Source organism: Rhodococcus sp. BUPNP1 (assembly GCF_002215235.1).
In the GTDB taxonomy this organism is placed as follows: Bacteria; Actinomycetota; Actinomycetes; order Mycobacteriales; family Mycobacteriaceae; genus Rhodococcus.
Window position 1 is genome coordinate 169,248 of the sequence record NZ_NERM01000008.1, and the last position, 56,276, is coordinate 225,523.

Here is a 56,276-nt window from a genome sequence, read left to right on the forward strand (position 1 = left end):
CGCGTGGGAGAGGCACTCGATGTAGTACTGCTCGAGAATCATGGATTCCTCCGTTGCTGGATCCGGGTGATGTTCCGGCGATGTAGACATCGTGGCATATACCCCCTAGGGTATGTCAAGTACCCCCTGGGGTATCCGGGTTCGATTTCCCGGCAGCGCAGGATCGAGCAGGGAGTTACCGATGGAGAATCCGGAAGCCGATACCGCCGCCCTGCGACGCCTGCGCCGAGCACAAGGCCAGCTCACCGCGGTTATCACGATGCTCGAAACCGACCGCGATCTGCGCGAGGTGGTCATCCAGCTCGCAGCGACATCCCACGCGCTGCATCGCGCCGGATTCAAGATCATCTCGGACCGGCTCCGCCGATGCATCCTCGACGAACAGGACGCCGCCTGCGACGACCGCATCACCGAGAAGGAACTCGAGGAGTTGTTCCTCGGCCTCACCTGAGTTCACACGACAACACTCCTTGTGTATACCCCTGGGGGTATGTGTACGATAGTCGAAGAATACCCCCTGGGGCACTTCTATCAGCCCCATCCGATTCCCCGATCGAAAGGCCATTCATGATCGAGTCTGCTGTCACCGTCGACCCGAACTCCTTGCACGCGTCGATCGACTCCGGCAAGAACGTACGGATCATCGACGTCCGCACTCCGGGCGAGTTCGAGTCCGTGCACATTCCCGGCGCCTACAACGTCCCCCTGGACCTGCTGCGCGAGCACCGCGACGAGTTCTGTGCCCATTTCGACGAGAACGTCGTGCTGGTATGCAGATCCGGACAGCGTGCCGGTCAAGCCGAAGAGACCCTGCGCGGGGCAGGATTGTTCAACCTCCACATCCTCGCCGGCGGCATGCTCGGCTGGGAATCGGCCGGCCTGCCCGTCAACCGCGGCGCCGAACGCTGGGATCTCGAACGCCAGGTCCGGCTCGTCGCCGGTTCGCTCGTGCTGAGCTCGGTTCTCGGCAGCATCGCCGTGCCGAAGCTCAAGTGGCTCGCCGCCGGAATCGGCGGTGGGTTGACCTTCGCCGCACTGTCGAACACCTGCGCGATGGGCATGCTGCTGTCCAAGCTGCCCTACAACCGCGGCGCCTCGTGTGATGCCCAGAGCATCGTCGCGCAGCTGGTCCGGTCGAATACAGAACGCGCCGAGAGGAACTGATCATGATCGCGTTGACCGTAGCTCTGGCAGTCCTCGTCGGCGTCACCCTCGGACTGCTCGGTGGCGGAGGCTCGATTCTCACCGTCCCGCTACTCGCTTACGTCGCAGGCATGGACGCCAAGGAAGCGATTGCCACTTCGCTGCTGGTCGTGGGTGTCACGAGCGCGGTCGGCGCGATCTCCCACGCACGCGCCGGCCGCGTGCAGTGGCGCACCGGAATCCTGTTCGGCCTGGCCGGCATGGTCGGCGCCTACGGCGGTGGTCTGCTCTCACGCTTCATCCCCGGCACCGTCCTGTTGCTCGGCTTCGCCGTGATGATGATCGCCACGGCGATCGCCATGCTCCGTGGCCGTAAGAACAAAGCCGCGGCCGACGAGGGCGAGCGCGCGATGCCCGTGGGCAAGATCCTGCTCGACGGTGTGGTCGTCGGTCTGGTCACCGGCCTCGTCGGCGCCGGCGGCGGCTTCCTCGTCGTCCCGGCTCTGGCGCTGTTCGGTGGTCTGCCGATGCCGGTCGCGGTCGGTACCTCGCTGATCGTGATCGCCATGAAGTCCTTCGCCGGACTCGGCGGTTACCTGTCCACAGTGCAGATCGACTGGCGTCTGGCGGCGATGGTCACCGGTGCCGCCGTCGTGGGCAGCCTCATCGGCGGCCGCCTGACCTCACTGGTCGATCCGGACACCCTGCGCAAGAGCTTCGGCTGGTTCGTCCTGATCATGTCCTCCGTCATCCTCGCGCAGGAGATCCATCCCGGCGTCGGCATCGCCGCGGCGGCACTCACCGTCGTTGCCGCCGGCGCTACCTATGCCTGCAACCGCAGGGAGCACTGCCCGCTGCAACGACTCGGAGGACGCCCTCGCGCCGCCGTGGCGGCGGGCTGAGCGGAAGACTCGGAAGTGCTCACCCATTCTCGACGGACCCGATCCGAGGAGTTCACCATGCACGAAGTCGACACTGCCGCTCTGATCCAGGCGTGGGAGTCCGGAGCTCCGGTGCTCGATGTCCGCGAGGACTACGAGTACATCCAGGGCCACGTTCCCGGCGCCCAGTTGATCCCCCTCCCCGAACTGTCCGCCCGTGTGAGCGAGGTATCTCCGGGAGAGACCGTCTACGTCATCTGCGCATCGGGAAACCGGAGCAAGCGCGGAGCCGAGATCCTCGAATCGGCCGGACGGCCCGCGGTGTCCGTTGCCGGCGGGACGAGAGCGTGGGTGACTGCGGGCCGAGAGGTCCGGCGCGGCCCCACCGCCTGAGCATCGGTCGCACAACTCACACTCCGACCAGATACCCCCGGGGGTACACTGGTCTACAGAACTAGGAAAGGACGCCTCCATGGTCGGCGACGAAGACAGCATCGCACTGGTACTCAACCGGCTGCGCCGCGCACAGGGTCAGCTCGGCGGAGTGATCGCGATGATCGAACAGGGTCGTGACTGCAAGGATGTCGTAACCCAGCTCGCCGCGGTCTCCCGCGCTCTGGACCGCGCCGGATTCAAGATTGTGGCGAGCGGTTTGCGGGAATGTCTCACCGAGACGGCCCAGGACGGCAAGGAGCCGATGACCGAGGCCGAACTCGAGAAGCTCTTCCTCGCCCTGGCTTGACACCTCCCCATCCGAGAGAAAGCAGGACACCCATGACACTCGCACTCTCGACCACCCTGCATACCTCGTTCGACGATGCGGTCGAACGCACCCGCAAGGCACTGGCCGGGCAGGGATTCGGCATTCTCACCGAGATCGACATGAAGGCCACCCTGAAGGCCAAGCTCGGTGAGGAGCTGGAGGATTACATGATCCTCGGTGCATGCAATCCGCCGCTCGCCCACCGGGCGGTGACGGTCGATCGGCAGATCGGGCTCTTGCTCCCCTGCAACGTCGTGGTCCGCACCGACCCCGAGGATCCCGACACCGTGGTGGTCGACGCGATGAACCCACAGATGATGGTGCAGGTCGCCGATCAGCCGGGACTCGCGGAGGTCGCCGACGACGCCACCACCGCTTTGCAGGCCGCCATCGATTCCTTGAAGGCGGATACGGCACAGAACTGAAGCGACACCACGAGGGCCGGCACAGCGACTGTGCCGGCCCTCGCCCCGAACGGGTCAGGGATAGTTGGGATTGTTGTATTCGGGGATCTCGATGCTGATCGGGCGCAGTTCCCCCATGTACAGCAGGACGAACTGGCGCAGCAGTTCGTCGAAGGTCCAGTAGGCGTCCGGTGCCAACGGGAGCGGCAACAGCCCTTCGCGTACCGCGATGAAGGGGCCCCACGCGACGTCGAGCAGTGTGCCCCAGACGGGTTCGCGCGGAATGTGGAGCCAGTCGGCGACCTCGTCGCCGAGAGCGAACCGTGTCAGCGCACCGAGGATCGGGCGGGTCAACAGCGAGAAGTCCAGACCCTTACCGAGATCGAGCAGCATGTCGGCGAGTTTCACGCCCTCGGGTGTGGGCGCCAGGATCGGATCGAGCACCTCCTGCGCCTGGGATTCGGCGTCGTCCCAGGTCGCCGGGATGTACTGATCCTCGATGCCGAGCATGTGCGCGCTGACCTGCCACGAGTGCAGGAATCCCTCGGCCCCCGCAGCCGGGATGGGAACCTTCCACTCCCTGAGGGTGCGCATCACGCTGGTGGGCAGGCTGTGCCAGGTGACCATCATGTCGTGCTGGCTGATCGGCACGTCCTCAGGTGCCATATTGGCCCAGTGTGAGGACTGCGGAAGCAGATGCCGCACGCCGGCATGGACGAGTCTGGTCTTCACCGACGTGACGGTCATCTCGCCGTCGCCGAGATATGCATTGCGAGAACCGATGTCGTAACCCAGCTTCGCCGTCTTCGAGATACGGCCCTTCATGTTGGCGCCGCCCTTGGAGTAGTAGACGGCCAGCGCTTCCTTCGGGATGACCGTGCTCATCATCCCGCTCACGAATCCGTACAGGACACCGAGATACAGCCCGCGCTTCTCGTTGAAACGAACGGCCGTCTCGAGTTTCGCCGGATCGGCCCAGGACGGAAGCTGCCGGGCGTGTTCCATGAAATCGCGCAGGTCGTTCGGAAGCCCTTCGGGCAACGGCTGGGAGTTCTTCTTCCAGGTGCGCAGCAACTCGTTGACCCTCGGTACGTCGCCACGCTCGAGCAACGAGGCGACGAGCGGGTCGGCCTCGTTGTCCCACACCTGTCGTGGATCGGCACCGCTCCCCGTACCCCGTATCGATCCTGCCGGCGACCACCTCCAGGGCCGGGCCTGGGCCGGTGTCGCCACCGCGAACGCCCCCAATGCGCCCAGGAGGCCACCGGTTTTCAGAACGTCGCGCCTGCTCGGATTATCCATACTGTCGCTCCCCTACGACTCGTGGATGTAGCAATGAAACATTCGGAGTTTCTCTGTAACATCGAACCACACTGTGGCTCGGGTCACAATGGATCGTGAAATGTCACTGCTCGGGATGGTCGGCGACAGGACCGGGACGGTAAACTCTGGACTTCGAGGAGGACATGTGGATTCTGCGTCGCCGATTTCCCGAGCGGTCTCACCCGCCTCCCCACCGCCCCCTGCCGAATCGACATCGTTGCTGGAACGTGCTTTTCAGGACGCACTTCTCCTTCCGGACGAATCCGTCATGGGTATCGAGATCGACGAAACTCGTGTGCGTCTGCTCGATGCCGCCTACGACCAGTTCTGCCGGACCGGCATCCAACGCTCCTCGATGGAGGAGATCGCCCGCCGCGCGAAGCTGTCGCGAATCACCCTGTACCGCAAGTTCGAATCGAAGGATGCCCTCGTCGACGAGGTCATCATGCGCGAGTTCCGCCGCTACTTCCTGCGTTTCCTCGAGGACATCGCCCAGGCCGACACCGTGGCCGACCGCGTGGTCCTCGGATTCGTCAGCGCGCTGCGCGTCATCCGCACGAACAGACTGATCGGCAATCTGCTCGAGACCGAACCGGGGCTGTTCGCCGGCGCGATCGGTGGCGACGACGGAACGATGCTCGCCGCTGTCCGCCGTTTCGTCGCGGGGCAGTTGCAGCGCGAACAACGCGCCGGAACGGTCGCTGCCGACCTGAACACCGACCTGGTGGCAGAGATGCTCGTCCGTATGTCGGCGTCGTTCCTCACCACGCCGAGCCAGGTCGTCGACATCGACGACGACGAGGCCCTCGCGTCGATCGCCCGGCAGTTCCTCGTTCCGATGGTGCTGCCGGACTACGGCTCGACGCGGTAGTACCGGCCTTCGTCGTCCAATCGCGCACGCAGCGCTTCCAATACCTGCCGCTGCCCCTTGTGCAGCTTCGTCTCGGCGTCCGCGGCGACGACCCACCGGGCATCGTCGACCTCCGGGATCGTGATCCGCTTACCGGACTTCGGCGGCCATTCGACCTCGCACGTGTTGCTTTCGACGAACTGCAACTCGTCCGTCGTCTCTCCCGCGTAGATGCTGACGATCTTGCCGGACGACTGCCGGTAGCGACCGAGCAACGACAGCGGTACGTCCGGCGGTTCGATCCCGCATTCCTCGGTGAACTCGCGCAGGGCGACCTCCCGGGGATCCTCCTCCGGGTCGTACTCCCCCTTCGGCACCGACCAGGCCGCTTCGTCCTTCCCCTTCCAGAACGGACCACCGGGGTGGACGAGCCACACGCTGAGCAGACCGGTCTCGTCGATGCGGTAGAACAGCAGACCTGCACTGGTGGCGGCCATCATCGCTCCTGTATACCTGCGACAGGTTGACGCAGAATCGTTTTCAGTTTCTCGGGGGCCGTGCGGCGAGGGTCGGACAGGTAGATCTCGTGGTGGTCGCCGGCGAATGCCAACCCTCGTTCGGGCATCACCTGCGTGTGCAGGCGCTGCAGGACGGGGCCTTCGTCGTCGTACGGTCCGATGTGCAGGATCTGCAGCGCCCTGCCCTCCGTCAGCCGGAACGGCCGCACACGCGACAGGGACGGGAGCGGCTTCTTCTTCGCCCGGGCCTTGTCGCCCGCAGCCTCGATCGCGTCGTTCACCATGTCGTCGGTGATCCAGGGAGGCTGCGCGATGAGCATGCGCCACGACCAGGAGTCCTTGTCCCGCGTGAGGAAGGTGGTCATGTCCTCGCTCCACCACAGACCTTCGAGAGGTCCGACGACGAAATCCCGGCCGAGTTGCTTCTTGGAGGTGAACTTCAGGGTGTACGCCACCGCGTAGAGGGCCTCGACGGCATCGGCGTACTCCTCGGAACCGTTCGGATCACCCTTGCCGTCCACGGCGAGGTAACCGAACTCGGGAACATGCACCTCGACGAAATCCTCGGTCGAGCACGAGTACAGCTCGCGGTACTCACGCTTGATGTCGTATTTGTCCACGGCGGCCCTTCCGTTCGAGGACGAGAATAGGCGTCCGACGGCGTCCGTACGGGCGATCGACACCCCTTCGCCCCGGGGCCGATCGCGTCTAGCATCGTTCCCATGCTCGACGAGAGCACCCAGAAGACATTCGAGGAGAACCGCACCCACCTGCTGTCGGTGGCGTACCGCCTGACCGGCAGCATCGCCGACGCCGAGGACGCCGTGCAGGACGCATGGCTGCGACTCGCGGGCGCGGATGTCTCCGAGGTGCGCGACCTGCGTGCCTGGCTGACGACCGTCCTGGGACGGTTGTGCCTCGACAGACTGCGCTCGGCCGCGGTGCGCCGCGAGACCTACGTGGGCCAGTGGCTACCCGAACCCGTCGTGACGCCCCTCGGCTCCCCCGCTCCCCCGGACCCGCTCGACGAGATCGTGCGCCACGAGGACAACCGGCTGGCCGCGCTCGTCGTCCTCGACAACCTGACACCGGCACAGCGCGTCGCGTTCGTGCTCCACGACGCGTTCGACATCCCGTTCGACGACATCGCCCGCATCCTCGGCGTCGCCACCTCGACCGCCCGCCAGCTGGCCTCCCGCGCCCGCCGTACGGTCTCGGCCGTTCCACCGCCGAGTTCACCGGCCGAACACGAGGAAGCCGTCGGGCGGCTCGTCGCGGCCTTCGCGGGCGCCGACCTCGACGCCGTCGTCGCCGCGCTCCATCCCGACGCCCGCATGATCGGCGACGCCGGCGGCACGACGCGCACGGCGCTGAACGTCGTAATCGGGGCCGAGAAGGTCGCGCGGTTCATCCTCGGACTGCTGCGGCTCTACGGAGCCGAGGCGTTGACGGCCTTCGAACCGGTCCTCGTCAACGGCGAGCTGGGTCTGTTGAACCGCGGTCGTCCGGCCGAGAACGGTCGCCCGGGTTTCCCTCCGCGCGTGACGGCGTGGACCGTGCGGGACGGACGAATCTGGGCGGCTTACGACATCGCGAACCCCGAGAAGCTCGGACGCGGAGTGCTCCTGCCCGACAGCATCTTCGACTAGGTGTCATGCGTTCCCGACTTCGTCGGCCCACGGCACCCGGCAGGCGTCCGTGCTGAATCCCTGATCGTGGATGCCCAGCGCCGAGTTCATGCGCGCACGCATGTTCTCGAGCGCGATCTGGTAGGTGAGTTCGACGACGCCCGCCGGCCCGAAACGACGCTCGAGGTCGGCGACCTGTTCGTCGGTGACCTCCTTCGCCACGTCGCCGGTCATCGCATCGGCGTAGGCGATCGCCGCTTTCTCGTCGTCGCTGTAGAGATCGGAGGTCTCGTACTCGGCGATGTGGGCGAGTCGTTCGGTGTCGAGTCCGTCCAGTCGCTGCAGCATCGTCCCGAAGTCGATGCACCACGAGCATCCGACGGTCCACGCCACGCGGTAGACCGCGATCTCCCGGACCGCGGCGGGCAGGACGGTGGAGGCGCGTTGGGCGAGCATCTCGTGGACTCCGCTCGTACGCATCAACCGCGGATGGTGCGCGGCCACCGCGAAGGGTTCGGGGACCGAACCGAATCTGCGGCGGGCGAGCGCATACATCGCACGGGTCATCGGACCGGTGCGGTCGGGAGCGACGGCTTCGAGTCGTGCCATGACGGTGTCCTTCCGGTGCGACCGACGGATACTCCGCCGGTTCGAGGTGGCCTACATCATGGAGACGAGGCAGGCCGCACGGATGTGACACCGCGGGCGCTACGCTGCAGGAATGGCTGATTCGACGACTTCGGGACGAGTTCGTACGGTCTCCCGGTTACGACCGTTCGCCTCGACGATCTTCGCCGAGATGACCGAACTCGCCGTCCGGCACGGTGCGATCAACCTCGGGCAAGGCTTTCCCGACGTCGACGGTCCGCCCGCCATGCTCGAGATCGCCCGCCGCGCCATCGCCGAGGGGGTCAACCAGTACCCGCCCGGGTCCGGCATGCCGGTCCTGCGCGAGGCCGTCGCCGCCGACCGCGCCGCGCGGTACGGCCTGCACCACGACCCCGAGTCCGAGGTGCTCGTCACCGTCGGCGCCACCGAGGCGATCAGCGCCGCGATCCTCGGGCTCGTCGAACCCGGCGAGGAGGTGCTCCTCACGGAGCCGTACTACGACTCGTACGCGGCGTCGGTGGCGCTCGCCGGCGCGACGCGCCGGACCGTGCCGCTGACCCGTTCCGGGAACGGTTTCGTGCTCGACGTCGACGCCCTGCGCGCCGCCGTCACCGAGCGGACACGGATGCTGGTCGTCAACAGCCCGCACAATCCCACCGGCACCGTCTACGACCGCGAAGCGCTGACCGCCCTGGCCGAGCTCGCCTGCGAACGCGACCTGCTGGTGTTGTCCGACGAGGTGTACGAGCATCTGGTCTTCGACGGTCGCACGCACATCCCGCTCGCATCGTTGCCCGGCATGGCCGAACGGACGATCACGGTCTCGAGTGCCGCCAAGACCTTCAACGTCACCGGATGGAAGATCGGGTGGGCGATGGGTCCGCGCGAGCTGATCGACGGGGTGCGCGCCGCGAAACAGTTCATGACGTTCGTCGGTGGAGCGCCGTTCCAACCGGCGGTCGCACATGCGCTGACGCACGAACAGGACTGGATCGCGTCGATGCGTGCCGACCTCGAACGCAAGCGAACCTTCCTGTCCCACGCACTCTCCGAGGCCGGCCTGAAGGTGTTCGACTCCGCCGGAACGTATTTCGTGTGTGCCGATCTGACACCCCTCGGCCGGACCGACGCGGTGGCCTTCTGCCGGGAGCTTCCGGGCCGCATCGGGGTGGCCGCGGTACCGGTGAGCGTCTTCGTGGACGACACCGCGTCGTGGAACCATCTGGTGCGCTTCGCATTCTGCAAGCGGGACGAGGTGCTCACCGAAGCGGTGGCACGTCTGAACGGATTGCAGGAGGCGCGCTAGATGTTACGACCGACCATCCCGTCGGACTTCGTGTCCCGAGCGGTACGGGTGGGAGCCGAGGAGGGCATCGATCTGCAACCGGCCCTCGAGGCAGCGCGCATCAGCCGCGCGGTCCTCACCCATCCCCATGCGCGGCTCACGCCCGCCCAGGTCAGTCGCTTCACCCAGGTGGTCTGGCAGATCACCGACGACGAACTCTTCGGCATCGCAGAAGCTCCCGTGCCCCGCGGCACCTTCCGGGTGATGTGCCTGACCCTCATCCATCGGCCCGATCTCGATCACGCTCTGCAACGGATGATCGAGGTGAACCATGTCATCCGGTCACTGCCGCAACTGAGCCTGACCCCGGGTGCGTCCACCACCTTCCTGGAGGTGGAACTGCCGGAGGTCGTGGACGACAAGACCCGCGTGGTGGTGGATTTCCTTCTCATGCTGCTGCACCGCTTCGCCGCGTGGCTGGTGGGCGGGCGCGTCCCCCTCGAATCGGTCTTCCTGCCGTACACCGAACCCGATCCCGTCCTGGCCCGCAGTTACGACGCGATCTTCGGTGTGCCGGTGACCTTCGGCGCGGGACGGGCCGCACTCGAGATCGACAATGCCGCGCTGAAGTCGCCGCTCGTACAGACCGAGGAATCGCTCGAGGAGTACCTGCGAGATTCCCCGAATCTCATTCTCTCCGAACGTGAGTACGAGTCGACGGTGTCGTCCCAGGTGCGGCGGATCTTCGAGTCCGGCATCGAAGGCCGGACGGCGACCGCCGAGGACATCGCCGGCAGGCTCGCGGTGAGCCCTCCCCATCTGCGCCGGCTGCTCCGTCAGGAGGGGACGTCGCTGGGACAGTTGCGCGAGGAGGTCCTCCGCGACCTCGCGATCGCGGGGCTGAGACGTGGTGAGGCGGTCGACGATCTGTCGTCCCGGCTCGGCTTCTCCGAGCCGAGCGCCTTCCGCCGGGCGTTCAAGAGATGGACCGGAAACACCCCTCGCGCATACCGAGAACACCGCTGACGCTCACGACTGCCGACCGTCGCGACCCCGCCGGGTACCCGCCCGGTTCCGGAACAAAACTCGATTCGACCAGGAGTTTTGAGCGAGGACCCGGTCATGCGGACATGCCGGGGTCCGGCTTGCATTCCGGCATTTTCAATGGGAACGTCGGAAGCGAACCGTCATCGACTTTCGAGAGGGTGATCTACGAGCTATGCGCACGATCGTTCGCGACGACTATCCGACCCGCGGTCGCACCGCCTGCGAGTCCGTCGAGAGGAAGGATCCCGTCGTCTGGGGTTCGGCCGACGGCGGGCCGCTCGACGCCGAGGCCGTGTCCGGATACGACCGCCGCGGTTTCCACACCGCCGAAGGACTTCTCGCCGCACACGATGTGGGAAACCTTCTGGAGGAGACCGCACGACTCGGCCGGGAGCTCGGTGACGACGACCGTGTGGTCCGCGAACAGGGCAGCGGCGATGTCCGCTCGGTCTTCGATGTGCACCGGCTCAGCGATCTCGTGGACTCCATCATCCGCAGGCCCGAGATCGTCGGTATCGCACGGCAACTGCTGGGATCCGATGTGTACGTCCACCAGTCGCGGCTCAACGTCAAGCCCGGCTTCCGCGGTGGCCCGTTCTACTGGCATTCGGACTTCGAGACGTGGCACGCCGAGGACGGTATGCCCAAGCCGCGTGCACTGAGCATCTCGATCGCTCTGACCGAGAACTACGGCTACAACGGCGGTTTGATGATCATGCCGGGTTCGCACAGGACGTACGTCTCGTGCGCGGGTGAGACGCCGGAGGACTACTACCGCGAGTCGCTGGTCACCCATGTTCCGCCGACGGGTTCGCCCGACGAGGACACTCTCACCCGGCTGGCGGCCGAGCACGGCATCGCGACGTTCACCGGTCCGGCGGGCTCGGCGACGGTCTTCGATTCGAACTGCATGCACGGTTCGAACGGGAACATCACGCCGTTCCCGCGTTCGAACCTGTTCGTGGTGTTCAACAGCGTCGAGAACACGCTCGTCGAACCGTTCGCCGCGTCGAAGCCGCGTCCGTCCTATCTGGGCAGCCGCGACTTCACGCCCCTGACGTGACATGAGGTGAGCACTTCCCACGGCTGTGGCCGGGACGCCCTGTGGCGTCCCGGCCGCCGTCGTCGGGGCGCCGCCGACAGGGCGCCGTGGTCGGGGCGCCGCGGGCACGGCGCCATCGTCACGGAGATGTCGTGCGTTCCTGCATGTCGATCGGCATGGCACGTCCGCGTGAGCCGAAGATCGCGCGCCGGAGGGTGAACCTGCCCAGCTCGCGATCGTAGGGCCGGTATGCCGCATATACGATCACGTGGAGACGCGACTGCAGACGGATGAGTTTGCGGATCTGCGGCGTGAGCCTGCCGTGCAGTTCGAAAGTGTCGATGCCCGACCGGATGTAGGCCTCGTACTCGCTCGGCGGTGTATAGGCCCGGCGCGGCGACACGTCGGCGAACAGTTCGGTGAGCTGGGCGATCTCGATGTCCGCTTCGCGGAGACACAGTGCGAGGTCGATGTCCTCGTGGATCTTCGGGTCGGTACTGACGGCGTCGCGGACCTGCTCCCACGCGGACCGACGCAGTGCCATGTTCGCGCCGTGCAGGTTGTCGATCCGCCTTTCCCCACCGAATGTTCCTTGCGCCACCCGCTTGTCGATGTACCACTGCTTGAGCCTGCGGTAGGGGGAATCGTAGGAGTTGCTGAGTCCGCTGATCGCTCCCACCTCCGCGGTGTCGTCGCGGGCGAAGAAGCTGCGGACGGTGTGCGCCCAGCCGGGACGAACCCGCGTGTCCGCATCGATCCGACCGATGAGATCGCCTGTGGCCGCATCGAACCCGGCATTTCGCGCGAATGCGACACCCGGGCGCGGCTCGACGATCCGTCGCACGAGGGGCTCGCCGGCGGCGATGGCTTCGATGATCTGCGCCGTTCGATCGGTCGAATTGTTGTCCACGACCAGGATTTCGTGGATTTCCGACTTCTGGGCGAGCAGCGCCGCGAGGCATTGCGCGATGTAACGCTCCTCGTTGTGGGCCGGCACGACGATCGACAACCTGTTCGTAGCCATGGAACCGACGCTACCGGACCGACGAGGGCCGGCGATTCGTCATCGCTGACGACTCCGCCGGCCCTTCGCGCCGCAGACGGTTCAGCCGCGGCGGGTGCGCACGGCCTGCGCGAGGCGGTCGAGCTGCGCAGCGGTGGTGTCCCAGTCGATGCACGCGTCGGTGATCGACGTGCCGTAGTCGAGCTTGTCGGCCTCGCCGAGGGTCAGGTCCTGACGTCCCGCCTCGATGAAGCTCTCGAGCATCAGTCCGACGATGCCCTTCTCGCCGGCCTCGATGCGCTCGGCGACATCGGTGACGACGTCGACCTGCTTGTTGTGGTCCTTGCGGCTGTTGCCGTGGCTCGCGTCGATGACGACGCGCTCGGGCAGACCGGCCTTGCGCAGGCGGGCCATCGTGTCGGCCACGGTCTCGGCGTCGTAGTTCGGTCCCGCGCTGCCACCGCGCAGGATGACGTGGCAGTCCGGGTTGCCGACGGTCTCGATGAGCGCGGCCTGACCGTCGAGGTCGGTGCCGGGGAAGACGTGGCTGGCCGCTGCGGCGCGGGTGCCGTCGACCGCGACCTGCACGTCACCTTCGGTGGAGTTCTTGATGCCGACGGGCATGGACAGCGCGCTGCACAGCTGGCGGTGGACCTGGCTCGCAGCGGTGCGGGCGCCGATGGCTCCGTAGGTGACCAGGTCGGCGTAGTACTGCGGCAGGATCGGATCGAGGAACTCGCAGCCGACGGGCAGGCCGAGACCGGAGACGTCGAGCAGCAGCTTGCGGCCGATGCGCAGGCCGGTGTTGATGTCGAAGGTGCCGTCGAGGTGCGGGTCGTTGAGCAGGCCCTTCCATCCGAGCGTGGTGCGCGGCTTCTCGAAGTACACGCGCATCACGACGTGCAGGTCGTCGCGCAGTTCCTCGGCCTTGGCGGCCAGACGGCGCGCGTAGTCCATCGCGGCGGCCGGGTCGTGCACGGAGCAGGGGCCGACCACGACGACGAGGCGGTCGTCGGCGCCGTCGAGGATGTCGACAGTGCCGGCGCGACCCGAACGGACGGTCGCTGCGACGACGGCGTCGGGTGCGTACTCGGCACGGATCTCGGAAGGGGCGACGAGGGGGCTGACCTTGACGGTGCGCTGTTCGTCGAGATTCGACGTGGAGATTCCGGTGGTCGCGGTTCCGGTGCTGGGGCTCATCGATGGTTCCTGTTCTCGGTGGTTCGGAGTCCGACCCGAGAGAACCTGAGATTCCGACGAGCCGGTCTGGATCCGGCTCGTAGGTGAAGAAGTCAGCGCGTGGTCACGCCGACCGACCCACCCCGGGCCGGCCTGCTAAACCAGAAATATGCACGCTGCATAGCTCCGGACTGTACCAGGACGGCCGATGCGCCTGTCAAACCACCCCCGTGGTGCGGAGACGGAGAGGTGCCTCGTCAGCGTGGACCCGTGGGCAGGACGACACGCCCGAAGGTCGTGCTGAGCACCCCGGCCGCGGAGGTGTACCAGGCGCCGACGGCAGCGGCGAGCCCGAAATAACCACCGACCCTCGTCAGACCGGTCTGTTCCAGCAGCGCTCCGAGAGTGAGGAAGACGAAGGCGGCGAGGAGCACCGAGAAGGTGACGAAGAGAGCCGCGCTGATCCGGGTACTGGCGAACCACATGTAGACGGTGAAGATGGTCCAGGCCAGCAGGAAGATGCCCACCCCGACGTGCCGCTCGGCACCCATCTCCTCGGCGGTGTAGGTGACCAGATACCAGAAACTCAACCAGAACGCCCCGTACGAGCTGAAGGCCGTCGCCCCGAAGACGTTGCCCTTCAGGAACTCCCACATTCCGGCGGCGAGCTGGGTGAGACCGCCGTAGAACAACGCCACCCCGAAGACGGCGGCTTCCGCCTCCGCCGATATGAACCCGGCGTTGGCGCAGGACAGGATGAACGTCGTGAGGGCGAAGGCTGCCAGACCCAGAGGTCCGGGGTCGGCGATGTGGGCGCCTCTGTGAACGGGGACCGCGATTTCGTTGGGGTCGTCTTCGGTGTACGACATCCGCCGGCTCCTTCGGAGGAGAAGAACCCGGCGCAGGCTCCCGGGCCTCCTTCGGATGGTTCGAACACTTCCAGTGTGCGCCTCGGGAACCGGTGTGCGTGCGGCGAACGGGAAGCCGATTTCCGTCGGCGATCGACCTCCCGAACTTCTAATGTTGCGAGCATGAGCACGCACGTCGTTCGCAGCCGCCATGTCGCTCGGGTGGTCCGGTGCACACCGCGCCGGGTCTACGAGTTCGCCGCGGATCCCGACAACCTGCCGAAGTGGGCGGCCGGTCTGGCGCGGAGCGAGGTACGGCGGGTCGGCGACACCCTCGTCGCGGAGTCCCCGATGGGCGAGGTCACCGTGCGGTTCGTCGGCGCCAACGACTACGGGGTGCTCGACCACGAGGTGACACTGCCGTCGGGGACGACGGTGTACAACCCGATGCGGGTACTCCCCCACCCGGACGGTGCCGAGGTCGTCTTCACCGTCCGGCAGATCGAACTGCCCGACGACGAGTTCGACCGCGACACGCGCATGGTGGAAGAGGACCTCGCGCGACTCGCGGCGCTCCTCGAGTCGTGACCCTTCGGAACAGGAGAACGTGAATGGCCCGCAAGATCGCCACCAACACCGCAGTCGGCCTGCAGGAACTGCTGGACTTCGTCCGGCCCCGGCACCGGATGATCCTCATGACGCAGCGCGACGACGGCACACCGCAGGCCTCCCCCGTCACCGGTGGCGTCGACGACAGCGGCCGCATCGTGATCGCGACCTATCCCCGGCGCGCCAAGACCCGCAACGCCCGCAGCCGGCCGGAGGTCGGTGTCGTCGTGCTGTCCGACGACTGGAACGACGCATGGGTGCAGGTCGACGGAACCGCGGAGGTGATCGATGCCCACGACGACGTCGAACCGTTCGTCGAGTACTTCCGCAACATCGCCGGTGAACATTCGGACTGGGACGAGTACCGGCAGGCCATGCGCGATCAGGGCAAGTCGCTGATCCGGATCACCCCGACCCGCTGGGGTCCGGTGGCCACGGGAGGCTTCCCACCCGAACTGGCGTAGACACCTCACCGCCCTGCGTCGACCACGTGCCCCGCGATCCGTCGCAGGGGCACGTGGCGTTCCTGGGACAGCTTCCGGAGCAGGACGAACGCGTCGTCGGCGCCCACCGCGAAGCGTTCCATGAGCATGCCCTTCGCCTGCCCGATGACGTCGCGGGACGCGAGTGCGTCGCGCAACTGTTCCTCCTGACGGGAGGCGACCAGCGCGATCGCCGCGTGGGTCGCCAGGCTCGTGCCCACATCGACGCTGTGCTCGTCGAACGCTTCCGCACGGGAACTGTGCACGTGCAGCGCTCCGTGGACCTCGCCGGTGTACAGGCACAGCACCAACGCCGATCCGACACCGGCGGCCGCGGATCCGGAAGAGACCGCAGGCCAACGACTCTCACATCGCATGTCGGTGACGAGAATCGTCCTGCGCTCCCGCATCGACTCCACGCAGGGGCCGTCGCCCGCTTCCCGCTGCAGTGCGTCGACCACGCTCGGCAGCGGCCCGGTCGCGGCGCGGGATTCGAAGCACAGACCGGACGTGCGCACCGCGATCCCGGCCTGCTCGGCGCCCGGGATCAACTCGACGGCCGACGAGGTGATCAGGCGCAGGGTGTCGTCGAGACACGCGGATTCGGCGCGCATCCTGCGCGCCACCTCGTCGATGGAACAGCGCCATCGTCCCTCGGGCCGTGCGCCGCTCGACCGCTCCCTGTTGCCGACCTCCCCCGATGCCACGCCACATACTTGCACCCGCCTCCCGGCGTGCCGAAAGACCCTAGGGCGGGGAGCCGATCGGACCGATCACGAACGGCCGGCGGTCTACCGCCACGGCACGCGTTCCGGGTCGCGCAGCATCCGCCGTGCCGTGGACATCCGGTGCACCTCGTCGGGGCCGTCGTAGATGCGGGCGTAGCGCGCCCGCCGGTACATCCCCTCGAGCGGAGTGTCGGCGGTGAGACCGAGCGCCCCGTGCACCTGGATCGCGCGGTCGACGACATGGTGCAGCATCTGCGCGCCGCGGAACTTGATGAGCCCGATCTGGACCCGGGCGTCCTCCCCTGCGTCCATCACCCGCGCGGCGTCCAGCGTCATCAGACGTGCGGCCTGGATGTCGGCGGCGGATTCGGCGATGTAGCGCTGGATCTCACCCTTCTCGGCGAGCAGCGATCCGTGGGCGAAGCGCGAGTTGGCGCGGGCACACATGAGTTCGAAGGCTCGTTGGGCCTGGCCGAGCCATCGCATGCAGTGGAAGATCCGTCCCGGCCCGAGCCGGTCCTGCGCGACGACGAAGCCGTTGCCGCGTTCGCCGAGCACATTCTCCTCGGGAACCCGCACACCGTCGTACCGCACCTCGTAGTGATCGCTCGGGTCGTGCCCCATCGTGGGGATCGCCCGCACGATCTCGAGTCCGGGGGTGTCGATGGGCACGATGATCGCGCTGATGCTGCGGTGCAGCGGCGTCGACTCGGGTTCGGTCCGGGCGAAGACAGTGCAGTAGCCGGCCTGCGCGGCGCCGGTGGTGAACCACTTGTGCCCGTCGATCACCCATTCGCCGTTCTCGAGCCGTGCGGTGGTCTGCACGAGCACGGGGTCGGATCCGGCCACTTCCGGCTCGGTCATGCCGACGGAGGGCAGGATGTCTCCGGAGACGAGCCCGGGGATCCAGCGCTCGCGTTGTTCGGCGGTGCCGTGCCGCTGGATCATCAGGGCGTCCTGCATGGACACCGATCCCACCGCGAGCTGACCGTACTCGGAGCGGCCGATGATCTCGTTGAGGTAGACGAAGTCGAGGAAGGGAACCCCGCCCCCGCCCATCTCCTCGGGATGCCCCAGGGCCCACAACCCGAGTTCCTTCGCCCTGTCCTTCAGACCGGCGAGCGCCTCGGCAGCTTTGTCGTCGTGGCGGCTCAGGACGGGCTCGAGAGGAATCACCTCGTCGTCGATGAACGAACGCATGCGGGTGCACAGTTCGGCCACCCGCCCTTCGGGCCGGTTCGCAGTCATGCCCGCCAATGTATCGGCGCACACGTGCACTCACATAGCGTTCCGTCCGGTACGGGTGTGGAAATCCGTCCGCCGGGGCATTCTGGGGCGAGTCCATCCTGCGACGCGACGAGCACGGAGGTGCCATGCCGGATCCGTCCGACCGAGTACCCGAATACGAACACACCGAAGACGGTCATCTCGTCGAGAGCCGGGCCGAGGACTTCGCCCATGCGCGCAGCCTGCCCGTGGACCCGGACTGGTTCAAGACCGCGGTGTTCTACGAGGTCCTCGCCCGCGCTTTCAACGACTCGAACAACGACGGCACCGGCGACCTGCGGGGGCTGACCGAGAAACTCGACTACATCGCGTGGCTCGGCGCCGACTGCATCTGGCTGCCGCCCTTCTACGATTCACCGCTGCGCGACGGCGGTTACGACATCCGCGACTTCCGTGCCGTGCTACCGGAATTCGGCACGGTCGAGGATTTCGTCATCTTCCTCGACGAGGCGCACAAGCGCGGTATCCGCGTCATCACCGACCTCGTCATGAACCACACGTCCGACACGCACGCGTGGTTCCAGGAATCGCGGAGCGACCCCGACGGGCCGTACGGCGACTTCTATGTGTGGTCGGACGTCGACGACCGGTACCAGGAAGCCCGCATCATCTTCGTCGACACCGAGACGTCGAACTGGACGTGGGATCCGGTGCGCAAGCAGTACTACTGGCACCGGTTCTTCTCCCACCAGCCCGACCTGAACTACGACAACCCCGAAGTGCAGGACGCGATGCTCGACGTCCTGCGCTTCTGGCTCGATCTCGGCATCGACGGGTTCCGCCTCGACGCGGTCCCCTATCTGTTCGAGCGCGAGGGGACCAACTGCGAGAACCTCCCCGAGACGCACGCCTTCCTCAAGAAGTGCCGTGCGGTGATGGATGCCGAATATCCCGGCCGGGTGATGCTGGCGGAGGCGAACCAGTGGCCCACCGACGTCGTCGAGTACTTCGGCGAACCCGAGATCGGCGACGAGTGCCACATGGCCTTCCACTTCCCGCTGATGCCGCGCATCTTCATGGCGGTGCGGCGGCAGAACCGCTTCCCGATCTCGGAGATCCTCGCCCAGACCCCACCGATCCCGAAGACCGCCCAGTGGGGCATCTTCCTCCGCAACCACGACGAGCTGACCCTCGAGATGGTGACGGACGAGGAACGCGACTACATGTACGCCGAGTACGTCACCGACCCGCGAATGCGCGCCAACATCGGCATCCGCCGTCGTCTGGCGCCGTTGCTGGAGAACGACCGCAACCAGCTCGAGCTCTTCACCGCCCTGTTGCTGAGCCTGCCGGGCTCTCCCGTCCTGTACTACGGCGACGAGATCGGCATGGGCGACAACATCTGGCTCGGCGACCGCGACGCGGTGCGGACCCCGATGCAGTGGACCCCCGACCGCAACGCGGGTTTCTCCCGCGCCGACCCGGGCCGGCTGTACCTGCCGGTGATCATGGATCCCACCTACGGGTACCAGGCGGTGAACGTCGAATCGCAGATGAACTCGACGAACTCGCTGCTGCACTGGACGCGGCGGATGATCCAGGTCCGCAAGCAGCATCCGGCCTTCGGCAAGGCCTCGTTCACCGAACTCGGCAGCGCGAATCCCGCGATCCTGTCCTACCTGCGCGAGATGGCGCCCGGCCCGGAACGCAACTACAGCGACGTCATCCTGTGCGTGAACAACCTGTCGCGCTATCCGCAGGCGGTCGTCCTCGATCTGTCGCGCTTCGCCGGGTGGATCCCGGTGGAGCTGACCGGGTCCGTCCCGTTCCCGACGATCACGGAGGAGGGTTACATGATCACCCTGCCCGGTCACGGATTCTTCTGGTTCGCCCTGCAACCCGATCCGTCGAAGGAGGGACCGGGCGAGCATCCGGTGAGCAGCGAAGCGGAAGCGGCGGTACAGCCATGACGAGCAACAACGAGCTCTACCCGGACGAGCGGCTCGTCGAGGACCTGCGCGAGTGGATGCCGCACCAGCGATGGTTCGCGGCCAAGGGCCACACCGTCACCGGGATCGGCGTCGTCCTGCGTCATCCGCTCGTGGAAGAGCCCGGTTTCGGCGCCGACCACGTGATCGTGAAGGTCTCGTTCGACTCGACGGCGGACCAGATCTATCAGGTGCCCCTCGGTTTCCGCCCCCATCTCCCCGAGGAACTGCAGTCGTGGAGCGTGGTCGGTCCCGACGACGCCCACGACCACGGCCTGCACGTCTACGACGGTCTCCGCGATCAGGAGATCCTCGACCGGTACTCGCGGAATCTGGCGAGCGGCACCCCCGCCGGTGCGGTGGAGCTCCACACCGTGCCGGGTGCGGTCATCGAACAGGGCCTGCGCGGGCGTGCGCTGAGCGCGGAGCAGTCCAACACCTCCGTGGTGCTCGGAGAGAAGTTGCTGCTCAAGATGTTCCGTCGGCTCACGCTCGGCATCAATCCGGACGTCGAGCTGCCCCTCGCACTCGGTGAGGACGGGTGCCGGTCGATCGCCCCGATCCGGGCCTGGATCGAAGCGGAGGTCGACGGGGTCCGCACCACGCTGGCGATGGTGCAGGACTTCGCGGCGAACTCGGCCGACGGCTGGTCGATGGCGCTCGGCAGTGTCCGGGATCTGCTCCTCGAAGGCGATCTGCGCGCCGACGAGGTGGGCACCGATTTCGCCGGGGACTCGCACCGCATCGGCGCGGCCGTGGCGGATGTGCACGCCCATCTCGGCTCGGCGCTCGGCACGGACGAACGCGACGCCTCCGAACTGGCCGAGGGCATGATCCACCGGCTCGAGGCTGCGGCGGCCGAGGTCCCCGAGCTCGTCGAACTCTCCGACGCGATCCGGGCCCGGTTCGGCGAGGTCGCCGCGCTGGGCAAGGTGCGGGTACACCGCATCCACGGCGACCTACATCTCGGACAGGTGTTGCGCACCCCCGAGCGCTGGCTGCTCATCGACTTCGAGGGCGAGCCCGCGAAGTCCCTCGAGGAGCGCCGCAAGCCGGACAGCCCGTTCCGGGACGTGGCGGGAATGCTGCGGTCGTTCGACTACGCCGCGCACCATTCGATCCGTGAATCCGAACAGGGCGCGGCCGTGGAGTCGCAGCGGGAGTTCCGGGCCCGGGAGTGGGCCGAGCGCAACTGCGCCGCCTTCTGCGACGGTTACGCGGCCGCCTCGGGAACGGATCCGCGGGACTCCGACGTCCTACTGCGCGGCTACGAGCTCGACAAGGCGGTCTACGAAGTGGTCTACGAGGCACGGCACCGCCCCTCGTGGCTGCACCTGCCGCTCGAGGCGATCCGTCGTCTCACCACCCGCTGAGCACCGCCCGAACACGGGAAGGGGAGAGATGCCGTGGCATCTCTCCCCTTCCTCGTCGTGCGGGTCAGCTCACCTGGAGCAGCAGCTCGTCGTCGACGACGTCCGCCGTGACCCGGTTGCCCTCGGCGAGCGCGTCGTCGAGCAGCATGTCGGCGATGCGATCGTCGACCACCCGGGAGATCGAGCGGCGCAACGGTCGGGCACCGAACTCCGGCTGGTGACCGTTGCGGGCGATCCACGCCACCGCGTCGGCGGTGACCTCGAGATCGATCCCCTTGCTCTGCAGCCGCTTCCGGCTGTCGTCGAGCAGCAGCTCGGTGATCCGGTGCAGCTGGTCGTCGTCGAGCTTGCGGAACATCACGATCTCGTCGATGCGGTTGAGGAACTCCGGCCGCATCGATTCGCGCAGCCGTCCCATGACCCGGTCGCGCAGCGGCTTCTCGGCTGCCTCGGCGTCACCGGTGGTGAAGCCGAGGGCGCCACTGCGGCTCGAGATGATGTCCGAACCGAGGTTGCTGGTCATGATGACGACGGTGTTGGTGAAGTCCACCGTGCGTCCCTCACCGTCGGTGAGGCGACCGTCGTCGAGGACCTGCAGCAGCGTGTTGAACACGTCCGGGTGCGCCTTCTCGATCTCGTCGAGCAGCACCACCGAGTAGGGGTGGCGACGCACCTGTTCGGTGAGCTGCCCGGCCTCGCCGTAGCCGACGTAACCGGGAGGGGCACCGACGAGACGGCTCACGGTGTGGCGTTCGCCGAACTCGCTCATGTCGATGCGCAGCATGGTGCGCTCGTCGCCGAAGAGGACCTCGGCGAGTGCCTTCGCGAGCTCGGTCTTGCCGACGCCGGTGGGGCCGAGGAACAGGAAGCTGCCCACCGGACGACGCGGGTCGCTCATGCCGGAGCGGCTGCGCCGCACGGCGCGTGCCACGGCGTGGACGGCTTCGTCCTGCCCGACGACGCGCTTGTGCAGCTCGTCCTCGAGAGTGCGCAGCCTCTCCTTCTCGGCACGGGTCATCTGCGAGGCGGGAACCCCGGTGGCTCGCGAGACGATCTCGGCGATCAGCTCCGGGTCGACGGTGGGAGTTCCCTCGCCGTCGCCCTCACCATCGCCACCGTCGATCCGCGCCTGGATGCGGAGGATCTCGTCGCGGATGCGCGAGGCCTCCTCGTACTGTTCGGCCTCGACGGCGCGGTCCTTCTCGGCTTCGAGTTCGTCCAGCCGCGAACGCAGTTCGGTCACGTCGGTGCGCGGCACCCGCAGGCGCAGTCGTGCACCGGCCTGGTCGACGAGGTCGATCGCCTTGTCCGGCAGGTGCCGGTCGGGCAGGTACCGCATCGACAGGTCGACGGCCGCTTCGAGTGCTTCGTCGGTGTACCGGACCTTGTGGAACTCGGCGTACCGATCGGCGAGACCCTTCAGGATCGCGACGGCGTCGTCGCGTGCGGGCTCGTCGACCGTGACGGGCTGGAAACGACGTTCGAGCGCCGGATCCTTCTCGATGTGCTTGCGGTACTCGTCGAGGGTGGTCGCGCCGACGACGTGCAGTTCACCGCGGGCGAGCTTCGGCTTGAGGATGTTCGCCGCGTCCATCGCGCCCTCGTTGCCGGCGCCCGCGCCGACGACGGTGTGGATCTCGTCGATGAAGACGATGAGCTTGCCCTGCTGGGCGGTGATCTCGTCGAGCGCCGTGGTGAGGCGTTCCTCGAAGTCACCCCGGTAGCGGGTCCCGGCGACCATCGCCGTCAGGTCGAGCTGGACGATCCGCTTGTCCTGCAGGATGTCCGGGACGTCGCCGTCGACGATGCGCTGGGCGAGTCCTTCGACGATGGCGGTCTTGCCGACGCCGGCCTCACCGACGAGCACCGGGTTGTTCTTGGTGCGTCGGGCGAGGATCTCGATCGTCTGCTCGATCTCGTCGGCACGGCCGATGACGGGGTCGATGCCGCCGCCGCGGGCCCGCTCGGTGAGGTCGACGCCGAACTTGTCGAGCGTCGGCGTCGGGGTCTCCTCCGCGACGGGAGCCGCGGGGGTGGGCTGCAGTGCGGTCTGCAACGCCTGCGGGGTCACACCCAGCGACGCCAGCAGACGTCCCGGAGCGCGGGTCTGGTCGGCCGCGAGTGTGAAGAACAGGTGCTCGGGGTCGATGTAGGTGGAGCCGAGCGCACGCGAGAGCTGGTGCGCTTCGAGGAGCGCGGTCTTCACGGCACCGGTCAGTGCGGGTGCGGAGACGGCCTCACCGGGGCGGCTCTGCGGCAGCCGCTGGTCGACGGCGGTAGCGACGTCGGCGGGGTCGGCTCCGGCGCGCATCATGACCGTGCGGGAGGGATCCTGCTCCGCCATCGCGCGGAGGAGGTGCAGCACGTCGAGTTCCGCGTCGCCACGGTCGGTGGCGTAGCGCGCTGCGTGGGCGAGGAGATCCTGGGTACCGCGGCTCATGAAACGTGTGATGTCGATTCGGCCGGGGCCACCAGGCCCGAAGAATGCCGGCATTCCGAAGCCTTTCTGTCGAACTTGAGCCATTCTCACTCAACTAACGTGCCCAGTGCGCCCTCAATTCCCACATGGAAGTGATCCGGAACACGTATCGAGTTGTGGCCATTAATGTTGTGCACAACAAAACTGCGCGCTACATTCATTCCCGTGCCGTCTCCACTCGAACTCGACCAGCAGGTGTGCTTCGCGCTCTACCGCGCCTCCCGCACCATCACGGCCGCCTACCGGCCGCATCTCGACCGGCTGGGCATCACCTACCCGCAGTACCTCGTGCTCCTGGCACTGTGGGAACGCGATGCGCGAGGCGTGCAGGATCTGTGCGACTCGCTCGATCTCGACACGGGCACACTGTCCCCCCTGCTCAAACGGCTCGAGGCCGCCGGATACGTCGAACGACGCCGGCAGCAGACCGACGAACGTCGTGTCGTCGTCCACCTCACCGAAGCGGGAGATGCACTCCGGACAGAGGCCGCGGACATCCCCGGCTGCGTGACGCGGGACAGCCGGTTCGACGTCGACGAACTGGTCGCGCTACGCGAGACGCTCCACCGCCTGACCGCCGCGTTGCAGGAAGCACCCGGCGCACTCTCGGAGAAAGGCAGGACATCGTGAACATCATCTACACCGCCGAAGCACTCGCCACCGGAGCAGGCCGCGACGGCCACGCCCGCACCAGCGACGGCAAGCTCGACGTCGACCTGTCCATCCCCACCGAGATGGGCGGCAGCGGCAAGGGCACCAACCCCGAACAGCTCTTCGCCGCCGGATACGCCGCGTGCTTCCACTCGGCGCTGCAGATGATCGCCCGGCAGGAGAAGGCGGACGTCAGCGACTCCGCGGTCGGCGCCCGCGTCGGCATCGGCCCGACCGACTGCGGCGGATTCGGTCTCGCCGTGACCCTCGAGGTCACCCTGCCGAACCTCCCCCGTGAGAAAGCGCTCGAGCTCACCGAGAAGGCCCACCAGGTGTGCCCGTACTCCAACGCGACCCGCGGCAACATCGACGTCACCCTCGAGGTGACGGAGGACTGAGTCACCCTCGAGGTGACGGAGGACTGAGTCACCCTCGAGGTGACGGAGGACTGAGTCACCCGGCGCTGCGCACGTGTCCGCGCCGACCCGTAGCGTGGACACGTGCGCACGCAGGACCGGTCGCAGCTCGCGCTGTTCGCGACCGAACTCGATTTCCCCCTCGACGACTTCCAGGTCGAGGCCTGCCGCGCCCTCGAGGACGACCGCGACGTCCTGGTGTGCGCCCCCACCGGGGCGGGCAAGACCGTCGTCGGTGAATTCGCCGCCCGTCTCGCGCTCGCAGCGGGCGGACGCTGCTTCTACACCACCCCCATCAAGGCGCTGAGCAACCAGAAGTACCTCGACCTGTCGCGCCGCTTCGGCGACGACCGTGTCGGTCTGCTCACCGGCGACATCTCGCTGGACCCGCACGCGCCCGTGGTCGTCATGACCACCGAAGTGCTGCGCAGCATGCTGCACGGCGGCTCCCCGCTCCTGCACGGACTCACCCACGTCGTCATGGACGAGGTGCACTATCTCGCCGACCGCGAGCGCGGTGCGGTGTGGGAGGAAGCGATCCTCTCCCTTCCCGACGACGTGCGGCTGACCAGCCTGTCGGCCACGGTGAGCAACGCCGAGGAGTTCGGCGGCTGGCTGCGCGGCGTCCGCGGCGACCTCGCGGTCGTCGTCGAAGAGACCCGGCCCGTCCCGCTCACCCAGCACATGCTCGCCGGCGGGCGACTGTTCGACCTGCTGTCCCCGTCCGGCACCGTCGACGAGACCCTCGAGCGGTACATCGCCCATCGCCAGCTCGTCGAGGCCGCACCCGGCCCCGCGACCGGCCGTGGGCGGCGACGGCGACGTGCACGCGGAGCACCCGGACCGGCCGGCGCCGACCTGCCCGAGGTCGTCGCCCGGCTCGAGGCCGAACAACTCCTGCCGGCCATCTGGTTCCGGTTCAGCCGCAACGGCTGCGACGACGCCGTCGCCGAATGCCTCGAATCGTCGGTCCGTCTCACCGAGGCGGCCGACGTTGCCGAGATCCGCGCGGTCGCCGACCGGCACACCGCCGCCCTGCCGCCCGCCGACCTCGACGCCGTCGGTCACACCGAGTGGCTCGAAGGACTCGAACGCGGTTTCGCCGCGCACCACGCCGGCCTGATCCCGGCCTTCCGTCACACCGTCGAGGAGTTGTTCTCCCGCGGTCTCGTGCGGGTCGTGTTCGCCACCGAGACCCTCGCCGTGGGGGTGAACATGCCGGCGCGCACCGTCGTCCTCGAACGCCTCGTCAAACCCACCGCCGACGGCCCGGTGCGCCTCTCCCCCGGCGAATACACCCAGCTCACCGGTCGCGCCGGCCGCCGCGGCATCGATGTCGAAGGCCACGCCGTCGTGCTGTGGAGTCCCGAAGCCGCCCCCGCGACCGTCGCCGGTCTCGCCGGCGCACGCTCGTACCCGCTGCACAGTTCGCTGCGCGTCGGCTACAACACCGCGGTCAACCTGGTCGCCGGTCGCGACATCCCCGGCTCCCGGGACTTCCTGCGACGCTCGTTCGCCCAGTTCCAGGCCGAACGATCCGTCGCAGCGCTCACCGACGCCGTCCGCGCGAACACGACGACGCTGCGCGATCTCGACACCGAACTCGGGGACGTCGAGGGTTTCACCGAGTACCGGCACCTGTGCGACCGGCTCGCCGAGGCACGGCGCTCCGGTTCGGCCGAACTCGTGACGTCACTGGCACGGGCGGTGCGGTCACATCCCGCACATCGACGCGGCGACAGGGAGCGCCTCCTCGCCCTCTCCGCGCGACGCGCCGCGGTGCACAGCGACACCGAACGGATGCGGTCGCAGATCGACACGGTCACCGGCCGCCTCGTCGAGACCTTCGATCGCACACTGGATCTGCTCGAGGAGCGGGGTTATCTGCTCCGCGACCCGATGGGCAGGTCGGCCTACGTCACCGACAACGGCCGTCGCCTGGGCCGGATCTACTGCGCGAACGACCTTCTCGTCGCCGAATGCGTGCGGACCGGGGCGTGGTCGGGACTGACGCCGGCCGAACTCGCCGCCGTCGCCTCGAGCGCTCTGGGCGAGACCCGGCGCCGCACCGTCGGAGTCCCAGGACGTACCACCCCGGCGATCGACGAGGCGCTGCGCGCCACCTCACGGCTGTGGAGCGAACTCGCCGGACGCGAGGAACGCCTCGGCCTGGACGTGGGACCGGATCCGGATCCGACCGCCGTCGCCGCGATCCACCGCTGGGCACGCGGGGACGGACTCGCCGCCGCCCTGCGCACCGCATCGGACGCGGGGCTCTCGGCAGGCGATCTGGTCCGGCGCTATCTGCGCACCCTCGACCTCGTGGATCAGACCGGACTGTGCCGACGAGACGATCTGCCGCCGGTCTCGTTCACCCTGACCTGAGAACTGCAGGATCTACGGCATCGTGCGCTCTAGGGCATCGAGTACTCGACGGAGCACAGCCGCTCCGACAGTTCCCACAACCTCCGCGCCAGGATCTCGTCGCGTGACCGCGAGGTCGACTGCACCCGCTTCGGCCGGCCGCGCATCTCGAAGAAGGAATCCGGCCCGTAGTAGCCACCCGGCTCCGCCTCCGGCGAGGTCGCCGCGTAGAGAGTCGGGAGCGCACCCTGCTGCGGGGACTGCCCGATGATCGGGGTGACGAGTTCGACGATCTTCCCGTGCCAGGACTCGCTGCGGTACTGCAGATTCGTCGACGAATAACCCGGATGCGCGGCAAGCGAACTCACGCTCGATCCGGCGGAGCTGAGGCGCCGCTGCAGTTCGTACGCGAACAACAGGTTCGCCAGCTTCGACTGCCCGTAGGCGAGCCACCGCTCGTAGCGGCGACGTTCCCAGTTGATGTCGTCGAGATCGATGCTGCCGATGCGGTGCATCGTGCTGCTGACCGTCACCACCCGGTCGGTGATGCGGTCGAGCAACAACCCGGTGAGCGCGAAGTGGCCGAAGTGATTGGTCCCGATCTGCATCTCGAAACCGTCGGCCGTCCGCCGCAGCGGCACCGCCATGACACCGGCGTTGTTGACCAGGACGTCGATACGCTCGTGCTCGGCACGCACCTCGTCGGCGAACGCACGGATCGACGAGAGATCCGCCAGGTCCAGACGGCGCACGGTCGCGCGGTCGCCGAGATCGGCCGCGACCGCCTCACCCTTGGCGACATCGCGGCACGCGAGCACCACCTCGGCACCGGCCCGCGCCAGCGCCCGGGCGGTCTCCGCACCGAGTCCGCTGTTGGCCCCCGTCACGACCATCGTGCGTCCCGACAGATCCGGAATATCGTTCGTGGTCCACCCCATGCCCGCCACCCTACGGACGCGCGCCGCGCGGCGACACCCCCGTTTCCGGCGTCGACGGGCCCGATGGATCGCATCCTCGCCGTGGGGCGCACCTGCTCGTAGACTTCCCCGGAACTCACGACCGCAGGCGCGCGGGGGCGCATGCACGACAGGGAGGTTCCATCGATGGGGCACCACCCCGGACGTCCGGACCGCGAACTCGCCGCAGCGTTGCGGAACGGGGAGCCGGACGCCACGGCAGCGGTCTTCGACCGTTTCGCCCCCGGCCTGTACGCGTACGCGTGCGGCTTCGTCGCCGTGTCGTCGGCCTCGGACGTGGTGTACGACGCGGTCTGGACGGCGACCGCGCGGATCCGGTCGCTGCGCGACGAGAGCCTCCTGCGGGCCTGGCTCTACGCCGTGGTCCGCGCCGAATGCATCCGCGTGCTCGAGCGCACCGGCTCCGCCCTCGAATATCTCCCCGCGGCCGACCCCACCTACCAGGCCGCCTCCGACGTCCTCGACGTCCGTGAGGCGGTCCACCTGCTCGACGGCACCGCCCGCGAGGTCGTCGACCTCACGGTCCGGCACCACTTCTCGTCCCACGAGATCGAGGCGATGCTCGGTTCCGCCGGCGACGGACGTGTCCTCGCCCATGCGCAGGACTTCGTCGACCGCGCGGTGCCCCGCGTGCCGAACGCTCTCGGAACGTTCTCGCTTCTCCCCTTCACCCCGCTGCCCGCACACCTGCGGGGACGGCTGCTCGCGGTGCAACCCTCCGAGGCGGAACTGATCGATCTCGGGCGCCGGCTCGAACCGCTGGACCGGGAGGGCTTCCCCCGTCGCGATCGTCGCGCGAAGCGCACCGTTCCCGTCATCGCGGCATCGGTGGCGGTGTTCGCGGTGCTGGGCGTCGGCGCGTTGTTCGTGTTCCCGCAGGCCGAGCCCGTCGAGCGGCAGGTCCTGCGTCCTGCCGCCGAGCCGACACTCGACATCGGGTCACCGTTCGCGACGACCACGACCACAGCGACGACCGAGACCACGACAACCACCGAGCCCGCGGAGACGACGACGGAGGAACCCGAGGCCGAGGCACCGGTGATGACCACCACCTCGGCACCGACCGCCGAGCCCGCTGCGGAATCCACCGCTGCCCCCACCACCACGGCGACGTCGACCGCCGGTGGCTTCACCAGGCGCGGCGGACCGGGACGCGACACCGAGCCGGACGAGGACCGCCCCCGCCGGGACACCGAGGAGAGCGACGCGCCGAACACCGGAACGCCTCGCCCCACCACCACGGGTGAGCCCACCACACCGCGGCCGCTGCCGCCGCTGCCGACCTTCCCTCCGCGCGGCGGCGCGTGAGGGGCGCATCCCTGTCACACGGCGGAGACGAGGACGTAACACGACGGGTCTACCTTCGCGGAGTCGAGCACTCGCATTCCGGTGACGAAGGAGGACCCGGTCGTGGCACCACGCCGTAGATCCGCGTTGCTGGACGAGCTCCGGGTCGACGTACCGGGCCGCCCGCAGGACGTGATCCTCGAGGAACTGCGTCGTGCCTTCCTCTCCGGGGCCGCTCCTCCGGGCACACCGATCCCCGTCGGGGAGGTCGCGGAGTTGTTCGGGGTGAGCCGCATCCCGGTCCGGGAAGCACTCAAGACCCTCATCGGCGAAGGCCTCGTGACCCACCGGCAGAACCACGGATACATCGTCGCCCAGCTGACCATCGCGGAGCTGCGCGAGATGTACCTCGTCCGCGAAACTCTCGAATCGGCATCGCTCGCGGCGGCCGTGCGCAACGCCACCGAGGAGGACGACCGGCGCGTCGAGGAGTCACATCGACTTCTCGAACGCGCTGTGCAGGAAGGCGACTCGCGTAGCTATCACCGCGAGAGCCGCGTCTTCCACATGGCCCTCACCAGGCCGTCCCGCATGCACCGTCTGCTGCACATGCTCGAATACGCCTGGAACATCACCGAACCCGTGCAACCGATGGTGCACGTGAGCGATTCCGAGCGCGCCGAACTCCATCGCGAGCACGAGGCGATGCTCACCGCCTTCCTCGCGCGCGACACCGACGCGCTGCTCGCGGCGTCCGAACACCACAACCGGCACCTCGACGTCGCCATCTCCGGCCTCACCGCCGAATCCGGCCTGCTTCCCGCGGAAGATATACAGTTCGGGTAACTCTCCGGCAATATCGCCCGGTTACGGTCTGCACATCGGAATTCACCACCGCCGTTGATGTTCCGTCGATCGATTCGACTCCGCCCACCGGCCTCGCACCGGGACACGGGCGGCTCCCCCTCGCACAGGAGCAGGCATGACCGAAGTGCTGACACCGAGCGCCGGCAGCGTCCCCGCCGCAGCCCCGCCGCCCACGACCGGATACGACCCGCGGCTGACCAACGACGACCTCGCCCCGCTGAAGAACCAGCGGTGGGGTTCGTACAACATCTTCGCTTTCTGGATGTCCGACGTCCACAGCGTGGGCGGGTACGTCACCGCCGGCAGCCTGTTCGCTCTCGGTCTGGCCAGCTGGCAGGTCCTCGTGGCCCTGCTCGTGGGCATCACTATCGTCTACTTCTTCTGCAATCTCGTCGCCAAGCCCAGCCAGGTCACGGGTGTGCCCTATCCGGTGATCTGCCGCAGCGTCTTCGGCGTCCTCGGCGCGAACATCCCCGCGATCATCCGCGGCCTGATCGCGGTGGCGTGGTACGGGATCCAGACCTTCCTCGCCTCGGCGGCACTCGACGTGGTGCTGATCAAGCTGTTCCCCTCACTCGCGCCCTATGCGGTGGTCGAGGACTACGGATTCGCCGGTCTGTCCGCACTCGGATGGGTCAGCTTCCTGACGCTCTGGGTGCTGCAGGCCTGCGTGTTCTGGCGCGGCATGGAGTCGATCCGGCGGTTCATCGACTTCTGCGGCCCGGCCGTCTACGTCGTGATGTTCCTGCTGTGCGGTTATCTGATCTCCCAGGCCGGTTGGAGCGCAATCGATCTGACCCTCGGTGAGGTCACGCACACCGGATGGTCGTCGGTGCCGGTCATGCTCGGCGCGATCGCCCTGGTGGTCTCGTACTTCTCCGGCCCGATGCTCAACTTCGGCGACTTCTCCCGGTACGGGAAGTCCTACGCCGCCGTCAAGAAGGGCAACTTCCTCGGTCTGCCGGTGAACTTCCTGGTCTTCTCGCTGCTCGTGGTGATCACCGCATCGCTCACGCTGCCCGTCTACGGCGAACTGATCACCGACCCCGTCGAGACCGTCGCCCGCATCGACTCGACCTTCGCGATCGTGCTCGGCGCGCTGACCTTCGCCATCGCCACGATCGGCATCAACATCGTCGCGAACTTCATCTCCCCGGCCTTCGACTTCTCGAACGTCAGCCCGCAGAAGATCAGCTGGCGCGCCGGCGGCATGATCGCCGCGGTGGGCTCGGTGCTCATCACCCCGTGGAATCTGTACAACAACCCCGAGGTCATCCACTACACCCTCGAAACCCTGGGCGCGTTCATCGGTCCGCTGTTCGGCATCCTCATCGCCGACTACTACCTCGTGCGCAAGCAGAAGGTGATCGTCGACGACCTGTTCACGATGTCGGAGAAGGGCGCGTACTTCTACCGCAAGGGCTACAACCCGGCCGCGGTGATCGCGACCGTCGTCGGCGCCGTGGTCGCGATGATCCCCGTGCTGTTCAACGATGCTCCCGGTATGGGTACCGCCGCCCAGTACAGCTGGTTCATCGGCTGCGGTCTCGGCTTCGTCGTCTACCACCTGCTCGCCACCCGTACCCGCCTCGCAGTCCGTCTCCCCGATCCGGTCGCACAGGAAGCAGTCTGATCCTCCATGTTCATCAAGGTCGTCAACCCGAACACCACGTGGTCGATGACCGCCACGATCGAGGCGTGTGCCCGGGCCGTCGCAGGTCCGGGCACACGCGTCGAGGCGGTCAGCCCCACCATGGGCCCACCCTCGATCGAGAGCCACTACGACGAGGCGCTCGCCGTGCCGGGCATCCTCACCGAGATCGAGAAGGGTGAACGCGACGGCGTCGACGGCTACGTCATCGCGTGCTTCGGTGATCCCGGACTGGACGCGGCGCGCGAGCTCGCCGGCGGGCCCGTCGTCGGCATCGCCGAGGCCGCCATGCACACCGCCGCGGTCCTGGGGCGCGGATTCTCCGTCGTCACGACGCTGGCCCGCACGACCGGACGCGCGTGGGACCTCGCCCACCGCTACGGCATGCGCGACGCGTGCCGGGGCGTGCACGCGTGCGACCTGCCGGTGCTGGCCCTCGACAGTGATCCCGACGCACGCAAGATCGTCACCGAGGCGTGCCTCGATGCCCTGTACGAGGACGGTTCCGACGCCATCGTGCTCGGCTGCGCCGGGATGGCCGACCTGTGCGCCCACATCTCCGCGGAGATCGGGGTGCCGGTGGTCGACGGTGTCGCGGCCGCGACGCTGACCGTGCAGTCGCTGGTCACCATGGGGCTGGCGACCGGCAAGCGGGGCGAGTTCGCAACTCCCCCGCCGAAGCGCTATACGGGACTGCTCGACGGGTTCACAACGGGCGGGTGAAGCCCGCCGACCCACCGTCACAGCCGGTGAAGCCCGTCCCTGTCCTCCCGGCAGGGTGGATCCCCCTACGATCGGGGCGTGCCGTCCATCCACCATGCACCGCTGAGGAAGACCGACCCCGAGAGCCTGTACCGGATCGTCGCCCTGCGGACCGACGTGTTCGTCTTCGAGCAGGGCATCACCAGCGAACCGGAACTCGACGGCCGCGATCTCGACCCGACCACCGAACTGTTCTGGACGCGGGAGGGTGACGAGGTCCTCGCGACGCTGCGCGTGCTCCACGACGACGGGGACGTCGCCCACATCGGCCGTGTCGCCACCGCCCGGCACGCACGCGGGCGCGGCCTCGCCGCGGAGCTGATCGAGGCGGCGCTCGGGACCTGTCCGGGGGTGGTCGACATCTCGGCGCAGGCGTATCTGGAGCACTGGTACGCGCGATTCGGGTTCGTGCGCACCGGAGCGAACTACCTCGAGGCCGGGATCGACCACGTGCCGATGCGCCGCACCCCGTGACCGCAGGGCGCCCCTCGGGCGGCGGTCACGGGGTGCGGGCGACGACGCGTATCAGCCGATCTCGAAGTGCACTCCGGTGAGCTTCTCCGACAACTCCCACAGCCGCGTCGCGGTCTCGCGGTCGCGGGCGCGACGCCCCACGCCGGCGACACCGGGCGCTCCGTAGAGCAGGAAACGCGGACCGATGTAGCCGCCCGCGATGCCCGGATCGGAAGCGGCGAGCACGACCGATTCGGCCCCCTGGTCCGGGGTGCGCTGCAGGATCGTCTTGCCGAAACCGAACAACCGGTCGAACCACGTCCCCGTGTGACTGCCCACCTCGGTGGCCGCGTAGCCCGGATGGGCCGCGACGGCGCGCAGCGGTGAGCGGACCGCGGCGAGTCGTCGTTCGAGCTCGAGCGCGAACAACAGGTTCGCGAGCTTCGACTGTGCGTACCCCGCGGCGCGGTTGTACGGGCGGCGCTCCCAGTTGAGGTCGTCGAGATCGATCCGGCCGATCAGATGGGCGGCACTCGACACCGTGACGACGCGACCGGTGATGCGCGGCAACAGCAGCCCGGTCAGGGCGAAGTGTCCGAGATGGTTCGTTCCCATCTGCATCTCGAACCCGTCGGCGGTGCGACGCAGCGGCACCGCCATGACCCCGGCGTTGTTGACCAGGACGTCGATCCGCCGATCGGCGAAGGCGTCCGCGAAGGCACGGATCGCCGAGAGGTCGGCGAGATCGAGCGACATCATCTCGGCCCGGGGGCCGATCTCGTCGGCGATGCGCTTGCCCCGGTCGACGTTGCGACCGGCGAGGACGACGGTGGCACCGGCAGCCCCGAGGGCCCGGGCCGTCGCTTCACCCACCCCGCTGGTGGCCCCCGTCACGACGACGGTGCGGCCGGCCAGCGATGTGGTGGCGTCAGGCGCCAATCGAGGACTTGAGCATCGGGAGCATCGCCCACAGCTCGTCCTGCCAGTAGCCCCACGAGTGGGTGCCCACGACAGGGAACGAGAAGTGTGCGGTGTCGATGCCCAGGGTCAGCAGGCGCACCTGGAAGGCGCGGTTCTGCGTGCGGGCGAGCGCTTCGAGACCCATGGCGTTGGTCGTGTTGAAGCTGCCCACCAGCGAGCTCGGCCGGTCGTACTGGCCGGGCAGACCGCTCGCCGCGGAGACCCACATCGGCAGGCCGCGCAACTGCGGCGCCGCGACGAACGGGTCGTGACGCAGCCACGCCGGGTTCCAGGGCGGTCCCCACATCGCGTCGGCGTTGTATCCACCGGCGTCGAGCATGGCGAGACGGATGGCCTCGCGCATACCCGGAGCCGAGAGGTTGAGGTAACCCGAGAGCGAGCCGGCGAACTTGAACTGGTCGCGGTGGTAGGCGGCCAGGATCAGCGCCGCGTTACCGCCCATCGACAGGCCGACCACCGCGTTGTTGTTGCGGTCGATGCCATAGGCGTTCGCGAGATGGTCGGGGAGGTTCTGGGTGAGGAAGGACTCCCACTTGTAGGTGTAGGGCTGGCCGTTGAAATTGCTCGGCGCGTACCAGTCGGCGTAGAAGCTCGACTGTCCACCCACCGGCATGATCACGTTGACCCCGTGATCGGCGAGCCACGCCGCGTTGGTCTCGTGTTCCCAGCCGCTCACGTCGTCGGTGGCGCGCAGACCGTCGAGCAGATAGACGGCCTTGTTGCTGCCGTTGTTCGCCCGCCAGATGCGCACCTTGATCGCCCCGACCCCACCCGGTGCGGCGACCATGTCCTCGTGGAAGCGTTCGTACGGATCGGCCGCAGCCGTGCCGGCACCGAGCCCGCTGAACGCGAGCGCCAGCGGAAGCACCAGTGCCGCCACCAGCAGTCGTACGAGAGCGCGTCCCCCCCGCCGACGTGTTCCGGTCTTCGCCGAAATCGTCACAACAAGCTCCCCTTGCACTCCAGTAACATTCTTCACTTCCGTCCCAGGGTATCGACGGTGCAGAAACCTTAAGCAGGCTTGCACACAATCGTTATCGTGGAAAGTCCGGCAGCGTTATCGTCCGGCCTTCGGCACTCGCATTCCGGTCGCACCGCTAGCCTGACGATCCGTGCCCGAAGCTCCCCTCCCCGTTCGCGACGGCCTGAACCCCACCCGCCTGCGACTGCCGGAAAACCCCAGCTGGGAGACCATAGCGGAGTTCCTGCTCGCGCGCTTCCCGAGCGACGCGACGCGCATCGCGGAGAAGATCGAATGCGGCGAAGTGGTCGTACAGGACGGCACACCGATCACGCATTCGACCCCGTACGTCCCGCGCGAATTCGTGTATCTCTACCGTGATCCGCCCGCCGAACAACGCGTCCCCTTCGAGATCGACGTCCTCCACCGCGACGAGAACCTGCTCGTAGTGGACAAACCGCACTTCCTGGCGACCACCCCGCGCGGCTCGTGGGTGACGGAGACCGCCGTCGTCCGGTTGCGCAAGGAACTGGAGTTGCCCGAACTGTCCCCCGTCCATCGACTCGATCGGCTCACGGCGGGCGTTCTGGTGTTCACCGTCCGGCGCGAGGCACGACGCGCGTACCAGATGTTGTTCGACCGGCGTCTCGTCGAGAAGGAGTACGAGGCGATCGCCCCGGCGGCGCCGCATCTCGACTTCCCTCGCGAGGTCCGCAGCCGCATCGTCAAGGAACGCGGAGTGCTGCAGGCACGCGAGGTCGACGGTCCCGTCAACGCCGTCACCCGGATCGACGTCACAGGCACGGCCGGCGGCCGTGCGCGTTACCGATTGCGTCCCGAGACCGGCCGGACGCACCAACTCCGGGTACACATGAACTCCCTGGGAATCCCCATCCTCGGCGACAACCTCTATCCGGAGGCGTACGAGGTTGGGCCGCAGGACTATTCGAATCCGCTGCAGCTTCTGGCCAGGTCCCTGTCGTTCCACGATCCGATCACAGGTCGGCCGACCCGCTTCGTAAGCCGACGAAACCTGGCAGCATGGAGTAACAGCACACCAGGACCCCGCTGACCGGCGAGTTCTCGTCTTGGAGGTTTCCATGGAAATCGGCAGCATCTCGCGTACCTATGACGGGCGGGTGGCCCTGCGGTTCGAACGCTCGTTCCCCCACCCGCCGGAGAGAGTGTGGCGGGTCCTCACCGATCCGCAACATCTCCGCGCCTGGTTCCCTGCCGACGTCGAGTTCGAGCTCACACCCGGCGCCACACTCGAATTCCGCTCGACGCAGGAACAGACCCGACGTTTCGGCCTGCCGGAAGGGCACACCACCATGGGCAGTGTCCTCACGGTGCGGCCCGCACGGATCCTGGAATACCTCTGGGACACCGACGTTCTGCACTGGGAACTCACCCCGGACGGCTCCGGCGGGTGCTGGCTCACCCTCACCCACACCACCGACGACGAGGAGGACGCCCTCGCACACGGCGCCGCCTGGCACGCCGGATTCGAGGTGGTCGAGGCCCAGCTGGAGGAACGTCCGGTGGACTGGTCGATCTGGGATCGCGCAGCCGAACTCAGCACGCACTACCAGGGCAGCTCGGGCTGATCGCCCGGGTGGAATCCGCTAGCGGCGCGCCCCACGTCGCGCAGGAGCCGAACCGACGCCGTCGAGATCGTGCTCCCGGGCGGTCGTGCGCGCCACGATGCGCGCACCCCAGGCACCGATCGCGTCCCAGTCCCGGAAGTCACCGGAAGGGGCACCGACCATCCTGACAACCATCCGTTCGCCGGTGCCGAGCACCGCCGGATCCAACTTCCCCGGGAAGGTGCGATGTTCGACGGCCCCAACCCGCTCGGCGACGGCGCACGCGTCGTAGCACGTGTTCACCGACCTCCCGCCCGAGGCGACGGGACCCGACGAGAACAGGTAGACGTCGCGTTCGCGCAGTTCGGCCGCGTGCCGGTCGGAGAACTCCCGCGCGCTGCGCAGCCAGCGACTGCGGTAGACGGCACTGCCGAGCACCACGACGTCGTACGCGTCGACCTCGTCGACGTGCTCGGGCGCGTTCACGTCGACCTGCGCGCCGTGGTGGCGCATCGACGCGGCCAGCGCTGTCGCGATCTCCGCGGTCGAACCGTGCCGACTGGCCACCGAAACAAGAACCTTCATCACTACCTCCGGACCCGCGTCGAACCATGATCACCCCGGAACCGGGCCTTGACCAGGGCCGAAGTGCCCTTTGCCCGGTATCGGCAGATCACAGTCGGACGAACCCCCTCATATCGGACCGCGTGGCAAGGTGGACTCGACATAGACGGAGAAGGAGTAGATGGATGCCCAGCACATCGCCGGCGACCGTCGCGGAGGAGGCGGAACGCAAGTACTCCGCCCCCGGCGACCGGCCGCTTCCGGACTTGACGGGACTGCCGTCCGTCGATGCGATCGACGTCGACCGGTTCGAACTGTCGGCCCAGTACTACGACACCGCCGAGCTGAGCCTGCTGCGCTCGAAGATCACGCTCCGGAGGCGCGAGGGCGGCGACGACGCGGGATGGCATCTCAAACTGCCGTCCGGTATCGACACCCGCACCGAACTGCACTTCCCTCTCGGTGACGACTCGGCCGAGGACGTTCCCGCAGACCTCGAGTCCTTGTTGCGCGGCATCCGGCGCGGCGCCCCGCTGAGCCTGGCCGCTCTGCTCGTGACCCGACGACATCGGCACCGACTCCGGTCGTCCGACGGCGGCCTCGTCGCGGAGGTGGTGGTCGACGATGTCGACGCCGTGCGCGGAGCCGACGGATCGGAGATCCGCTGGAAGGAGATCGAGGTCGAGTGGAATTCCACCCTCGGCGACAAGGCGGTCGGCCGATTCCTCACGGCGCTCGAGGAGCGCTTCGCGGCCGTCGGCATCACCCGTTCGGAGAGCCCGTCGAAGCTCCACCGCGTGCTCGGCGACCTGATCCCCACCCGCCCGTCGATCGCGAAGGGGTTGCTCCCGGTACGCGACTATCTCTCGAGCGAACTGCACACCCTGGAGCTGTCGGACATCGCGGTCCGTCGCGACACGCCCGACGCGGTGCACAGCATGCGCAAGGCCGCGCGGCGTCTGCGCAGCGCACTGCAGACCTATTCCGACGAGATCGTCGTCGATCACGATCTCGTCGACGAACTCCGTTGGCTCGGAAGACGTCTCAGCCCCTCACGCGATCTCGAGGTCCAATGGGAGCGGCTCGCGGATCGCGTGGCCGACATCCCGGTCGAATCGCATCGGGAAGCGACGAGGGCCCGTATCGACGAGTACTTCTCGGCCAGGTCGGAGTCCGCCCGCCTCGAGGCCGTCGACACCTTGAACTCGGATCGGTATGTCGGGCTGCTCACCCGCCTCGACGCAGCGATCGACGACCTCGCTCCCGCCACCGAAGCGGCGGGGGCGCGACCGAAGGTGGCACGGAAGGAACTGCTGCACGCGGTCGCAGCGCTGTCGAAGAAGGTCTCACGCCGCGTCGACAAGGTCGGCGACGCCGAGAACCCGGCGGAGCGCGACGCGCTGATGCACCGGGCCCGCAAGGGCGCCAAGCGGATGCGGTACGCCATCGAGGTGATCGCGCCGCTGCACCCGAAGCGTTCGGGACGGATCCTCGACCGGTTCGACGACTTCCAGGATCTGCTCGGTGAATTCCAGGACTCCGTCGTGGCGCGGGAACATCTCCTGGACATGCTCTCCGAGCAGGGGCACGCCGCCGAGACCAGTTTCGGGCTCGGGATCCTGTTCCGCATCGAGACCGAGCTCGGCGACGCGCAGGCCGCGCATCTGGACGGCGGCTGGAAGAAGGCCTTCCGCTCCGCCCGCCGATTGTGGACCTGATCGAGGTCCGAAGGCCCTGGCCCGGGCACCCCGGATCGGAGATCATGAAGATCGTCGACACCGGGCCACAGCCGCGTCGTGGCGGTAACGTGGCCTCGAGCCGACCGGCGCACGGGAAGCCGCGCGCCGCAACGAGAAGGAGATATCGATGAGCACACCGAGCACCCGCAAGGCAGTCGTCGCAGGCGTCGACGGCTCCGAGACGGCTGTAGCGGCAGCGCGGTGGGCCGGAGCCGTCGCGTCGCGTATCGGAGCACCCCTCCACCTCGTGCACTCGATGCCCCCGGAAGGCATCTTCTACAGCGAGGCCGCGGTGCTGGTGCAGTCGCAGATGATCCAGCAGCTCGAGGAGGACGGCAAAAAGCTCCTCGCCGACGCCGCCGAACGAGTCCGCGCAGATCACCCCGATCTCGAGATCAGCAGGTTCATCGGTCCCGGACCCGCAGCCAAGTCGCTGCTCGAGGCCGCCGAGGACGCACGCCTGGTCGTCATGGGCGCCACCGGCGCGGGTGCGCTGGAGAACTTTCTGCTCGGCTCCACCGTTCTGCGCGTCGCGAACCATTCACCCTGCCCGGTGGTCGTGTGGCGCGGCAACACCGATTCTCCGCTGCCCGATTCCCGGCCGATCGTCGTCGGTGTGGACGGCAGCGAATTGTCCGCTGCCGCAGTCACTCACGCGTTCGATCTCGCGTCGGCCCTCGGGGTTCCGCTCCGGGCAGTGCACTCCTGGCTCGGTGACGCCGCACTCGGTGTCGGCGCCACGGCCGCACTGGTCGACTGGGATGCCGTGGAGACCTCGGAGACCGCGGTTCTCGCCGAGACGCTGGCCGGCTGGAGCGATCGCCATCCCGAGGTCACCGTCGAGCGTGTGATCGACCGGGGCCCGGCCTCGAAGGTCCTGCTCGCGCACCTCGACGACGCCCAGCTCGTCGCGGTCGGAAGCCACGGGCGTGGCCAGTTCCGCGCCGCCCTGCTCGGATCCACGAGCCAGAACCTGCTGCACAAGGCTCCGTGCCCGGTGCTCATCGCCCGCAAGGTCTAGAACCGACCGTTCCGGGCCGACGGGGATCGCTTCGACGAAGCGATCCCCGTTCGCTGTTCCCGGGGCGCGATCACCAGGGCGCCGGACCGAGCATGCTCTCCAGCCGTGCCGCGTCGACGGTCTCGACACCCGTATCGATCGCCACCGCCTCCGGCCACGGATCCCGCCGACGGAGTTGCTGTTCGAGCACAGCAGGGGTCGCATCGGATGCATCGTCGCCGCGATCGGCGCGGGATGCCATCCGCTGCAACAGGATTCCCTTGTCCGCACGGCACTCGATCTCGATCACGTCCACTCCGGCGCCGTCCGCGACCTTACGGGCCGCGTCGCGCTGCCCGGACGACAACCAGGTCGCGTCCAGCACGACGGATCGCCCGCGGGCAAGAGCGGTCTCGGCGCGGCGCAGCAGTTCCCCGTAGGTCGCCTCCGAATGCGCCGGTGCGTACAGACCGGCATCCGTACCGTCGCCGGTGCGGTCGGTGGGTTGCAGACCCGCCAACTCCTTGCGGACGACGTCGCTGCGCAGTACATCCGCTCCGAGATACGCACCGACCGTGCGCGACAGTGTCGTCTTGCCGGTCGCGGAGACACCACCGACGAGCACCATGCGCACACGTCCCCGGTCGAGATGTCCCTCGAGCAGCTCGACGAAACCGGTCGCCGTCTCCCGCGCCGCTGCATCACCCTGCTCGTAGCGCAGAGCGGTCACCTTCGCGCGCACCAACGCTCGATAGGCGATGTAGTGGTGCACGAGCGAGGAGGGCGGGTGATCGCCCGAGACCTCGCCGTACTGTTCGAGCAACCGCCGTGCCGCGGCCTCGGCACCGAGACGTTCGAGATCCATTGCGAGGAAGGCGAGATCGAGTACGGCGTCGCCGTAGCGCAACTCGTCGTCGAACTCGAGGCAGTCGATGATGCGCGGACCGTCGTCGAGACAGAAGATGTCGTCGGCGAGCAGGTCGCCGTGTCCGTCCACGGCCCGGCCCGCCGCGATGCGTTCGTCGAACAGCACCGTTCGACCGGCGAGGTAACGGTGCACGGACTCCCGGATCCGCGTCAACGCCCCGACACGATCCGCCCCCACCTCCAGCCGGCCGAGATGGTCGAGACTGAGATCCCACAACTCGGCGACGAAATCCGCGGAGGCACACCGGTCGATCTCGGGACCGTGCGGCGAGGAGGCGTGCAGTGCGGCGACCTGCCGTGCCACCTCGTCGATCACCGCCGACACGTCCTCACCTCGACGGACCGCCGCGGCGAGGCGCCGGTCGTCGGGCAGCCGCACCATCTCGACGAGGTGCTCGCACAGCTGTCCGTCCGGGCCGTGGACATCCGCGACACCCAGGTAGACGTCCGGTGCGAGACGCCGGTTGAGCTCCACCTCCCGGTGGCAGATCCGTTCGCGGGCCTCACGCGTGCGGTTGTCGAGGAAACCCAGGTCGAGCGGCTTCTTCAGCTTGTGCACGCGGTCGCCGACGAAGAAGACCACCGACGAATGCGTCTCCCTCACCCCCGCGTAGCCGACACCCTCCGGTCCGGCACCTGTGGTCACTGCGCCCTCCCTGCCGTCGGCGGATCCCACCGAGTCGTCTCGTCCACCACATTGTCGTTCAGACACTCCCCCGGTGCATCCGCACAGCGCCGACCGGTGCATCCGCACAGCGCCCACCGGTGCATCCGCACAGTGTGCGCGTTCTCGTCCGGATCGCCCGAACGAACCGTCCGCGACAGGTAGCTTTCACACCGGGGCGACTTCTGGACGGGGTGAGATGAGGAACGATCAACCGAGCCGGGTACGAGGAGACGACACCGTGCGGGCGGACGACGGACCCACGGTGGCGGTTGTCGCGTACACGACGGCTCTCGAGCGGACGATGATCGAGGAGTGGCTGCGCTCGGACGAGCTTCCCGCCGAGTACCGCACGCCGACCCACCCCGAGTCGCTCGACCTCGACTCACGGGTGCTCACCGAGGAGCTCGTGACCCGCACCGACGATCCGCTGATCCTGCCCGTGCGGGTCGTGTGGCTCCCGGCAGAGCGCGACGGTGCGCGGCGTGTCCGGTTCTCCGACGTCCTCGCCCTCACGAACCCACGCAATCCGAATCTGTTGCTGCAGAAATGGCTCGTGCGCAAGGGCGCCGACCGCTACCGGATCGTCGTCGCGCAACCGGCCCGCCTGTCCGAACTGCGTGATGCGCTCAGGGTGGAGGGCGGTGACGGCGACGACGGGGCACTCGCGCGGTACGTGACCCGTCGCGCCGTCGTCTCGCTCGAACGCGCCGAGCGAGCGGTGATCGGCGACCGCTACAAGGTCCCGCGGCTCGTCGCCGCCCAGATCATGGACTCGCCGATCTTCCGGCGCCGTCTCGACGAGATCGCCGCCGAGCACGGCCTCTCGCGTGCCGAGGTCGAGGCGCGGGCACGCAGGTCGCTCGACGAACTCGTGGCCGTGCAGTCACGACTGGTCACCGACCTGTTCTCGCAGGCGATGCGGCCGCTGCACTCGTCGGCGTGGACCGTGCACGCCGACGAGTCCGGTCTGCGTGCACTGCGCGAGTCCAACCGCCGGTATTCCCTGGTCTTCCTGCCCTCGCACCGGTCCTACGCCGATGCCTTCGTGCTGGGCGACATCCTGGCGGCGAACGACTTTCCCGGCAACCACATCATGGGCGGGGCCAACCTCACCTTCTGGCCGATCGGTCCCGTCGCCCGCCGCACCGGCACGGTGTTCATCCGGCGCAGCTTCGCCGACGACGACGTCTACAAGGCCGCGCTCGAGGAGTACTTCGCGTTCCTGCTGAGCAAGCGGTTCAACCTCGAGTGGTATTTCGAGGGTGGCCGGACCCGGACCGGCAAGCTCCGTCCCCCGCGTTACGGGCTGCTCAGTTACGTGGCCAACGCGATCCGCGGCGGACGGGTCGAGGACGCGATGCTGGTGCCGGTCTCGATCACCTACGAAGGGCTCGCCGAGGTCGCGGCGGTCGCCGCCGAACAGACCGGCGCGACGAAGAAGCCCGAAGGCCTGGGGTGGCTGGTGCGCTACGCCCGCAATCAGCGCAAGCGGGCCGGGAATGTGTACGTGCGGTTCGGCGATCCCGTGTCGATGCGCGAACTGCTGGTCTCCGGTGGGGATCCGGACCTGACCGCGCCGGCGCTGGCCGCCGACCCGGCCTCGGCGCCGACGGATTCCGAGGAGACACGGGCGCTGCGCCGCAAGGCGCTGCAGAAGGTCGCCTTCGAGGTCGCGGTCGGCATCAACTGCAACACGCCGGTGACGGTGAACTGCCTGGTCACCCTGGCTCTGCTCGGTGTGCGCGACCGCTCGCTGACGCTCGAGGAGGTGCGGGCCGTGATCGCACCGGTCCGCCGCTATCTCGATCGCCGCGGAGTCCCGCAGGGCGGCCTGCACATCCTCGACGTCGAGGGTGGCCTCGAGGACGTGCTCTCGTCGCTCACCCACGCGGGCGTGGTGACCACCTACGCCGGCGGGGAGGAGCCGGTCTACTCGATCCAGCCGGGTCAGCATCTCGTCGCGGCGTTCTACCGCAACAGCGGTGTGCACTGGTTCGTCAACCGGTCGATCATGGAGCTGGCCATCCTCTACGCGCACGCCAATCCCGGCGACGATCCTGCGCGGGTGGCGTGGGAGGAGGCGAAGAACCTGCGCGACCTGCTGAAGTTCGAGTTCTTCTTCCCCGACCGCGACACCTTCGAGGTCCAGATGCGCGACGAGCTGGCCTGGCTCGTCCCGTCCTGGGGCGACACGCTGCCGACGAAGGACGAGGCCCTGACCGGTCTCGTCGAGACGGGCTTCTTCATGTCGCATCGCACGCTGCGGTCGTTCTTCGACGCGCAGCTCGTCGTCGCCGAGCGTCTCGCCGTCCGGGATCCGGAGCTCGAGGTCGACCGCGCAGCCTTCCTGTCGGAGTGTGTCGCGGTGGGTCGGCAGATGCTGCTGCAGCGCCGCCTGTACGGGCCGGAATCGGTGTCGTCGGAGTTGTTCGCGTCCGCGCTCGACCTGGCGCGCAATCGAGGATTGCTCGACCACGACGAGGACTCCGAGATCGTCCGCGAGCGCAGGAAGGCCTTCGCAACGGAGCTGTCGGAGTTGGCCCAGCGGGTCGCGTTGGCCGAGTCGCTCGACGTGTCGAACAGAAAGGTGGAACGGTGAACCTCGAGCAGGCCCTCGAACGGGTGCGCACGGGTCCGCAGGGACCCGAGGTGGCGGCCTTCTTCGATTTCGACGGCACCATCGTGCACGGCTTCTCCGGTGTCCACTTCTTCCGCGATCGGGTGCTCGCCGGGAAGGTCTCCGCGTCCGAACTGGCCGCGACGATGATCAACGGGATCCGCGGGACGGAGACCGAGGAGGACTTCGAACGCTTCGTCGCGATCGCCTTCAAGGCGTGGCGCGGTCACACCGAGGACGAGCTCTACGAGATCGGCAGCCGGTTGTTCATGACGACGATCGCGGGACACCTGTATCCGGAGGCGTGGCAGCTCATCGGCGCGCACCAGAACGCGGGCCACACGGTGGTGATCGCCTCGTCGGCCTCGCGTTACCAGATCCAGGCCGCCGGGGACGCGCTGGGCGTCGAGCACATCCTGTTCACCCCGCTCGAGGTCGAGAACGGTGTGCTCACCGGTCGGGTCGACGGTAAATCGTTGTGGCGCAGCGGCAAAGCGGAGGCGGCGCGCAATTTCGTCGAGACGCACGGCATCGACGCCGAGTCGAGCTACACCTATTCCAACGGTGGTGAGGACGTGGAGTTCCTGGCCGTCGCCGGCAACCCCACCGCCACGAATCCCGATCGCACTCTCACCCGTGTCGCCATCGAACGCGACTGGCCGATCATGCGGTTCCGGCCGCGCGGCACACCGGGAGCCCGCGAACTCGTCCGCACCGCCGCCGCCTACGGCGGAATGTTCGGCTCGGTGTGGACGGGTCTCGGACTCGGCCTGATCAACCGCAGCCGAAAGACCGCGCTGGACTCGATCATCAGCATCGGCACCGAGGTCTCCCTGGCTCTGGCCGGAGTGGACGTACGCATCGTCGGGGAAGCGAATGCGTGGGCCGCCCGGCCGGCGGTGTTCATCTTCAACCACCAGAGTCAGCTCGACCCGGTGGTGCTGGCCAAGGTCCTGAGGCAGGACTTCACGGGCGTGACGAAGAAGGAGATGGCCAACGACCCGTTGTTCGGTCCGCTCCTGCGGTTCGTCGGCGCCACTTTCGTCGACCGCACGAACACCGAACGGGCGGTCGCGGCGCTCGGACCCGTCGTCGACACCCTCCGCGAGGGGACGTCGATCGTCATCGCCCCCGAGGGCACGCGCTCGCTGACCCCGGCGATCGGCAGGTTCAAGAAGGGTGCCTTCCACATCGCGATGCAGGCCGGTGTGCCGATCGTGCCGGTCGTGATCCGCAACGCCGGTGAGATCCTGTGGAAGCACTCGACCCTGCTGCGGTCGGGCACCGTCGACGTGGCGGTGCTCGAACCGATCGACGTGAGCAGCTGGTCGCGGGAGAACCTCGACGAGCACATCGCCGAGGTCGAGGACCTCTACCGCCGCACGCTGTCGAGCTGGCCCACCGAATAGATGACGAACGAGACCGTGAAACCCGAGGAGCCGGACGACGACGGACCCGACGAGAGCACGAACGGTGAGAACGGGCCCCTCACCCCGAAGCGGCGCCGGTATCTCAAGTGGATCGTCGGAGCTCTGCTCGTCGTGGTGCTCACCGTCGAGATCGTGCTCGTGTGGCCGGAGCTGTCCGACAGTGTCCGCGGCCTCGGACGCCTCCACTGGGGCTGGGTCGCGGCGGCGGTGTTCGCGTCGATGGCGGAGATGTCGACCTTCGCGCGGGTGCAGCGGGCACTGCTGTCCGCGGCGGGTGTGAAGGTCTCACAACGGCAATCGCTTTCGGTGGCCCTCGCGGCGAACTCGATGAGCGTGACGCTGCCGGGTGGACCGGTGGTGGGGACGACCTTCACCTACCGGCAGATGCGACACTGGGGCGCACCCCCGGTGGTGGCGACCTGGCAGCTGGTCATGGCCGGTCTCCTGCAGGCTGCCGGACTCGCCCTGCTGGGTCTCGTCGGCGCTCTGCTCGTCGGCGCCAGCAACAACCCGTTCTCGCTGATCTTCTCGATCGGCGGCCTGTTGCTGCTGGTCGTGCTCATCCAGTACGCGGCGGGCAATCCGGGGTCGTTCGAATCGATCGGCCTGATCGCCCTGCGGAGTCTGAACCGGCTGCGGAAGAAGCCCGAACAGGCGGGTGCGCGGGCGTGGCGGAAGATCGTCGGCCAGTTGAGCGCGGTGCAACTCGACCGTCCGCATGCGGCCCGTGCGTTCGGCTGGTCGGTGAGCAACTGGGTGTGCGACGGTGCGTGCCTGGCGTTCGCCGCGTACGCGGTCGGCGGTGCACCGAGCCTGGCAGGGATCGCGGTGGCCTACGCGGCCGGGACCGCCACCAGCCGTGCCATCCCGCTACTCCCCGCCGGTCTGGGTGTCATGGACGCCGTGCTGGTCCCGGCGCTCACCGCCTCCGGCATGACCGGCGCGCAGGCCCTGTCGGCGGTGGTCGTCTACCGGTTGATCAGTTTCGTGCTCGTCGCTGCGATCGGCTGGATCGTTTTCGCATTCCGCTATCGGAACGTCGGCGAGGAGGAGGACGAGACTCCCCCGGACCTGCGGCTCTGGGACGACGACTGAAGGCGCCGACCCGAAAAGATCGCCCGCGCGCCGGTCGGGGCGCTAGCGTTGTCCTCCATCCGAATGAATGGAGGGACGAGGTCCGTGGCACAGCACGAGGTCACACGTAAACGGGAGGTCTGGTCGGGCCGGTCGGTGTTCATCATGGCCGCAATCGGCTCGGCGGTCGGACTCGGCAACATCTGGCGCTTCCCGTACATCGCTTACGAGAACGGTGGTGGCGCATTCCTGATCCCGTATCTGGTCGCGCTGCTGACCGCGGGTATCCCCCTTCTCCTGGTCGACTACGCGATCGGGCACAAGTTCCGCGGCTCGCCGCCGCTGGCCTTCCGCAGACTGCGCCGCGGCGCCGAGTTCATCGGCTGGTGGCAGGTGCTGGTGTGCTTCGTCATCGGCGTGTACTACGCGGTGATCGTGGCTTGGGCCGCGCGGTACACCTTCTTCTCGATCACCGAGGCATGGGGCGACGATCCCGAAGGCTTCTTCATGAGTTCGTTCCTGAACCAGGACACCGATGCGACCTTCGGCCTGAGCTTCGTGCCGGGCGTCGCGTGGACGCTGCTGCTGGTCTGGATCGCGACGCTCGCGGTGCTCGCTCTCGGCGTCCAGCGCGGTATCGGCAACGCCAACCGGTTCTTCGTGCCGTTGCTGGTCCTGCTGTTCGGTGCGCTCGTCGTCCGGTCGCTGACCCTCGACGGCGCGACCACCGGTCTCGATGCGTTCTTCACCCCGAACTGGTCGGCGTTGACCGACACCGGGGTGTGGATCGCGGCGTACGCGCAGATCTTCTTCTCGCTGTCCGTCGCCTTCGGCATCATGGTGACCTACGCGTCGTACCTCAAGCGCAAGACGAACCTCACCGGTTCGGGTCTCGTGGTCGGGTTCTCGAACTCGAGCTTCGAGGTGCTCGCCGGCATCGGTGTCTTCTCCGCTCTCGGCTTCATGGCCCAGGCGCAAGGCGTCGAGGTCGGTGAGGTGGTCGCCGGCGGTATCGGTCTCGCCTTCATCGCCTTCCCGACGATCGTCTCGGAGATGCCCGGCGGCCCGCTCTTCGGTGTGCTGTTCTTCGGCTCGCTGGTCTTCGCCGGATTCACGTCGATGATCAGCATCATCCAGGTGACCGTTTCGGCCTTCCAGGACAAGACGGGCCTCGGCCGGGTGCCTGCCGTTCTCGCCATCGGTGGTGTGTCGGCGATCGTGTCGCTGCTGCTCTTCCCCACCACCACCGGCCTGAACACCCTCGACGTGGTGGACCGCTTCGCGAACCAGTTCGGCATCGTGGGTGTCGCCTTCGTGGCGCTCGTGGTGGTCGCGTGGATCTATCGTCGTCTGCCCGAACTCCGCGACCACCTCAACTCGGTGTCGTCGTTCAAGGTCGGCACGGGCTGGATGGTGTTCACGGGCATCATCACCCCGCTCGTCCTCGGCTACATGCTGTTCAGCGAGATCCGCGACCGTGTCCGCGACGGCTACGGCGGTCTTCCCGACAGCCTGGTCACGGCCTTCGGGTGGAGCGTGCAGGCCGGCGTGATCATCCTCGCCGTCCTCCTGACGTTCATCCCGTGGCGCAGGGGAATCGACGAGGAATACGAGCTGGACGAAAACCGTCCGCTCGCGTCCGCCCAGGCGCCTGCTTCGTCCGGCGATCCCTCGCCCGGACCCGACTCGTCCACCGGAGGTACCCGATGAGCACAGCGGCCGTCGCCATGATGATTCTCGCCCTCGTCACGCTGTGGGGCGGTCTCCTGCTGAGCATCCTGCATCTGCGAAAGCATCCGGACGATCCGGACTGATCATCTGCACAACCGACCCACATGGGTGTCGGTTCGGTAACACCACGGGGCGGCGCTCTGGCCGGAGCGCCGCCCTTGTGGTCTCCTGGAACGGTCGTACTCTAAACCTCTACTTTAGAGTTAGGTAGAGCCCGTCCGGGTGTCACGACCCACAGGAGGAGAACCCCACATGAGCCGCAGACACCGCAATCGGATGCGTCGCATCTCGGCCGCCGCAGCCCTGACCGTCGCCGCAGGCCTGGCACTTCCCGCCGTCGCCGTCGCCGAACCCGCGCCCGCGGAGCCGGCAGCACCGGCGGAAGCGCCCGCCACGAGCCCGCTCGTGAGCTCGCTCGAAGCCCTCCGCGCGCTGCCCGGCGTCGATCCCACGACTCTCGCTGCTGCCGAAGCGATCGCGAACGCACGCGGAAGCGCTGTCGACGCGGCCGAAGCGACCCCGCTCGGCGCCTACGAGGACGGCATGGAGTTCCTGCGTCGCCTCGGCGTCGAACCGTTCCTCTACCCCACCGGCGCACCGTTCTGCACGGCCGACGGCGACCTGCCGCTGGGCACCGTGCCGGCCGTTGCGGGCGCTCTGCCCGGGCCGTGGCCGAACTCCGACATCCCGTTCGTGTCCGAGAACCTGAACGTCGTCTCCCCTGCCGAGACGCTCTTCGCCTTCGTCCCCGTCGGGCTCGAGGAGGACGCCGACACCTCGGGCATCCAGCTCGCGTGGTTCAACGTCAACACCTTCCAGGGCGGTTTCGTGCCGATGGGCACGCCGGAGGAGGCGGCCGCGGGCGCCATCCCGGCCGGGGTTCCCGAAGACCTGCGCGGGCTCGTCGAGCAGGCGATCACGACCTTCATCGCCGACACGCTGCCGCTGGGTGGTGTGCGGGTCGCGCCGGTCGAGACCGGATCGGGCACCGTGCTCTCGGCCGTCTTCGGCAACGTCCGCAACGGCGACGCGCAGTGCTTCTTCCTGCCCACGATCGGCATCGTGGACGTGCCGGCCTGATCGAACCCCGAACTCGAACTGCAGCAGGTGGGCCTCAGCTCGCCCGCTGCAGTCGATTCAGCCGGTCGAACACGAGCGTGACGGCGGTGTCCATGTGCGCGAGCACATCGTCGACCGACTGCCGGCCCGCCACCCACGCGACCAGCGCCGACATCCACACGTCGGCGATGATCCGCACGGCGTTGAGCACCTCTTCGGTGACGATGTCGATGCCCGCCGCCTGCGCGAACAGTCGGGTGAGCACCTCACCGAGACGGTCGAGTTCGGGCGCCGAGGACGCATCGGCGAACATCGCCGCCCGGATGAGCGCGTCGTAGCGCAGCGGATTCTCGGACAGACGCGGCATCACCCCGCGCAGGACGCCCATGAGACGCTCGGCGGCACCGTCGCCCGGGATCTCCGCGGTGGTCACGGCTTCGGCGGCGGTCTCGAATTCGAATACGAGCGCCACGACGAGCAGGTGGTTCTTCGACGGGAAGTACCGGTAGACCGTGCCGAGAGCGACACCGGATCGGTCTGCGACCGCCCGCATCTGCACGGCGTCGTAGCCACCCTCGGAGGCGAGTTCCTCGGCGGAGGCGATGATCCGCATGTACCGCGCCCGCTGCGCCGGCCGCAGGTCCGCACCGGGCGACCGAGTGGATCCGAGGGGCGGTCGCGCGGTCTGCGTCGACGCCGATTCCTCGCCCGCGGTCTCCGTCGTCGACTGCTCCGTCATCACGTCACCTTCCGTTCATGCCCGTTTCGAGGATAGTTCAGCGTGGTGCGTCTGCCTTTTCGCACCGCCGACCGGCCACAACCGGACAGGTGTCCGGAAATCTCTTCCCTCCGGATGTAGAACGCGTTACATTTTCTCCGTCACCGTCTGGAGAGGGGCTGTTGTGCGCCACGGAATCACCCTGTTCACAAGCGACCGGGGAATCCGGCCCGAAGTTGCTGCCTCGACCGCGGAGAGCCGCGGTTTCGACAGTTTCTACGTGCCCGAACACACCCACATCCCGATCCGCCGCGAATCCGCGCATCCGGGAACGGGCAACGAGACCCTCCCCGACGACCGCTACATGCGCACCCTCGATCCCTGGGTGGCGCTGGGCCTCGCCGCCGCGGTGACGTCGACGATCAGGCTGGGCACCTCCGTCGCCCTACCCCTCGAGCACGACCCCATCACACTCGCCAAGACCATCGCGAGCCTCGATCACCTCTCCGGCGGCCGGGTGAACTTCGGTGTCGGATTCGGTTGGAACGCCGAGGAACTCGCCGACCACGGTGTACCGCCGAAGAAGAAGCGCACCGCCATGCGCCAGTATCTCGAAGCGATGCAGACGCTGTGGACCGAAGAAGAGGCCTCCTACGAGGGAGACTTCGTCGCGTTCGGGCCGAGCTGGGCGTGGCCGAAACCCGTACAGCAGCCGCGGCCCCCGATCTTCCTCGGCGCCGGTTCCACCGACCGCAACTTCGACTGGATCGTCCGCCACGCCGACGGATGGATCACCACACCCACGGAGAACAACGTCGTCGACAACGTCGCCCGTCTGCACAAGGCCTGGGCCGACGCCGGTCGTGCAGGAACTCCCGAGATCCTCGCTCTGGCAGGACGTCACGACGCCGAACAACTGAAGCTCTGGGAGGACGCCGGGGTCACCGAGGTGATCTTCGGTCTGCCCGACCGCGCCCAGGACGACGTCGTCGCGTACATCGACCGACTCGCCTCGAAACTCGACCACTGATCACCGACCCGAACGGACCCCGATGAGCACCGATCTCCACCCCCTTCCCGCCGACAGCGTCTCCACCTGGGACCACGAAGCCGACGTCGTCGTCGCCGGTTACGGCATCGCCGGTGTCTCGGCGTCCATCGAGGCCGCCCGCGCGGGTGCCGACGTGCTCGTGCTCGAACGGACCGGGGGCTGGGGCGGTGCCGCCTCACTGTCGGGCGGCATCGTCTACCTCGGCGGCGGCACCCCGCTGCAGAAGGCCCTCGGATTCGACGACACACCCGAGAACATGAAGGCGTTCATGCTCGCCGCGCTCGGGCCGGGAGCCGACGAAGCGAAGATCACCGAGTACTGCGAGGGCAGCGTCGAACACTACGAGTGGCTCGTGGACAACGGTGTGGTGTTCAAGGAGAGCTTCTGGGGCGAACCCGGGTGGGAGATCCCCGGTGACGACGGCCTGATGTACTCCGGCGGCGAGAACTCCGCGCCCTTCAACGAGATCGCCACGCCCGCCCCGCGCGGGCACGTCCCGCAGATGACCGACAAGCGCACCGGCGAGAAGGGCGGCGGGTACATGCTCATGCAGCCGCTCTCGCAGGTCGCCGAAAGCCTCGGTGTACGTGCCGAATACGACGTGCGGGTGCAGCGATTGATCGTCGACGGCGACGGACGCGTCGTGGGCCTGACGGCCAAGCAGTACGGCAAGGACGTCCACATCCGGGCCCGCCGCGGTGTCGTCCTCGCGACCGGCAGTTTCGCGTACAACAAGGAGATGGTCGAGTCGTACGCGCCGCAGCTCAGCGGCCGCCCGGGTGCGGCGATCGAGGAGCACGACGGCCGCGCGATCCGCATGGCGCAGGCGCTCGGCGCCGATCTCGCGCACATGGACGCCACCGAGGTCGCCTTCTTCGGCGACCCGCAGTTGATGGCCCGCGGCATCCTCGTCAACGGCCGCGGTCAGCGGTACGTCCCCGAGGACACCTATCCGGGTCGTATCGGTCAGCTCACGCTGCTGAAGAACGACAACCAGGCCTATCTGATCATCGACGAACAGGCGTACGAGGAGGGTTGTGCGGCAACGAGTTCGACGCCCTTCTTCCGGTTCCGTCCGAAGTGGGTCGCGGAGACCGTCGCCGAACTCGAATCCGACATGGAGCTGCCGGTGGGGACGTTGCAGGCGACCGTCGAGGTCTACAACAGGCACGCCGAGAACGGCAGCGATCCGGTGCTGGGCAAGAAGAGCGAGTGGGTCAAGCCCATCGGCAGCCCGATCGCGGCGCTCGATCTCCGCAACTGCACAGCAGGTTTCACGCTCGGCGGCCTGCGCACCTCGGTGAACTCGGAGGTGCTGCACGTGTCCGGCGATCCGATCCCCGGCCTGTTCGCCGCGGGTCGCTGCACGTCGGGCGTGTGCGCCTGGGGGTATGCGAGCGGCACCTCGCTGGGCGACGGAAGCTTCTTCGGGCGTCGCGCCGGTCTGTCGGCCGCGAAGGGCTGAGACCGAAGGGGTGGTTCCGGTGGCCGAGCCACCGGAACCACCCGTCAGGTCAGAACACGCGGTCCAGGTCGCGCGAGACGATGTGGTCGGCGCCGTACTCGGCGAGCGCCGCGATCGTCATGGACGGATTGCACGCCCCGGTCGACCCCGGGATCTTGGCGCCGTCCACCACGTACAGGCCGGGCTGGCCGTGCACGCGACCCACGTCGTCGCACACCACCCCGAACGGCGCACCACCGAGCGGATGGAAGGTGTTGATGTCGACGGCGTTGACGTCGATGACGATCGCGGCCGGTCCCGCGATCCGCCGGATGCGGGCCTCGATCGCACGGGTGAGTTCCCGATCGTAGGCCTGATCCCAGTTCAGGACCGCATCGTCGCGGCCGGCGTCGTAGTGCCAGACTCCTCGGCCGTCGACGATCCCCAGACCGATCATCGTGGTCGTTCCCACATCGACGGGGAACGGCACCGGGCCGGTGACGATCATCAACGGGCCGGCGGGATCGGTGTAGTCGCGCATACCCACACAGGCGGGCCCGCCCTGATGGTCGCCGGGGCTGACGAGCGGGCTCGTCACGGCGAACACCCGGTCGCCGTTGTTGCCCCATCCCGTTCCGACGCCGTCGGGAAGATCGGGGACGAGCCCCTTCGCCTTCGCCTTCACGAGGAGACGGGTCGTGCCGGCCGATCCGGCACCGAGGAACAGCGACTGTGCGAGGATCCGCTTGCGTTCGAGAACCGTTCCGTCCGTCTGAATCCGGTCCACGTGCACGATCCAGGTGCCGTCCGGAGCACGCTCGATGTCGCCGACCCGGTGCAGCGGCGCGACCGTGACGTGCCCCGTGCGTTCCGCCTCGGCGAGATAGGTGACGTCGACCGAGAACTTACCGCCGTTGTTGACTCCGTAGATGACGTCGCCCGTCGTGTAGGACGGTTTCAGTTCCCCGGTCAGCTCCCGTCGCGCGAAGTCCCAGTCGATGCACATCGGCACCCTGAACGTGTCGTAGCCCTGCGAACCTGCACGGTCCAGGAACTGGCGTGAGGACCGGTACCGATCGTGGTCGAGCAGATCGTCCGGAATGGTCGCGACCCTCAGCACCCGTGCCACCCGCCGATAGTGGTCGGAGGCCAGCAGGTCGTAGTCGATACGCGAGGACACCGAATCGGAGAATCGCTGCCCGTCGGGTTGCACGGTCATGCCGTGATAGGCCAGCGAACTCCCGCCGACCCCCGCTCCGCACATGACGTCCATACCGTTCCCCGGAACCCGTTCGATGAGCCCGGTGAACGGTTCGGTCGGGATCGGCGGAGTACCGGTCATCACCGGGGCGGGCGACAACCACGACATGCGCCGGTCCGGTTGCAGCATGTGTGGGAACGTCTCGGCGTTCGGCCCGGTGGGCCAGCGGATGCCCCGTTCGAGGACCAGGGTCTGCACACCGGCCCGGCCGAGATGCAGCGCGGTGATCGCACCGCCGAATCCGCTGCCCACGACGACCGCCCGATGGCGCTCCTCGGTGACCTCGGCGCGTGCGCGTGGGATCGGGGACAACGACAACGCGGCAACAGCCGCACCGCCGACGACGGTTCCCCGCAGGAAGGTACGGCGGGACAGCGCAGTATTCACGAATGGCTCTCCTGGAGCGTGGTCAGACAACCGTGAGCGGGAGGGGGATACCCCGATCCTCGAAGACGAAGGACGAACCCGTGCTGAAGCGGGTGATGGCGACCTCGTCGCACTCGTTCGCCGGGGATTCGGCACGGAACACCTCGACGACCAGTGCCTCTTCGGTCTCGGAGACCAGGCGGGTGGTGAAGTGCGGATCCACACCACGCACCAGGGCGTCGAGCGGACCGAGGTGTTCGGGGTCGATCAGGGTGGGCCAGGACCCGTCGTCGAAGGCGCCACCTCGCCGGTTGATCCGGAGACCCAGCGCGTCGTCGTCGAAACAGATCACCCGATCGACGTACCGGTGCGGTGCCAGCAGCGGATGCACGTCGAGTACCGCGGCCAGGCCGGCGAACGAGCGCGGCAGTCCCAGCGCGGTACGGATGCGCTCGGACGTGATGCCGGCGATGCCGGTGAGCTGCTTACGGGTCAGCTCGATCGCGGACTGCTCGTCGGTCCGCTTGCGCACACTCATGAGGAAGCCGAGAGCGAGCAGGTGATGTTGCAGGCACACCTCTTCGGCGATGCGTACCAGGGCCGACTTCGAGAACTCGTCGAACCGGAGGTCTGCGAGGAGAGGTCCCGAATAGTCGTGTCTCCCTTCACCGTCCCGGTCGATCGGACTCAGCTCGAGTGCCACGGCCGCGGTCCGGCCGAGCGCTTCGGTGTGTGGTTCGACAGCCGGTGGTTCGTACGACGCGTCGATCGTGACCGTCCATGCGCAGTGCGGGTGCCGATCGGCCGGCGCGCGGGGCGGCCGATGGATCGGCCGCACCCTCGCGTGCGGATTGGTGGCGAGGGCGGTGGCGTCGAAGGTCGGGTCCTCGATGTCGTGGCACATCGCGGTCACGTAGGCGTCGCCGAGCGGCTCGACGTCCATCAGTGCCCCGCAGTGGTCGAGCCAGAATTCGCCGTGGTCGCGGTCGTGGACGCGATAGCGGAAGTCCATGAACTGCGGGGGCGCCCCGATGTCGAGTTGCATGCCCTTGAAGATGGTGACGACGTCGTCGCCCTCGAACTTCAGGGCACGCTGCATGCGGCGCGTGTACCACGGCGAGGACGCCTGCCATTCCTCGATGGCCACCTCCGCCATGCCCTCCCGACCGAACGCCGAGATCAGATGTGCCATCCCCGAACGGTCGATGAGCTGACCGCACAGCAACAGTTCGGGGACGAGCACGGCGAGGTCGGTGCGGGAGAGCGCGGCGAACGATCCGCCGGTGTCCACAGCGGTCACCACAACGGGACCGGCGACTCGCCGACCCGGTACCAGCCGGGAAGCCGCTTCTTCCCCGTCGATCGCTCGATCCGCTTCTGCATACCGTCGGACAGCGCATTCGCCGTGATCATCTCGAGGAACAGGTGCGAGACGTTGCCGAAGTCGAAGAAGTCGCGCTGCCACGACCACTGGAAGTTGCCGCCGTACCGGAACCAGCTCCCGCCGATACCGTGCACGGAGTAGTGCTCACCGTTCTCACGGGTCCTGTCGGCGACCTGCTTCCAGAAGCCGATCACGTCGCCGGAGCGTTCGTCGACGACGAACTGCTGGTAGGGATACTGCCAGCCTTCGAGCCCGTCCATCTCCTGGCCCAGTGCGAGATCGCGGATCTCCTCGCGGCCCACGGCCATGAACTCGTCCTTCGGACCGTAGTTCCAGCCGTAGGTGGCGTCCTCGGTGTACATGTCGGCCAAAGGCTTCCAATCGCCTTCGGCCTCGGCCCGCTTGTTGGCGTCGACCCAGCGGGTGATCATCTCGTCGAGCTCGGCACGATCGAACGTGGCCATCCTGTCTCCTGGTCCTCAGTCTTCGACGATGCGAAGGGCTTGGGTGGGGCAGTACTTCACAGCTGCTCGTACGTCGGCATGCATCTCCTCCGGCACCGGATCGAGGAGGATCTCCACCTCACCCCGTTTGGCGACGGAGAAGACGTCCGGGGCTTCCATCGAGCACATCGCGTGTCCCTGACACAGATCGAGATCTGCTTCGATCCTCATCCGAACCTCACTCCTGCGTCGCCGTGCCGGTGTCCGACGCCGCCCGGGTGCGTCGTCGGTACCGCACAGCACACGGCTGTTCGAGTTGGACCACCATCTTGGAGTGGTCGTTGCGATAGGTCTCGGGCGGCTGGGACAGTTCGAACTCGAAGTCGCGCAGCAGAACCGAGAATATCGCCTTCAGCTGCATGAGCGCGAACGCCGC

57 protein-coding genes (2 of these 57 cut by a window edge) are annotated in these 56,276 nt (G+C 67.8%); 35 read left to right on the forward strand and 22 right to left on the reverse strand.

What is annotated here, in order from left to right:
• Positions 1-42 carry the 5' end (the start) of a rhodanese-like domain-containing protein gene (locus B9C99_RS10950; RefSeq protein WP_064852757.1) on the reverse strand. It extends 1,338 nt beyond the left edge of the window, so 42 of the gene's 1,380 nt are visible here — the first part of the coding sequence; it begins with the start codon at positions 40-42; its stop codon lies beyond the left edge, outside the window.
• A 139-nt stretch (positions 43-181) separates the two neighbouring features.
• On the opposite strand from B9C99_RS10950, the gene B9C99_RS10955 reads away from it, so the two are divergent.
• The 6 genes from B9C99_RS10955 to B9C99_RS10980 all read left to right on the forward strand — a co-directional run bounded on the left by B9C99_RS10955 (position 182) and on the right by B9C99_RS10980 (position 3,212).
• Positions 182-451: a metal-sensitive transcriptional regulator gene (locus tag B9C99_RS10955; RefSeq protein ID WP_016691287.1), complete on the forward strand. Its 270-nt coding sequence runs from the start codon at positions 182-184 to the stop codon at positions 449-451.
• 116 nt (positions 452-567) lie between these two features.
• Entirely contained in the window at positions 568-1,164 is a 597-nt protein-coding gene (locus B9C99_RS10960) for a rhodanese-like domain-containing protein (protein ID WP_064852759.1), read from the forward strand.
• 2 nt (positions 1,165-1,166) lie between these two features.
• Positions 1,167-2,045, forward strand: coding sequence for a sulfite exporter TauE/SafE family protein (locus B9C99_RS10965; RefSeq protein ID WP_088897826.1), 879 nt, complete (start codon positions 1,167-1,169; stop codon positions 2,043-2,045).
• Positions 2,046-2,102: 57 nt separating this feature from the next.
• Positions 2,103-2,417: a rhodanese-like domain-containing protein gene (locus B9C99_RS10970; protein ID WP_064852828.1), complete on the forward strand. Its 315-nt coding sequence runs from the start codon at positions 2,103-2,105 to the stop codon at positions 2,415-2,417.
• 79 nt (positions 2,418-2,496) lie between these two features.
• Positions 2,497-2,766, forward strand: a complete 270-nt coding sequence (locus B9C99_RS10975; RefSeq protein WP_016695659.1) for a metal-sensitive transcriptional regulator — start codon at positions 2,497-2,499, stop codon at positions 2,764-2,766.
• Between the two features lie 32 nt (positions 2,767-2,798).
• On the forward strand, positions 2,799-3,212 hold the full coding sequence (locus tag B9C99_RS10980) for a DUF302 domain-containing protein (protein WP_016695660.1): 414 nt from the start codon (positions 2,799-2,801) through the stop codon (positions 3,210-3,212).
• A 54-nt stretch (positions 3,213-3,266) separates the two neighbouring features.
• On the opposite strand, the gene B9C99_RS10985 is transcribed toward B9C99_RS10980, so the two are convergent.
• Positions 3,267-4,493, reverse strand: coding sequence for an oxygenase MpaB family protein (locus tag B9C99_RS10985; RefSeq protein WP_088897827.1), 1,227 nt, complete (start codon positions 4,491-4,493; stop codon positions 3,267-3,269).
• Between the two features lie 289 nt (positions 4,494-4,782).
• Here B9C99_RS10985 and B9C99_RS10990 point away from each other — a divergent pair, with 289 nt between their 5' ends.
• The gene (locus B9C99_RS10990; RefSeq protein WP_082937732.1) at positions 4,783-5,385 is read left to right on the forward strand and encodes a TetR/AcrR family transcriptional regulator; all 603 of its coding nucleotides are present in this window, start codon (positions 4,783-4,785) and stop codon (positions 5,383-5,385) included.
• Here the strand turns inward: B9C99_RS10990 and B9C99_RS10995 are convergent.
• A complete protein-coding gene (locus B9C99_RS10995) occupies positions 5,367-5,861 on the reverse strand; it encodes an NUDIX domain-containing protein (RefSeq protein ID WP_088897872.1) in 495 nt (164 codons plus the stop codon). The two genes, B9C99_RS10990 and B9C99_RS10995, sit on opposite strands and share 19 nt — an antisense overlap.
• The gene (locus tag B9C99_RS11000; RefSeq protein ID WP_088897873.1) at positions 5,861-6,502 is read right to left on the reverse strand and encodes a GyrI-like domain-containing protein; all 642 of its coding nucleotides are present in this window, start codon (positions 6,500-6,502) and stop codon (positions 5,861-5,863) included. Before B9C99_RS11000 ends, B9C99_RS10995 begins: the two co-directional genes overlap by 1 nt.
• A gap of 102 nt (positions 6,503-6,604) precedes the next feature.
• Between B9C99_RS11000 and B9C99_RS11005 the strand changes: the two genes are divergently transcribed.
• A complete protein-coding gene (locus B9C99_RS11005) occupies positions 6,605-7,531 on the forward strand; it encodes a sigma-70 family RNA polymerase sigma factor (RefSeq protein ID WP_088897828.1) in 927 nt (308 codons plus the stop codon).
• Between the two features lie 3 nt (positions 7,532-7,534).
• Here B9C99_RS11005 and B9C99_RS11010 read toward each other — a convergent pair whose 3' ends face one another.
• Positions 7,535-8,119, reverse strand: a complete 585-nt coding sequence (locus tag B9C99_RS11010; protein ID WP_088897829.1) for a carboxymuconolactone decarboxylase family protein — start codon at positions 8,117-8,119, stop codon at positions 7,535-7,537.
• A gap of 112 nt (positions 8,120-8,231) precedes the next feature.
• Here B9C99_RS11010 and B9C99_RS11015 point away from each other — a divergent pair, with 112 nt between their 5' ends.
• From B9C99_RS11015 to thpD, 3 genes are all read left to right on the forward strand, one after another.
• Complete coding sequence (locus B9C99_RS11015) at positions 8,232-9,425, forward strand: pyridoxal phosphate-dependent aminotransferase (protein ID WP_088897830.1); 1,194 nt, start codon at positions 8,232-8,234, stop codon at positions 9,423-9,425.
• Positions 9,426-10,430, forward strand: coding sequence for an AraC family transcriptional regulator (locus tag B9C99_RS11020; protein ID WP_026061800.1), 1,005 nt, complete (start codon positions 9,426-9,428; stop codon positions 10,428-10,430).
• A 193-nt stretch (positions 10,431-10,623) separates the two neighbouring features.
• Complete coding sequence (thpD, locus tag B9C99_RS11025; RefSeq protein ID WP_016695669.1) at positions 10,624-11,514, forward strand: ectoine hydroxylase; 891 nt, start codon at positions 10,624-10,626, stop codon at positions 11,512-11,514.
• A gap of 118 nt (positions 11,515-11,632) precedes the next feature.
• Here the strand turns inward: thpD and B9C99_RS11030 are convergent, their stop codons facing one another.
• The 3 genes from B9C99_RS11030 to B9C99_RS11040 form a co-directional block, all read right to left on the reverse strand.
• Positions 11,633-12,517 carry a glycosyltransferase family 2 protein gene (locus B9C99_RS11030; protein WP_088897831.1) on the reverse strand — a complete coding sequence of 295 codons (885 nt, stop codon included), beginning with the start codon at positions 12,515-12,517 and terminating at the stop codon, positions 11,633-11,635.
• A gap of 81 nt (positions 12,518-12,598) precedes the next feature.
• Positions 12,599-13,696 carry a 3-deoxy-7-phosphoheptulonate synthase gene (locus tag B9C99_RS11035; RefSeq protein ID WP_088897832.1) on the reverse strand — a complete coding sequence of 366 codons (1,098 nt, stop codon included), beginning with the start codon at positions 13,694-13,696 and terminating at the stop codon, positions 12,599-12,601.
• A 236-nt stretch (positions 13,697-13,932) separates the two neighbouring features.
• Positions 13,933-14,544, reverse strand: a complete 612-nt coding sequence (locus tag B9C99_RS11040; protein ID WP_016695673.1) for an acetate uptake transporter family protein — start codon at positions 14,542-14,544, stop codon at positions 13,933-13,935.
• Positions 14,545-14,706: 162 nt separating this feature from the next.
• Between B9C99_RS11040 and B9C99_RS11045 the strand changes: the two genes are divergently transcribed.
• Together B9C99_RS11045 and B9C99_RS11050 are read left to right on the forward strand one after the other, a co-directional pair.
• On the forward strand, positions 14,707-15,111 hold the full coding sequence (locus B9C99_RS11045; protein ID WP_016695675.1) for an SRPBCC family protein: 405 nt from the start codon (positions 14,707-14,709) through the stop codon (positions 15,109-15,111).
• Between the two features lie 23 nt (positions 15,112-15,134).
• Positions 15,135-15,596: a PPOX class F420-dependent oxidoreductase gene (locus B9C99_RS11050; protein WP_016695676.1), complete on the forward strand. Its 462-nt coding sequence runs from the start codon at positions 15,135-15,137 to the stop codon at positions 15,594-15,596.
• A 5-nt stretch (positions 15,597-15,601) separates the two neighbouring features.
• Here B9C99_RS11050 and B9C99_RS11055 read toward each other — a convergent pair whose 3' ends face one another.
• Together B9C99_RS11055 and B9C99_RS11060 are read right to left on the reverse strand one after the other, a co-directional pair.
• The gene (locus B9C99_RS11055) at positions 15,602-16,228 is read right to left on the reverse strand and encodes a GAF and ANTAR domain-containing protein (RefSeq protein WP_088897833.1); all 627 of its coding nucleotides are present in this window, start codon (positions 16,226-16,228) and stop codon (positions 15,602-15,604) included.
• Between the two features lie 177 nt (positions 16,229-16,405).
• Positions 16,406-17,590, reverse strand: a complete 1,185-nt coding sequence (locus tag B9C99_RS11060; RefSeq protein ID WP_172414917.1) for an acyl-CoA dehydrogenase family protein — start codon at positions 17,588-17,590, stop codon at positions 16,406-16,408.
• Between the two features lie 125 nt (positions 17,591-17,715).
• Between B9C99_RS11060 and treS the strand changes: the two genes are divergently transcribed.
• Entirely contained in the window at positions 17,716-19,539 is a 1,824-nt protein-coding gene (gene treS / locus B9C99_RS11065; RefSeq protein ID WP_016695679.1) for a maltose alpha-D-glucosyltransferase, read from the forward strand.
• Entirely contained in the window at positions 19,536-20,930 is a 1,395-nt protein-coding gene (locus B9C99_RS11070; protein ID WP_016695680.1) for a maltokinase, read from the forward strand. The genes treS and B9C99_RS11070 overlap by 4 nt, the downstream gene beginning before the upstream one ends.
• Before the next feature lie 64 nt (positions 20,931-20,994).
• Here the strand turns inward: B9C99_RS11070 and B9C99_RS11075 are convergent, their stop codons facing one another.
• A complete protein-coding gene (locus B9C99_RS11075; protein WP_088897835.1) occupies positions 20,995-23,424 on the reverse strand; it encodes an ATP-dependent Clp protease ATP-binding subunit in 2,430 nt (809 codons plus the stop codon).
• Between the two features lie 150 nt (positions 23,425-23,574).
• On the opposite strand from B9C99_RS11075, the gene B9C99_RS11080 reads away from it, so the two are divergent.
• The 3 genes from B9C99_RS11080 to B9C99_RS11090 all read left to right on the forward strand — a co-directional run bounded on the left by B9C99_RS11080 (position 23,575) and on the right by B9C99_RS11090 (position 26,861).
• On the forward strand, positions 23,575-24,039 hold the full coding sequence (locus B9C99_RS11080) for a MarR family winged helix-turn-helix transcriptional regulator (RefSeq protein WP_088897836.1): 465 nt from the start codon (positions 23,575-23,577) through the stop codon (positions 24,037-24,039).
• A complete protein-coding gene (locus B9C99_RS11085; RefSeq protein WP_088897837.1) occupies positions 24,036-24,458 on the forward strand; it encodes an organic hydroperoxide resistance protein in 423 nt (140 codons plus the stop codon). Before B9C99_RS11080 ends, B9C99_RS11085 begins: the two co-directional genes overlap by 4 nt.
• Positions 24,459-24,560: 102 nt before the next feature.
• The gene (locus B9C99_RS11090) at positions 24,561-26,861 is read left to right on the forward strand and encodes a DEAD/DEAH box helicase (protein ID WP_088897838.1); all 2,301 of its coding nucleotides are present in this window, start codon (positions 24,561-24,563) and stop codon (positions 26,859-26,861) included.
• Positions 26,862-26,890: 29 nt separating this feature from the next.
• Here B9C99_RS11090 and B9C99_RS11095 read toward each other — a convergent pair whose 3' ends face one another.
• Positions 26,891-27,778: an oxidoreductase gene (locus B9C99_RS11095; protein WP_088897839.1), complete on the reverse strand. Its 888-nt coding sequence runs from the start codon at positions 27,776-27,778 to the stop codon at positions 26,891-26,893.
• Between the two features lie 165 nt (positions 27,779-27,943).
• On the opposite strand from B9C99_RS11095, the gene B9C99_RS11100 reads away from it, so the two are divergent.
• The 5 genes from B9C99_RS11100 (at position 27,944) to B9C99_RS11120 (ending at position 32,858) form a co-directional block, all read left to right on the forward strand.
• The gene (locus B9C99_RS11100) at positions 27,944-29,125 is read left to right on the forward strand and encodes a sigma-70 family RNA polymerase sigma factor (RefSeq protein ID WP_088897840.1); all 1,182 of its coding nucleotides are present in this window, start codon (positions 27,944-27,946) and stop codon (positions 29,123-29,125) included.
• A 102-nt stretch (positions 29,126-29,227) separates the two neighbouring features.
• Entirely contained in the window at positions 29,228-29,950 is a 723-nt protein-coding gene (locus B9C99_RS11105; RefSeq protein ID WP_088897874.1) for a GntR family transcriptional regulator, read from the forward strand.
• Between the two features lie 136 nt (positions 29,951-30,086).
• Positions 30,087-31,604 (forward strand): NCS1 family nucleobase:cation symporter-1, encoded by a 1,518-nt coding sequence (locus B9C99_RS11110; protein WP_088897841.1) that lies wholly within the window; start codon positions 30,087-30,089, stop codon positions 31,602-31,604.
• Between the two features lie 6 nt (positions 31,605-31,610).
• Positions 31,611-32,345: an aspartate/glutamate racemase family protein gene (locus B9C99_RS11115; RefSeq protein ID WP_016693038.1), complete on the forward strand. Its 735-nt coding sequence runs from the start codon at positions 31,611-31,613 to the stop codon at positions 32,343-32,345.
• A 78-nt stretch (positions 32,346-32,423) separates the two neighbouring features.
• Positions 32,424-32,858 (forward strand): GNAT family N-acetyltransferase, encoded by a 435-nt coding sequence (locus tag B9C99_RS11120; protein ID WP_059384207.1) that lies wholly within the window; start codon positions 32,424-32,426, stop codon positions 32,856-32,858.
• Between the two features lie 51 nt (positions 32,859-32,909).
• On the opposite strand, the gene B9C99_RS11125 is transcribed toward B9C99_RS11120, so the two are convergent.
• Entirely contained in the window at positions 32,910-33,776 is an 867-nt protein-coding gene (locus B9C99_RS11125; protein ID WP_088897842.1) for an oxidoreductase, read from the reverse strand.
• Positions 33,766-34,761, reverse strand: a complete 996-nt coding sequence (locus tag B9C99_RS11130) for an alpha/beta hydrolase family protein (protein WP_253250037.1) — start codon at positions 34,759-34,761, stop codon at positions 33,766-33,768. Before B9C99_RS11130 ends, B9C99_RS11125 begins: the two co-directional genes overlap by 11 nt.
• 169 nt (positions 34,762-34,930) lie before the next feature.
• Between B9C99_RS11130 and B9C99_RS11135 the strand changes: the two genes are divergently transcribed.
• Positions 34,931-35,851 carry a pseudouridine synthase gene (locus B9C99_RS11135; RefSeq protein ID WP_088897843.1) on the forward strand — a complete coding sequence of 307 codons (921 nt, stop codon included), beginning with the start codon at positions 34,931-34,933 and terminating at the stop codon, positions 35,849-35,851.
• Positions 35,852-35,879: 28 nt separating this feature from the next.
• The gene (locus B9C99_RS11140; RefSeq protein ID WP_060651943.1) at positions 35,880-36,386 is read left to right on the forward strand and encodes an SRPBCC family protein; all 507 of its coding nucleotides are present in this window, start codon (positions 35,880-35,882) and stop codon (positions 36,384-36,386) included.
• An 18-nt stretch (positions 36,387-36,404) separates the two neighbouring features.
• On the opposite strand, the gene B9C99_RS11145 is transcribed toward B9C99_RS11140, so the two are convergent.
• Positions 36,405-36,950 (reverse strand): flavodoxin domain-containing protein, encoded by a 546-nt coding sequence (locus tag B9C99_RS11145; RefSeq protein ID WP_088897844.1) that lies wholly within the window; start codon positions 36,948-36,950, stop codon positions 36,405-36,407.
• 164 nt (positions 36,951-37,114) lie between these two features.
• On the opposite strand from B9C99_RS11145, the gene B9C99_RS11150 reads away from it, so the two are divergent.
• Positions 37,115-38,647 (forward strand): CYTH and CHAD domain-containing protein, encoded by a 1,533-nt coding sequence (locus B9C99_RS11150; protein ID WP_016693031.1) that lies wholly within the window; start codon positions 37,115-37,117, stop codon positions 38,645-38,647.
• 148 nt (positions 38,648-38,795) lie between these two features.
• Positions 38,796-39,689, forward strand: a complete 894-nt coding sequence (locus B9C99_RS11155) for a universal stress protein (protein ID WP_088897845.1) — start codon at positions 38,796-38,798, stop codon at positions 39,687-39,689.
• 70 nt (positions 39,690-39,759) lie between these two features.
• Here B9C99_RS11155 and B9C99_RS11160 read toward each other — a convergent pair whose 3' ends face one another.
• A complete protein-coding gene (locus B9C99_RS11160; protein WP_253250038.1) occupies positions 39,760-41,241 on the reverse strand; it encodes a bifunctional aminoglycoside phosphotransferase/ATP-binding protein in 1,482 nt (493 codons plus the stop codon).
• 217 nt (positions 41,242-41,458) lie between these two features.
• On the opposite strand from B9C99_RS11160, the gene B9C99_RS11165 reads away from it, so the two are divergent.
• The 6 genes from B9C99_RS11165 (at position 41,459) to B9C99_RS11190 (ending at position 49,194) form a co-directional block, all read left to right on the forward strand.
• Positions 41,459-43,861 carry a glycerol-3-phosphate 1-O-acyltransferase gene (locus B9C99_RS11165; RefSeq protein ID WP_088897847.1) on the forward strand — a complete coding sequence of 801 codons (2,403 nt, stop codon included), beginning with the start codon at positions 41,459-41,461 and terminating at the stop codon, positions 43,859-43,861.
• Positions 43,858-45,288, forward strand: a complete 1,431-nt coding sequence (locus tag B9C99_RS11170) for an HAD-IB family hydrolase (RefSeq protein WP_088897848.1) — start codon at positions 43,858-43,860, stop codon at positions 45,286-45,288. Before B9C99_RS11165 ends, B9C99_RS11170 begins: the two co-directional genes overlap by 4 nt.
• Positions 45,289-46,404, forward strand: a complete 1,116-nt coding sequence (locus tag B9C99_RS11175) for a YbhN family protein (RefSeq protein ID WP_088897849.1) — start codon at positions 45,289-45,291, stop codon at positions 46,402-46,404. It begins immediately after the preceding gene.
• Between the two features lie 84 nt (positions 46,405-46,488).
• A complete protein-coding gene (locus tag B9C99_RS11180; protein WP_088897850.1) occupies positions 46,489-48,093 on the forward strand; it encodes a sodium-dependent transporter in 1,605 nt (534 codons plus the stop codon).
• Positions 48,090-48,197 carry a methionine/alanine import family NSS transporter small subunit gene (locus B9C99_RS11185; protein WP_006551747.1) on the forward strand — a complete coding sequence of 36 codons (108 nt, stop codon included), beginning with the start codon at positions 48,090-48,092 and terminating at the stop codon, positions 48,195-48,197. The genes B9C99_RS11180 and B9C99_RS11185 overlap by 4 nt, the downstream gene beginning before the upstream one ends.
• A gap of 169 nt (positions 48,198-48,366) precedes the next feature.
• A complete protein-coding gene (locus B9C99_RS11190; RefSeq protein ID WP_088897851.1) occupies positions 48,367-49,194 on the forward strand; it encodes a hypothetical protein in 828 nt (275 codons plus the stop codon).
• A gap of 34 nt (positions 49,195-49,228) precedes the next feature.
• Here B9C99_RS11190 and B9C99_RS11195 read toward each other — a convergent pair whose 3' ends face one another.
• Positions 49,229-49,912, reverse strand: coding sequence for a TetR family transcriptional regulator (locus B9C99_RS11195; RefSeq protein ID WP_016693022.1), 684 nt, complete (start codon positions 49,910-49,912; stop codon positions 49,229-49,231).
• A 163-nt stretch (positions 49,913-50,075) separates the two neighbouring features.
• Between B9C99_RS11195 and B9C99_RS11200 the strand changes: the two genes are divergently transcribed.
• On the forward strand, positions 50,076-50,921 hold the full coding sequence (locus B9C99_RS11200; RefSeq protein WP_088897852.1) for an LLM class F420-dependent oxidoreductase: 846 nt from the start codon (positions 50,076-50,078) through the stop codon (positions 50,919-50,921).
• A 22-nt stretch (positions 50,922-50,943) separates the two neighbouring features.
• A complete protein-coding gene (locus B9C99_RS11205) occupies positions 50,944-52,407 on the forward strand; it encodes an FAD-dependent oxidoreductase (protein ID WP_088897853.1) in 1,464 nt (487 codons plus the stop codon).
• Between the two features lie 49 nt (positions 52,408-52,456).
• On the opposite strand, the gene B9C99_RS11210 is transcribed toward B9C99_RS11205, so the two are convergent.
• The 5 genes in view from B9C99_RS11210 to B9C99_RS11230 are tightly spaced (at most 22 nt apart) and all read right to left on the reverse strand, a layout consistent with a single transcriptional unit that may run on beyond the window.
• Complete coding sequence (locus tag B9C99_RS11210) at positions 52,457-54,034, reverse strand: GMC oxidoreductase (protein ID WP_088897854.1); 1,578 nt, start codon at positions 54,032-54,034, stop codon at positions 52,457-52,459.
• Positions 54,035-54,056: 22 nt separating this feature from the next.
• The gene (locus tag B9C99_RS11215; RefSeq protein ID WP_088897855.1) at positions 54,057-55,316 is read right to left on the reverse strand and encodes a hypothetical protein; all 1,260 of its coding nucleotides are present in this window, start codon (positions 55,314-55,316) and stop codon (positions 54,057-54,059) included.
• On the reverse strand, positions 55,310-55,861 hold the full coding sequence (locus B9C99_RS11220) for a nuclear transport factor 2 family protein (RefSeq protein ID WP_016693017.1): 552 nt from the start codon (positions 55,859-55,861) through the stop codon (positions 55,310-55,312). The genes B9C99_RS11215 and B9C99_RS11220 overlap by 7 nt, the downstream gene beginning before the upstream one ends.
• 15 nt (positions 55,862-55,876) lie before the next feature.
• On the reverse strand, positions 55,877-56,071 hold the full coding sequence (locus B9C99_RS11225) for a ferredoxin (protein ID WP_088897856.1): 195 nt from the start codon (positions 56,069-56,071) through the stop codon (positions 55,877-55,879).
• 7 nt (positions 56,072-56,078) lie between these two features.
• A protein-coding gene (locus B9C99_RS11230; RefSeq protein ID WP_088897857.1) for a cytochrome P450 crosses the window boundary here: on the reverse strand, positions 56,079-56,276 show its final stretch. 1,191 nt of this gene lie beyond the right edge of the window; only the last 198 of its 1,389 coding nucleotides appear in the window; its start codon lies off the right edge, out of view — the gene reads right to left on this strand; it ends in the stop codon at positions 56,079-56,081.

Bases quoted from the DNA above. Each gene is read 5' to 3' on its own strand.
- B9C99_RS10985 (WP_088897827.1), bottom strand. From the start codon at position 4,493: ATGGATAATCCGAGCAGGCGCGACGTTCTGAAAACCGGTGGCCTCCTG.
- B9C99_RS11115 (WP_016693038.1), top strand. From the start codon at position 31,611: ATGTTCATCAAGGTCGTCAACCCGAACACCACGTGGTCGATGACCGCC.
- B9C99_RS11190 (WP_088897851.1), top strand. From the start codon at position 48,367: ATGAGCCGCAGACACCGCAATCGGATGCGTCGCATCTCGGCCGCCGCA.
- B9C99_RS11165 (WP_088897847.1), top strand. From the start codon at position 41,459: ATGAGGAACGATCAACCGAGCCGGGTACGAGGAGACGACACCGTGCGG.
- B9C99_RS11015 (WP_088897830.1), top strand. From the start codon at position 8,232: ATGGCTGATTCGACGACTTCGGGACGAGTTCGTACGGTCTCCCGGTTA.
- B9C99_RS10970 (WP_064852828.1), top strand. From the start codon at position 2,103: ATGCACGAAGTCGACACTGCCGCTCTGATCCAGGCGTGGGAGTCCGGA.
- B9C99_RS11220 (WP_016693017.1), bottom strand. From the start codon at position 55,861: ATGGCCACGTTCGATCGTGCCGAGCTCGACGAGATGATCACCCGCTGG.
- B9C99_RS11150 (WP_016693031.1), top strand. From the start codon at position 37,115: ATGCCCAGCACATCGCCGGCGACCGTCGCGGAGGAGGCGGAACGCAAG.
- B9C99_RS11100 (WP_088897840.1), top strand. From the start codon at position 27,944: ATGGGGCACCACCCCGGACGTCCGGACCGCGAACTCGCCGCAGCGTTG.
- treS (WP_016695679.1), top strand. From the start codon at position 17,716: ATGCCGGATCCGTCCGACCGAGTACCCGAATACGAACACACCGAAGAC.
- B9C99_RS11145 (WP_088897844.1), bottom strand. From the start codon at position 36,950: ATGAAGGTTCTTGTTTCGGTGGCCAGTCGGCACGGTTCGACCGCGGAG.
- B9C99_RS10990 (WP_082937732.1), top strand. From the start codon at position 4,783: ATGGGTATCGAGATCGACGAAACTCGTGTGCGTCTGCTCGATGCCGCC.
- B9C99_RS11075 (WP_088897835.1), bottom strand. From the start codon at position 23,424: ATGCCGGCATTCTTCGGGCCTGGTGGCCCCGGCCGAATCGACATCACA.
- B9C99_RS11110 (WP_088897841.1), top strand. From the start codon at position 30,087: ATGACCGAAGTGCTGACACCGAGCGCCGGCAGCGTCCCCGCCGCAGCC.
- B9C99_RS10980 (WP_016695660.1), top strand. From the start codon at position 2,799: ATGACACTCGCACTCTCGACCACCCTGCATACCTCGTTCGACGATGCG.
- B9C99_RS10965 (WP_088897826.1), top strand. From the start codon at position 1,167: ATGATCGCGTTGACCGTAGCTCTGGCAGTCCTCGTCGGCGTCACCCTC.
- B9C99_RS11040 (WP_016695673.1), bottom strand. From the start codon at position 14,544: ATGTCGTACACCGAAGACGACCCCAACGAAATCGCGGTCCCCGTTCAC.
- B9C99_RS11095 (WP_088897839.1), bottom strand. From the start codon at position 27,778: ATGGGGTGGACCACGAACGATATTCCGGATCTGTCGGGACGCACGATG.
- B9C99_RS11205 (WP_088897853.1), top strand. From the start codon at position 50,944: ATGAGCACCGATCTCCACCCCCTTCCCGCCGACAGCGTCTCCACCTGG.
- B9C99_RS11225 (WP_088897856.1), bottom strand. From the start codon at position 56,071: ATGAGGATCGAAGCAGATCTCGATCTGTGTCAGGGACACGCGATGTGC.
- B9C99_RS11055 (WP_088897833.1), bottom strand. From the start codon at position 16,228: ATGCGCGCCGAATCCGCGTGTCTCGACGACACCCTGCGCCTGATCACC.
- B9C99_RS11140 (WP_060651943.1), top strand. From the start codon at position 35,880: ATGGAAATCGGCAGCATCTCGCGTACCTATGACGGGCGGGTGGCCCTG.
- thpD (WP_016695669.1), top strand. From the start codon at position 10,624: ATGCGCACGATCGTTCGCGACGACTATCCGACCCGCGGTCGCACCGCC.
- B9C99_RS11185 (WP_006551747.1), top strand. From the start codon at position 48,090: ATGAGCACAGCGGCCGTCGCCATGATGATTCTCGCCCTCGTCACGCTG.
- B9C99_RS11035 (WP_088897832.1), bottom strand. From the start codon at position 13,696: ATGAGCCCCAGCACCGGAACCGCGACCACCGGAATCTCCACGTCGAAT.
- B9C99_RS10960 (WP_064852759.1), top strand. From the start codon at position 568: ATGATCGAGTCTGCTGTCACCGTCGACCCGAACTCCTTGCACGCGTCG.
- B9C99_RS11155 (WP_088897845.1), top strand. From the start codon at position 38,796: ATGAGCACACCGAGCACCCGCAAGGCAGTCGTCGCAGGCGTCGACGGC.
- B9C99_RS10955 (WP_016691287.1), top strand. From the start codon at position 182: ATGGAGAATCCGGAAGCCGATACCGCCGCCCTGCGACGCCTGCGCCGA.
- B9C99_RS11195 (WP_016693022.1), bottom strand. From the start codon at position 49,912: ATGACGGAGCAGTCGACGACGGAGACCGCGGGCGAGGAATCGGCGTCG.
- B9C99_RS11010 (WP_088897829.1), bottom strand. From the start codon at position 8,119: ATGGCACGACTCGAAGCCGTCGCTCCCGACCGCACCGGTCCGATGACC.
- B9C99_RS11175 (WP_088897849.1), top strand. From the start codon at position 45,289: ATGACGAACGAGACCGTGAAACCCGAGGAGCCGGACGACGACGGACCC.
- B9C99_RS10975 (WP_016695659.1), top strand. From the start codon at position 2,497: ATGGTCGGCGACGAAGACAGCATCGCACTGGTACTCAACCGGCTGCGC.
- B9C99_RS10995 (WP_088897872.1), bottom strand. From the start codon at position 5,861: ATGGCCGCCACCAGTGCAGGTCTGCTGTTCTACCGCATCGACGAGACC.
- B9C99_RS11060 (WP_172414917.1), bottom strand. From the start codon at position 17,590: ATGACTGCGAACCGGCCCGAAGGGCGGGTGGCCGAACTGTGCACCCGC.
- B9C99_RS11020 (WP_026061800.1), top strand. From the start codon at position 9,426: ATGTTACGACCGACCATCCCGTCGGACTTCGTGTCCCGAGCGGTACGG.
- B9C99_RS11030 (WP_088897831.1), bottom strand. From the start codon at position 12,517: ATGGCTACGAACAGGTTGTCGATCGTCGTGCCGGCCCACAACGAGGAG.
- B9C99_RS11045 (WP_016695675.1), top strand. From the start codon at position 14,707: ATGAGCACGCACGTCGTTCGCAGCCGCCATGTCGCTCGGGTGGTCCGG.
- B9C99_RS11070 (WP_016695680.1), top strand. From the start codon at position 19,536: ATGACGAGCAACAACGAGCTCTACCCGGACGAGCGGCTCGTCGAGGAC.
- B9C99_RS11005 (WP_088897828.1), top strand. From the start codon at position 6,605: ATGCTCGACGAGAGCACCCAGAAGACATTCGAGGAGAACCGCACCCAC.
- B9C99_RS11050 (WP_016695676.1), top strand. From the start codon at position 15,135: ATGGCCCGCAAGATCGCCACCAACACCGCAGTCGGCCTGCAGGAACTG.